The 51082-nt window shown below is 41.1% G+C and carries 32 protein-coding genes and 3 pseudogenes; 26 read left to right on the top strand and 9 right to left on the bottom strand.

What is annotated here, in order from left to right; all coding sequences use genetic code 11:
• Window positions 1–178: 178 nt before the first annotated feature.
• A complete protein-coding gene (locus tag NSB03_RS10705) occupies window positions 179–1414 on the bottom strand; it encodes a site-specific integrase (protein WP_024988378.1) in 1236 nt (411 codons plus the stop codon).
• A gap of 379 nt (window positions 1415–1793) precedes the next feature.
• Between NSB03_RS10705 and NSB03_RS10700 the strand changes: the two genes are divergently transcribed.
• From NSB03_RS10700 to NSB03_RS10640, 13 genes and pseudogenes are all read left to right on the top strand, one after another.
• The gene (locus tag NSB03_RS10700; protein WP_024988377.1) at window positions 1794–5096 is read left to right on the top strand and encodes a TonB-dependent receptor; all 3303 of its coding nucleotides are present in this window, start codon (window positions 1794–1796) and stop codon (window positions 5094–5096) included.
• A gap of 17 nt (window positions 5097–5113) precedes the next feature.
• Window positions 5114–6662, top strand: a pseudogene (locus NSB03_RS10695) (SusD/RagB family nutrient-binding outer membrane lipoprotein).
• 27 nt (window positions 6663–6689) lie between these two features.
• Window positions 6690–7829, top strand: a complete 1140-nt coding sequence (locus NSB03_RS10690) for a glycoside hydrolase family 18 (RefSeq protein WP_024988376.1) — start codon at window positions 6690–6692, stop codon at window positions 7827–7829.
• Between the two features lie 8 nt (window positions 7830–7837).
• Window positions 7838–9037 carry a DUF1735 and LamG domain-containing protein gene (locus tag NSB03_RS10685; protein ID WP_044656615.1) on the top strand — a complete coding sequence of 400 codons (1200 nt, stop codon included), beginning with the start codon at window positions 7838–7840 and terminating at the stop codon, window positions 9035–9037.
• Between the two features lie 23 nt (window positions 9038–9060).
• Complete coding sequence (locus NSB03_RS10680) at window positions 9061–10008, top strand: DUF4999 domain-containing protein (protein ID WP_024988375.1); 948 nt, start codon at window positions 9061–9063, stop codon at window positions 10006–10008.
• A 261-nt stretch (window positions 10009–10269) separates the two neighbouring features.
• Complete coding sequence (locus NSB03_RS10675) at window positions 10270–12474, top strand: glycoside hydrolase family 20 protein (RefSeq protein WP_024988374.1); 2205 nt, start codon at window positions 10270–10272, stop codon at window positions 12472–12474.
• Window positions 12475–12571: 97 nt separating this feature from the next.
• Window positions 12572–13897 carry an MFS transporter gene (locus NSB03_RS10670; protein WP_257466383.1) on the top strand — a complete coding sequence of 442 codons (1326 nt, stop codon included), beginning with the start codon at window positions 12572–12574 and terminating at the stop codon, window positions 13895–13897.
• A 21-nt stretch (window positions 13898–13918) separates the two neighbouring features.
• Window positions 13919–14887, top strand: a complete 969-nt coding sequence (locus NSB03_RS10665) for a 1,4-beta-mannosyl-N-acetylglucosamine phosphorylase (RefSeq protein WP_032844742.1) — start codon at window positions 13919–13921, stop codon at window positions 14885–14887.
• A 7-nt stretch (window positions 14888–14894) separates the two neighbouring features.
• Window positions 14895–17159 (top strand): GH92 family glycosyl hydrolase, encoded by a 2265-nt coding sequence (locus NSB03_RS10660; RefSeq protein WP_024988373.1) that lies wholly within the window; start codon window positions 14895–14897, stop codon window positions 17157–17159.
• A gap of 301 nt (window positions 17160–17460) precedes the next feature.
• The gene (locus NSB03_RS10655) at window positions 17461–18351 is read left to right on the top strand and encodes a sugar phosphate isomerase/epimerase family protein (protein WP_257466382.1); all 891 of its coding nucleotides are present in this window, start codon (window positions 17461–17463) and stop codon (window positions 18349–18351) included.
• Window positions 18352–18617: 266 nt separating this feature from the next.
• Window positions 18618–18743: a hypothetical protein gene (locus NSB03_RS10650; protein WP_257466381.1), complete on the top strand. Its 126-nt coding sequence runs from the start codon at window positions 18618–18620 to the stop codon at window positions 18741–18743.
• Window positions 18725–19738 (top strand): annotated as a pseudogene (locus NSB03_RS10645) (glycoside hydrolase family 28 protein); the annotation flags it as partial. The gene NSB03_RS10650 and the pseudogene NSB03_RS10645, both read left to right, overlap by 19 nt.
• Window positions 19739–19761: 23 nt before the next feature.
• Window positions 19762–21729 (top strand): 6-O-methylesterase, encoded by a 1968-nt coding sequence (locus tag NSB03_RS10640; RefSeq protein ID WP_024987687.1) that lies wholly within the window; start codon window positions 19762–19764, stop codon window positions 21727–21729.
• A 170-nt stretch (window positions 21730–21899) separates the two neighbouring features.
• On the opposite strand, the gene NSB03_RS10635 is transcribed toward NSB03_RS10640, so the two are convergent.
• The 6 genes from NSB03_RS10635 to NSB03_RS10610 all read right to left on the bottom strand — a co-directional run bounded on the left by NSB03_RS10635 (window position 21900) and on the right by NSB03_RS10610 (window position 33116).
• Window positions 21900–22787 (bottom strand): SDR family NAD(P)-dependent oxidoreductase, encoded by an 888-nt coding sequence (locus NSB03_RS10635; RefSeq protein ID WP_024987688.1) that lies wholly within the window; start codon window positions 22785–22787, stop codon window positions 21900–21902.
• Window positions 22788–22898: 111 nt separating this feature from the next.
• Window positions 22899–26765 carry a family 78 glycoside hydrolase catalytic domain gene (locus NSB03_RS10630; RefSeq protein ID WP_257466380.1) on the bottom strand — a complete coding sequence of 1289 codons (3867 nt, stop codon included), beginning with the start codon at window positions 26763–26765 and terminating at the stop codon, window positions 22899–22901.
• A complete protein-coding gene (locus tag NSB03_RS10625; protein ID WP_024987689.1) occupies window positions 26758–28209 on the bottom strand; it encodes a glycoside hydrolase family 140 protein in 1452 nt (483 codons plus the stop codon). Before NSB03_RS10625 ends, NSB03_RS10630 begins: the two co-directional genes overlap by 8 nt.
• A gap of 20 nt (window positions 28210–28229) precedes the next feature.
• Window positions 28230–29435, bottom strand: coding sequence for a glycoside hydrolase family 88/105 protein (locus NSB03_RS10620; protein WP_257466379.1), 1206 nt, complete (start codon window positions 29433–29435; stop codon window positions 28230–28232).
• 13 nt (window positions 29436–29448) lie between these two features.
• Window positions 29449–31917 (bottom strand): glycoside hydrolase family 95 protein, encoded by a 2469-nt coding sequence (locus NSB03_RS10615; protein ID WP_257466378.1) that lies wholly within the window; start codon window positions 31915–31917, stop codon window positions 29449–29451.
• A gap of 110 nt (window positions 31918–32027) precedes the next feature.
• Window positions 32028–33116, bottom strand: a complete 1089-nt coding sequence (locus NSB03_RS10610; RefSeq protein WP_024987690.1) for a linear amide C-N hydrolase — start codon at window positions 33114–33116, stop codon at window positions 32028–32030.
• A 638-nt stretch (window positions 33117–33754) separates the two neighbouring features.
• Between NSB03_RS10610 and NSB03_RS10605 the strand changes: the two genes are divergently transcribed.
• From NSB03_RS10605 to NSB03_RS10575, 7 genes and pseudogenes are all read left to right on the top strand, one after another.
• Window positions 33755–34153 (top strand): hypothetical protein, encoded by a 399-nt coding sequence (locus NSB03_RS10605; protein WP_121766227.1) that lies wholly within the window; start codon window positions 33755–33757, stop codon window positions 34151–34153.
• A 149-nt stretch (window positions 34154–34302) separates the two neighbouring features.
• Window positions 34303–34669, top strand: a pseudogene (locus tag NSB03_RS10600) (DUF5131 family protein); the annotation flags it as partial.
• 73 nt (window positions 34670–34742) lie between these two features.
• Entirely contained in the window at window positions 34743–36839 is a 2097-nt protein-coding gene (locus NSB03_RS10595) for an aceric acid hydrolase (RefSeq protein ID WP_024987691.1), read from the top strand.
• A gap of 4 nt (window positions 36840–36843) precedes the next feature.
• Window positions 36844–38715 (top strand): right-handed parallel beta-helix repeat-containing protein, encoded by a 1872-nt coding sequence (locus NSB03_RS10590; protein ID WP_135039456.1) that lies wholly within the window; start codon window positions 36844–36846, stop codon window positions 38713–38715.
• Window positions 38716–38877: 162 nt separating this feature from the next.
• Complete coding sequence (locus tag NSB03_RS10585; protein ID WP_024987692.1) at window positions 38878–41082, top strand: alpha-L-rhamnosidase-related protein; 2205 nt, start codon at window positions 38878–38880, stop codon at window positions 41080–41082.
• A 195-nt stretch (window positions 41083–41277) separates the two neighbouring features.
• Window positions 41278–41487 carry a hypothetical protein gene (locus NSB03_RS10580; protein ID WP_024987693.1) on the top strand — a complete coding sequence of 70 codons (210 nt, stop codon included), beginning with the start codon at window positions 41278–41280 and terminating at the stop codon, window positions 41485–41487.
• Between the two features lie 27 nt (window positions 41488–41514).
• Window positions 41515–42270, top strand: a complete 756-nt coding sequence (locus NSB03_RS10575; protein ID WP_024987694.1) for a creatininase family protein — start codon at window positions 41515–41517, stop codon at window positions 42268–42270.
• 203 nt (window positions 42271–42473) lie between these two features.
• On the opposite strand, the gene NSB03_RS10570 is transcribed toward NSB03_RS10575, so the two are convergent.
• The gene (locus NSB03_RS10570) at window positions 42474–43007 is read right to left on the bottom strand and encodes a GNAT family N-acetyltransferase (RefSeq protein WP_024987695.1); all 534 of its coding nucleotides are present in this window, start codon (window positions 43005–43007) and stop codon (window positions 42474–42476) included.
• 686 nt (window positions 43008–43693) lie between these two features.
• On the opposite strand from NSB03_RS10570, the gene NSB03_RS10565 reads away from it, so the two are divergent.
• The 6 genes from NSB03_RS10565 to NSB03_RS10540 all read left to right on the top strand — a co-directional run bounded on the left by NSB03_RS10565 (window position 43694) and on the right by NSB03_RS10540 (window position 50078).
• Entirely contained in the window at window positions 43694–46822 is a 3129-nt protein-coding gene (locus NSB03_RS10565) for a DUF6298 domain-containing protein (protein WP_371826230.1), read from the top strand.
• Between the two features lie 176 nt (window positions 46823–46998).
• A complete protein-coding gene (locus tag NSB03_RS10560; RefSeq protein WP_024987697.1) occupies window positions 46999–47550 on the top strand; it encodes an RNA polymerase sigma factor in 552 nt (183 codons plus the stop codon).
• 83 nt (window positions 47551–47633) lie between these two features.
• Window positions 47634–47885, top strand: a complete 252-nt coding sequence (locus tag NSB03_RS10555; RefSeq protein ID WP_024987698.1) for a hypothetical protein — start codon at window positions 47634–47636, stop codon at window positions 47883–47885.
• Between the two features lie 196 nt (window positions 47886–48081).
• Window positions 48082–48849 carry a threonine/serine exporter family protein gene (locus tag NSB03_RS10550; protein WP_121766223.1) on the top strand — a complete coding sequence of 256 codons (768 nt, stop codon included), beginning with the start codon at window positions 48082–48084 and terminating at the stop codon, window positions 48847–48849.
• A gap of 1 nt (window position 48850) precedes the next feature.
• Window positions 48851–49336, top strand: a complete 486-nt coding sequence (locus NSB03_RS10545; RefSeq protein WP_135039141.1) for a threonine/serine exporter family protein — start codon at window positions 48851–48853, stop codon at window positions 49334–49336.
• A 13-nt stretch (window positions 49337–49349) separates the two neighbouring features.
• Window positions 49350–50078 carry a DUF6064 family protein gene (locus NSB03_RS10540; protein ID WP_024987699.1) on the top strand — a complete coding sequence of 243 codons (729 nt, stop codon included), beginning with the start codon at window positions 49350–49352 and terminating at the stop codon, window positions 50076–50078.
• A 45-nt stretch (window positions 50079–50123) separates the two neighbouring features.
• On the opposite strand, the gene kdsR is transcribed toward NSB03_RS10540, so the two are convergent.
• A complete protein-coding gene (gene kdsR / locus NSB03_RS10535) occupies window positions 50124–50933 on the bottom strand; it encodes a 3-ketodihydrosphingosine reductase (protein WP_024987700.1) in 810 nt (269 codons plus the stop codon).
• Window positions 50934–51082: the final 149 nt, after the last annotated feature.

Raw genomic sequence — 51082 nt, 5'->3', positions numbered from 1 at the left:
TCTTTGTTAGTAATTGGTTATGCCGCAAAGATATGCTGGGTTGCGATGCGTGTCAAGGCGGAAAATAGAATGGTTACGATATAATAATATATATTACTCTTATTTTTTCACAAATCTTTTTGTCGATTTACATGAAAAAATAAGAGTTGTACATGCAATTTGCATACATTATCTTAATTTATAGATTAAAGTCGGTTAATAATTGAGCATTTTTGATTCTTTCTTCCTTTTCAAAATAAGCTAAATAATTCTCTGTAACAGCTAAATTAGAGTGTCCCAAGCTTTCAGAAATATAAGATGTTTTAGCACCGGCACGTTTCAGTACTGTGGCAAACGAATGTCTGGCGGTATAAGTTGTCAGTTGAGCAATACCTGTACTTTGAGCTATTTTCTTGAGCCTTCTATTACATTTAGTAACAATGCGTCGGACTAGTCTGATTCTTTCAAACGCGTTTTCAGTTCCTTTTGCATATTTAAAGATGTATGTTTGTGGACTTACCTGTGGATTCCCCCATTTATGAATGATATTCCACATTTCAGGTGTAATGGTGGCATGTATCTCTTTACTATGTTTTGCAGTTCTAGATGTTTTAGAACGCACAAAACATATTTCTCCATCCACGATATTTGAATATTGAAGAAATAATAAATCCATAAAATTAATTCCATTGCATAAATAAGAAAACACCCATAGGTCTCGGAACTCTTCTACTGTTTTTACTTCATCTTGATAAGACATTATTTTCTTTATTTCTGGCAGGCTAAGTGCTAGTTTGCGTCCACATCCTTCAGGAATCTCATATCTATTTTTTCCAAAAGGAAAAGATGATTCTTTTAAAAGACCATCACGTACAGCTCGATTTAATATGCATTTCAAAGCTCGAAAATAAATACTGATACTTGAATAGCTTTTGCCTTCTGAAAGCCAATAACGCTCGCAGCGTTTTAGCCAATCAACTGTTATCCTTTCTAATGGGACACATGTACCTCCAAAATTCTCCAAACTTTTTAAAGCACTTTGATAGTTTAAGTAAGTACTCGCTTGCTCGTTATCTTTTAGTTCTTTCATTTTTAGACTAAAAGCACTATGCAGATTCATATCTTTCAGCTGCCTACCTAACCTTATATTCAAAGCTTCAATACTAAATTCTCCTTTCTGTATCAGCTCGTTAACTTGTTGTTTAATAGTAGAAAAACTACTTTCAATATCTGACCGTATTTCAGTCAAAAGTTTACTTTTGGCTTTTAGCAATCTTTCCCAATCTTCTTTTGACAACTCCTTCCCAGTCGAGTAATATTTTTGTTTTCTCTTAAATACTACTTGGACTTTAATAGGAAACATTCCACTCTTTTTGGCTCTTCTGGTATCTAATATGGTTAATACTGAAACTCCATCTCTTGAATATTTGAACATAAAATGAATGTTTATATCTATACATTAATCTAAGCATATGGAAATTGTATGCAAAATGCATGCAAAGGTAATAAATCAGCCTAATTATAATAAATCGCATAAAATTTTATTTATCAATTATTTATGTGTTCATATTTCGATTGTAATATTGATTTCCTTATTTTTTTCAAAAAAAAATCTTATCTTCGTTTAGTATGGTTACAATATAAATTGTATTACTGTTGAATAAGCGCTTATGAAAAAATGTTTTAAGTGTAACCTTTAAATTTAGTGATTATGAGAGACAGAAATACATGAAGCCTTCGTGTAAAAAGCGATAATACTACTTATCGTTTATTGAATTTTATCTAAAAAACTATTTCTAATTAATAAGAATAAGATGAAAGAAATTATAAAACACAAGTTTCCGTACTTGTTATTCTTCCTTTTGTTATTTTCGTGTTTTGCTTCAGTCTATGGGCAAGAACGGACAATTACTCTTAATCTATCAAAAGTACCCCTAAACACTGCATTGAAAGAAATAGAGAAGCAAACTTCAATGTCAGTAGTATATAACACAAATGATGTCGATATTAATCGCATCATATCTATCAAAGTATCAAAAGAATCTTTGAATAATGTAATGAATCAATTGTTCAAAGGTGTCAATACCAGTTTTTCAATAGTCGATAACCATATTGTACTTTCTGCTAAAAATACGAAAGTAGACCAACAGAAAAAAACACCGATTGCTGCAAGTGGTACTATAACAGACGCAAAAGGTGAACCGTTGATCGGGGTTAGTGTCTTAGTGAAAGGAACTTCAAATGGTACTATTACTGATATGGATGGAAATTTCAAAATACAAGCTGCAAAAGGTGATGTACTTGAAGTATCCTATATCGGTTATGCCTCCCAAGCAATCACGCTAGCTAATACACAACCCCTGAAAATTGTAATGGGAGAAGATACTCAAACATTGGATGAAGTGGTTGTTACTGCCTTGGGTATCAAGCGTGCAACAAAGGCATTAAGTTATAATGTACAAGAGGTAAAAGGCGACGAAATAACAGCTGTAAAGGATGCTAACTTTATGAATTCGTTAGCTGGAAAGGTGGCAGGGGTTCAAATCAGTAGTGGTGCTACTGGCGCTGGTGGTGCAGCACGTGTCGTAATGCGTGGTATGAAATCATTAACTAAAGACAATAATGCATTATATGTGATTGATGGTGTACCTATCTTCAATACAGGTAAAAGCGGTGGTGAAGGATTATTTGGTGACATGGGTGGGTCGGATGCCGTAGCAGACTTAAATCCAGACGATATTGCTAGTATCAGTATGATGACCGGACCTTCTGCAGCTGCTCTTTATGGTTCTTCTGCTGCCAATGGGGTGGTTTTGATTACTACTAAAAAAGGGCAGACTGAGAAAACTACGATTACGGTGTCTAATAGCACTACTTTTTCCAAAGCATATATTATGCCTGATATGCAGAATCGTTATGGTACAAGCTCTGGATTGTTTAGTTGGGGAGAACTGACAGACCGCAGATATGATCCATCTAATTTTTTTGAAACTGGTACGAATGTTATCAACTCAGTAGCTTTGTCTACCGGGAATTCAAAGAATCAGACTTATCTTTCAGCTTCTACTACTAATTCTGGTGGTATTCTTCCTAACAACTCTTATAATCGTTATAATTTTACAGCACGTAATACTACGAATTTCCTGAATGACAGATTGACTTTGGATATTGGTGCGCAATATATTATTCAAAATAATAAAAACATGGTTTCCCAAGGGCAGTATTATAATCCACTTCCTGCATTGTATTTATTTCCCCGCGGAGATAATTTTGATGAAATCCGTTTGTATGAACGTTACAACACAAATTACGGTTATATGGAACAGTATTGGCCTTATGGAGACGCAAGTTTGTCATTACAGAATCCGTATTGGGTACAGAACCGTATAATCCGTACTTCCGATAAAAAACGTTATATGCTGAACGCTTCTTTGAAATGGAAGGTGACAGATTGGATTAACATCGTAGGACGTGTGAATCTGGACAACTCTGACTATCGGAACAAGAATGAGAAGTCAGCTTCTACATTAACCACATTTTGTGGAGTAAGTGGTGGTTTCGAGGATGCCATGAGGCAAGAACGTTCTTTGTATGCAGATGTTTTGGCTAATATAGACAAGACTTTCGGTGATTTCCATTTGACTGCCAATGTGGGGGCTTCCATTTACCATACTTCAATGGATCAATTGTATTTTGCCGGTGACTTGGTCATTCCGAACTTCTTTCAGGTTAATAATATAAATTTCTCTTCTAATTACAAACCGGATCCTACCGGATATAAAGATGAAATTCAGAGTATTTTTGCCAGCGCAGAATTAAGTTGGAAAAATCAGTTGTATTTAACATTGACAGGACGAAATGACTGGGATTCTAAATTAGCTTTCTCCAAACAAAAATCATTCTTCTATCCATCAGTTGGTTTGTCGGCTTTACTGTCAGAAATGGTTGAACTTCCGGAGTTGATAACTTATGCTAAAGTACGTGGTTCCTATACAGTGGTAGCATCTTCTTTCGATCGCTTCCTTACTAATCCCGGATATGAATACAATAGCCAGACACATAATTGGGCAAATCCAACCGTTTATCCGATGGAAAACATGAAACCGGAAAAAACAAAATCATGGGAAATTGGTTTAAATTTGAAATTCTGGGAGAATCGCTTTAGCCTGGATGCTACTTATTACCGTTCCAATACATTGAATCAGACATTTAAGGTGGATATTCCGTCATCTTCCGGTTATAAACAAGCAATAGTTCAAGCAGGTGATGTGCAGAATCAAGGTATTGAACTGGCTTTAGGCTTTAGTGATAAATGGGCAGGTTTCGGTTGGTCTTCTAATGCAACTTTTACTTTAAATCGCAACAAGGTGAAACGGTTAGCTAGTGGTAGTGTTAATCCGGTGACCGGAGAGGCTATTCAGATGGACGAGATGAATGTAGGTTGGTTAGGTAAAGAAAATGTAGCTCCCCGTGTTATTTTGACAGAAGTCGGTTCTATGACCGATATCTATGTATATAACCAACTGACCAAGGATAATAATGGTAATATAAAAGTTGACCAGAATGGTAATCTGGGGATTACTTCATCAAATACTCCAGTGAAAGTCGGTAATCTGGATGCTGACTTCAATTTAGGATGGATCAATCATTTCACTTACAAAGGTATTGACTTGGGGGTTGTGTTGTCCGCACGTGTAGGTGGATTAGCTTACTCGGCTACTCAAGGTATTTTGGATTATTATGGAGTGTCTGAAGTATCTGCTTCTGTCCGTGATAATGGTGGTACGCCCATCAATAATGGTAAGGTTGATGCCCAGAAGTATTATCAGACTATCAGTACAGGTGAAGGTGGTTATGGTCGTTACTACTTATATAGTGCAACCAATGTACGTTTACAAGAATTAAGCTTGAATTATACACTTCCAAGAAAGTGGTTTAAAAATGTAGCAAATGTTACTTTGGGTGTCGTAGGACGTAATCTATGGATGATTTACTGTAAAGCTCCGTTTGATCCGGAATTGTCTGCTTCTACTTCCAGTAACTATTATATGAATGTAGACTACTTTATGCAACCTAGCTTGCGTAATTTCGGTTTTAATGTGAAAGTTCAATTCTAAAAGAAAAAGCTAATGTTATGAGAAAATATTTAAGAAATATCACGGTCGGTGCCGCTCTCTTGTTGCTGGCAGGAAGTTGTACTGATAAATTTGAAGAGTATAACACGAATCAATATCAAATCCATGATGCTGACCCAGCTACTCTGATGAAATCTATGATTGAAACAATTGTGAATATTCAGCAGAATGACTCTCAAATGCAAGACCAGATGGTGGGACAGTTAGGCGGTTACTTGTGTTGTTCTAACACATGGAGTGGAACTAATTTTAGTACATTCAATCAAAGTGATGCATGGAATGCTACTCCCTGGAATACTCCGTTTGAAAAAATATATGGAAACTTTTTTCAGATACAAGAAGCGACAAATTCTACGGGACATTATTATGCTTTTGCTTGCATGATACGTGCCATAACAATGCTCCGTGTTGCAGACTGTTATGGACCGATGCTATAGCCAAGTGAAGAAAGGTAATTTTTATGTTTCTTATGATACTCAGGAACAGGTCTACACAAATATATTAAGTGATTTAGCCAATGCTGCTGACGTTCTGTATAATTATTATGTGGAGACTAATGGTAATGCACCATTAGGAGCTAATGATCCTGTTTTTGAGGGAAATTATTCCGGTTGGGCGAAATTGGCAAATTCAATGCGCTTACGTGTTGCAATGCGAATTAGCGGAACATGGCCTGGTATTGCTAAGGAAGCGGCTGAAGCTGCAGTAATACATAAAGCCGGCTTGATTGAAAGTAATTCGGACAATGCCATGCTTTCTTGTGGAACACAAAGTAATCCATATCAGCTGGCTGCTGTCAGTTGGGGAGATTTGCGGGTGAATGCAAATATTGTAGATTATATGAACGCATATGATGACCCGCGTATGTCGAAATTTTTTAATAAATCTACTCTTACCGGAAAAACAGATCAATATGTAGGTATGCGTACAGGCGATGCTGATTTTAAAAAGGCAGACGCAGCAGGTTTCTCTATTCCTGCCTATACGGCAACTTCTAAATTAATGGTTTTCTGTGCTGCTGAAACAGCTTTTTTACGTGCTGAAGGAAAATTGCGTGGCTGGAATGTAGGCACTAAAACGGCAAAAGTTTACTATGAAGACGGCATCAATTTGTCTATGGAGCAGTATCAGGTTTCAGCTACCGAATATCTGAAGATAGATGAAGCTCCAGTGGTATCACATGAAAGTGACGCTGTACAAAACGCTACTGCTACGATTACTAATACCGTTAGTGTGAAGTGGGATGATAGCGAAGCTGACAATGTAAATGGGAAGAATTTCCAGCGTATCATTACTCAAAAGTGGATTGCCAATTATCCGCTGGGACTCGAGGCATGGGCTGAATATCGTCGTACAGGCTATCCGGAACTTTATCCTTGTATCGACAATTTATCTGACTGTGGCGTGAGCAGCCAGCGTGGTATGCGTCGTTTGAGTTTTCCTTATACAGAGGCGCAGAATAATAAAGCCAATTATGATCAAGGGGTTGCAGAACTTGGCGGTGCTGATAATGAAGCCACTGATCTGAAATGGGCGAAAAAGAACTAATTTATATAATACATAAAAAGGACTTTTATGAAGAAAATTTATTTATTATACATTGTACTCATATCATTGGCAACAACATCTTTGATAGGTTGCAGTGATTGGACGGAGTCGGAAGCAAAAACTTTTCCGGAATCAATCGTGTCAGATGAATATTATGCAGCTTTAAGGGCTTATAAGAAAACTGATCATCAAGTTGCTTTCGGTTGGTTCGGTGGTTGGAGTGGTGAAGGTGCTTTTATGAAGAGTTCTTTAGCCGGTATTCCTGATAGTGTAGATATTGTTTCTATTTGGGGAAATTGGTCGAACATAACAGAAGCTCAAAAAAAAGATCTACAATTTTGCCAACAAATTAAAGGAACTCGTTTTACTATGTGCTTTATTATCAGAAGTGTGGGCGATCAAATTACTCCGCAGAATATTCGTGATAATTGGGAAAATATGGGATTTTCATCCGAAAAAGAAGCTGTAAACGATTTTTGGGGATGGCCTTCCGATGAATCAAATAAGGAAGCAATTGAAGCATCCATTCGCAAATATGCAAGTGCCATTGCCGATACAGTAAACAAATATGGTTACGATGGGTTTGATATCGACTATGAACCCAATTTCGGTAATTCTGGTAATATCGTAGACGAAGATGATAGAATGTTTGCATTCGTTGATGAGCTAGGCAAATATTTCGGTCCGAAATCAGGAACCGGCAAATTATTAGTTATTGACGGTGAACCACAGAGCATAACGGGTAGACCTGAAGTCGGGCTATATTTTGACTATTTTATCATTCAGGCTTACAATGACAGCAGTCCTGGTAGTGATTCAAAACTTGACAAACGTCTTATTACAGGTGGTGTGGCAGGTGCAGGACTTGTTCAAACATATAGTAGTGTCATGTCTGAAGAACAAATTACAAAGATGACCATCATGACCGAGAATTTCGAGGCTACCGACGCTGCTATGAACGGCGGATATGATTACACTGATCGTTATGGTAATAGAATGAAATCTCTCGAAGGAATGGCGCGCTGGCAACCAAGTAATGGTTTCCGCAAAGGTGGTGCAGGAACCTATCATATGGAAGCAGAGTATGGAACTTCACCTGAATATAAAAATATACGTCATGCTATTCAAATCATGAATCCCTCATCACATTCATTACTTAAAAATTAATGTAAACTATGAAACGTATGAATTATATAAAAATCTTATGCTTCTTCGCAGTAATAGCAGGATTAGGAAGTATCGTAAGTTGCGGAGATGCGAAATATGATACCTTGGATACACACGCTTATATTGAAGAAGCGCTTTCGGGCACAAGCCAGAAAGTGACAGTACAGGCTACTGGAGAAAGTTTTACGACTTTAAATGTACACCTTAGTAATATTTCTTCTACAGACAATCATTATAAATTGGTTACAGACCAATCGGTATTGGATGCTTATAATCACATTAATGGTACAGGATATATAATGTTGCCGGAAGGCTATTATACATTACCGGAGACTATTACAGTGAAAGCCGGACAATATGCGACCGATGCTCTCTCTATTGCCTTGAAGGCTTTCAGCCAAGAAATGATGAAATCGGGAGAATCATACGCACTACCTGTTAAACTGGTGTTACAAGATGGAAGTATTTCACCGATGGAAAATACTGGAACTTTTGTTATTTTGGCAGAAAGTATTATCGAATTTTCAGCTCCGATGTTCGTTGGTGCTCCTAGTTTAAAAGCTAATAAATTCACAGAATCCCCTGAAACATATTCCCAATATACGATAGAGGTTCGTTTCCAGGTAGCTAACACAGCTGACCGTGACCGTGCAGTATTTAAGAACGGAGGAGATGATGCAAGCTTTATACTTTTACGTTTTGAGGACCCTCAAAGTGATAATGAAAATTATAAGGCACACTCATTAGTACAGATTGTAGGACGCAACCGACTTTATTTGAATCCAAGTAATTCTTTCAAGCCAAACGAATGGCAACATCTGGCATTGGTTTGTGATGGTTCCAGCTATCGACTTTACATAAACGGAGTTGATTCGGGGGTACTGAGTATCCCAACAGGAGCAACAACTTTCTCCGATGTAAATTGGTTCAGTTTAGGTGATGATTCTTATAGTAGATGGGGAAACTGTAAAATATTGATGAGTGAGGCACGTATCTGGTCTGTAGTTCGTACTGCTTCTCAGATTCAGAATAATATGACTCAGGTTAGTCCTAAGTCTGTGGGATTGGAAGCCTATTGGCGTTTCAATGAAGGACAGGGTAATGTGTTTGAAGATGCAACCGGTAAAGGGCATACTTTAACTACTTCTGCTACTCCTACATGGATTGACGGTATTTTGTCTACGGATAAGGCTACCGAATGGAAATAGTAATAATTTAATTGTATGTGTATATGAAAAATATATTTCAATCATTATCAATAGCAACTCTACTCGGCTTGTTTGTCCCTTTCATCTCTTCCTGTAGTGATGACGAAGAAGTTTTTAATGAGTGGAATGCTACGTATGTGTCTTTACAGAGAAATGACTATTTGTCAGGGGATGTAAAGAAGTTCAATCTAACCCATGATGCGAATGGGGTTGGGGGAGATGAAATTAAAATGGTTTTTACTGTAAAAACACAGAAAGCAGTCTCCACTGATATGGTTGTCACATTAAGTGTAAATAGTGAAACCGAAGGGCTTGATGCAAACCAGATTACTTTAAGTTCCTCACAAGTAACCCTTAAAGAAGGTCAGATGATTTCTGAAGAAATCACTGCAACAGTTGAACCGGCGATATTTGCCAGTGTCATGGAGAAAACAAGTTTTTCTTTCAATGTATCAATTGGCAATGTAACCACCAATGATAAAAACACAGTAATTAGCAACAGCTTGAGTACCTTGCCAGTTGTTATAAATAAAGCTGCTTATAGTAATTTAAAAGGTGGTATTCCTACTAATGGCCAACTTATTAGTGACCGTTCAGGTTGGATAATTAATGTAGAAGAAGGGGTTGAAGGTTCAGGAGATAAGTTGATTGACGGTGGAAATTCAGATATTGCCCGTGATAATGTAGGGTTTTGGTTTACTGTTGATTTGGGAGAAGCTAAAGTATTAGCCGGTATAAAAACAAACCATTGGGGGAATGCGTATGCTCCCAGAGAAGTAGAAATATTCCAGTCTACAGATGGCATTACTTGGAAATCATTAAGTACTTTAGCTACATCTGGTTCTGCACAGAATATTACATTTATTTCTCCTATAACTACTCGTTATTTGAAATATCAGATTCTTACGATTGCTACAAGCGGACGAACAGATATTACAGAATTTAATGTCTATGAATTGAAAAATGAGTAGTTATAAGAATTAGGTAATGTAAGATTGATTTTACGAGTCTTTCTTAAATGAATAAAAGTTCTCTTTATCAAAGTTATAAAGAGAACTTTTTGTGTACTTGATAGTAAAGAAATATGCAGAGTTTGAGGATTGTTTTAATTATATAGGAAGGTTTAACCTCTAAATTCTTAATAAGCATTAAAAGAACAGGCTTTGGTTTAGTCTTGTAGTTCATCTAGTTGTATTCTTTATATAACACCATTAACAATAATCATGAGAAACATGAATCTAAAACCGGTTTTGAGAACGCTAATGTTCTTTTTGAGTGCATGGATATGCACGTCCTTTGCATATGCCCAAACGCTTTTAATAAAAGACGGAAAAACAAAAGTAAAGATTATATTAAAAGAAGACATCCAAGTAAATAAGGTAGCGGCTAATCTCTTTCAATCTTTCTTTCAAAAGATTACAAGTAAAACTTTGCCTATTGTCATAAATCAGACTCCACAAAAAGGAGATATCCTTATTGGTGGAGAGACTGCTCAAGAAGTGACAGAGGATGGATTCTCTATTTCCACCAAAGATGGTATCTTGAGAGTTTCAGGTAAGGACAACGGTGTTGTTTATGGAATTGTATCTCTATTAGAACAATACTTAGGTGTTGATTACTGGGGAGAAAATGAATATTCTTTTACTCCTCAAAAAACGATAATTCTGCCTTTAATTAATAAAACAGATAATCCGGCTTTCCGTTATCGCCAGACACAGTGTTATGCCATCCGTACAGATTCCGTCTATAAATGGTGGAATCGCTTGGAAGAACCTGATGAGGTGTTTGCTGCCGGTTACTGGGTACATACTTTTGATAAATTATTACCTTCCTCTGTCTATGGAAAAGAACATCCTGAATATTATTCTTATTTTAAGGGGAAGCGTCATCCGGGAAAGGCTAGCCAGTGGTGCTTGAGTAACCCGGAAGTCTTTGAGATTGTAGCACAACGCGTTGATTCTATTTTTAAGGCAAATCCTGATAAACACATTATGTCTGTAAGCCAGAATGACGGTAACTATACAAATTGTACTTGTGATGTATGTAAGGCTATTGATGATAGGGAAGGGGCATTGTCAGGGAGTATAATCACCTTTTTGAATAAATTGGCTACCCGTTTTCCTGATAAGGAGTTTTCTACCTTGGCTTATTTATATACAATGAACCCGCCGAAGCATGTGAAACCATTGCCTAATGTAAATATAATGCTTTGTGATATTGATTGTGACCGCGAAGTGACATTGACTGAGAATGCTTCAGGTAAGCAATTTGTGAAGGCAATGGAGGGCTGGTCTGCTATAACTGATAATATATTTGTTTGGGATTATGGTATTAACTTTGATAATTATCTTGCTCCATTCCCCAATTTCCATATCTTGCAGGATAATATCCGCCTTTTCAAGAAGAATCATGCCACCATGCACTTTTCTCAGATAGCAGGAAGCAGGGGTGGAGACTTTGCAGAGTTGCGTGCTTATCTGGTGTCGAAGTTGATGTGGAATCCGGAAGCTAATGTAGACTCATTAATGCAACATTTTCTGCATGGCTACTATGGCGAAGCTGCACCTTATCTTTATCAATATATAAAAGTGATGGAAGGTGCGTTGATTGGCAGTGGACAAAGACTATGGATTTATGATTCGCCTGTCTCCCATAAATATGGAATGTTGAAACCGGTCTTGATGCGTCGTTACAATGATTTGTTTGACTTGGCGGAAAAAGCAGTTGAAGCAAATGATACATTCTTGAAAAGAGTTCAGCGTGCCCGTTTGCCGCTTCAGTATTCTGAGTTGGAAATAGCGCGTACGGAAACCGTGAAAGACTTAGCTGATATAGATAAAAAGTTGACACTTTTTGAGGAGAGAGTGAAAGAGTTTAATGTTCCTACATTGAATGAACGTTCTAATTCACCGATAGAGTACTGCGATCTATACCGTAAACGTTATATGCCGCAGACCGAACGGAGTTTGGCATTAGGAGCCAAGGTTTCTTATATTATTCCGCCTACCGGAAAATATGTAGAAATAGGAAAGACGGCATTAGTGGACGGACTGTTTGGCGGAGCTACTTTTGTTGACAGTTGGGTAGGCTGGGAAGGAACCGATGGTGCGTTCATCATAGATTTAGGAGCAGAAAAGGAGATTCATAGTGTAGAAACAGATTTCTTACATCAGATAGGGGCGTGGATTCTCTTTCCTTTGCAAGTTACCTATTCTTATTCGACGGATGGAGAACAATATACTTTGTGGGGCACGACTGATTTGGCAGAGGAACGCTCCGGTAAGGTCGGATTCCGTGGGGTCAAGACAGAATCTGCAACGCCGATAAAGACACGTTATGTAAAAGTGGAAGTTACAGGAACGAAAGAATGTCCGACCTGGCATTATGGTGTCGGGCATCCTTCATGGTTTTTCATAGACGAAGTGATAATAAAATAAAAAAAAGTAGGGGGAGACGTTAGTAGTTTCTCCCTTTTAGTTGTATTATATATAGATGAGTTAGAAAAATGTTTTTTTTATCTATATACTATGATTTATGCAACAGAATAAAACTGCTTCTCAACAAAAGTCTATCAGCCCGGCTTGCTGGGTTCCTACCGCTTATTTTGCAATGGGGCTTCCCTTTATTGCTATTAATCTGGTTTCCGTATTCATGTTTAAGGATTTGGGAATTTCCGATACACAAATCACCTTGTGGACTTCCCTTATTATGGCACCTTGGACATTTAAATTCTTATGGAGTCCTTTTCTTGAAATGTATCGAACAAAGAAATTCTTTGTATTGGTCACAGAATTGCTGAGTGGAATCTTGTTTGGTATAGTAGCCTTTTCTTTATTCTTCGATTACTTTTTTGCCATAAGTATTTCTACAATGGCTATAATAGCTTTTAGTGGAGCAACACACGATATAGCCTGTGACGGTGTGTATATGGCCGAATTAAACAAAGAAGATCAAGCGAAATATATTGGAGTACAAGGTGCTTTTTATAATGTAGCCAAATTAGTTGCCAATGGTGGATTGGTTGCTATGGCAGGCGCATTGGCCGAACATTTTGGAGCCATAGAAGGCGCTTCTATAGAAGCTAATAAAGGAGCATATACATCTGCATGGATGATCATTTTTGCGGTGATTGCAGCGATTATGGTGCTGATTGGCATCTACCATATAAAAGTTTTGCCCTCTTCACAAATTCCGTCAACAACGAAGAAAACGACGTCAGAGATTGAAAGAGAATTGATGACGGTTATTGAAGCCTTCTTAACAAAGAAACATATTTTCTATTATATCTGCTTTATTGTTTTATATCGCCTGGCGGAAGGATTTATCATGAAGATTGCGCCGTTATTTCTGCGTGCTTCAAGAGATGTCGGTGGGTTAGGATTGTCCTTGACGGAGATTGGTACGTTAAATGGAGTTTTTGGTTCTGCAGCTTTTGTACTTGGCTCTTTGTTGGCAGGTATTTATGTCTCCAAGTTCGGATTGAAGAAGACACTTTTTACTCTTTGTTGTATATTTAATCTTCCGTTTGTCGCATATACTTTCCTGGCAGTTGTACAGCCTACTGACGTGTATCTGATAGGAACATGTATAACGATGGAATATTTCGGATATGGTTTTGGTTTTGTCGGACTGACATTGTTTATGATGCAACAGATTGCTCCGGGAAAACATCAGATGTCGCATTATGCATTTGCATCAGGAATTATGAACTTAGGAGTAATGTTTCCAGGAATGGCGAGTGGCTATCTTAGTGACTTGCTGGGCTATCGGAACTTCTTTATTTATGTCTTGATTGCGACTATTCCTGCTTTTCTGATTACTTACTTCATACCTTTTACGTATGATGATTCAAAAAAATAAATAATATAAAAAACATTGATTATGAATAAGATTCAAATTCCTTGGGAAGATCGTCCTGTCGGATGTACGGACGTAATGTGGCGTTACTCACAAAATCCAGTTATCGGACGTTATCATATTCCTTCATCTAATAGTATTTTCAATAGTGCTGTTGTTCCTTTTGAGGATGGTTTTGCCGGTGTATTCCGTTGTGATAACAAAGCTGTACAGATGAATATCTTTGCAGGTTTTAGTAAGGACGGAATTCATTGGGATATCAATCATGAACCTATTCAGTTTAAAGCAGGCAACACGGAAATGATCGAGTCGGAATATAAATACGACCCTCGTGTTACATGGATTGAAGACCGTTATTGGGTGACTTGGTGTAATGGTTATCATGGTCCTACGATTGGTATTGCCTATACTTTTGACTTTAAGGAGTTTTTCCAGTGCGAGAATGCTTTCTTGCCTTTCAATCGTAACGGGGTACTTTTCCCGCAGAAGATCGATGGCAAGTATGCGATGTTGAGTCGTCCCAGTGATAATGGACATACTCCGTTTGGCGATATATACATCAGCTATAGCCCGGATATGAAGTATTGGGGTGAACACCGTTGTGTAATGAAAGTGACTCCTTTCCCGGAAAGCGCTTGGCAGTGTACAAAGATTGGTGCTGGTTCAGTACCTTTCCTTACAGATGAAGGATGGTTGCTTTTCTATCACGGTGTTATCACTACTTGCAACGGTTTTCGATATGCAATGGGTTCTGCGATATTGGATAAAGATCATCCGGAAAAAGTCCTTTACCGTACACGTGAATATCTGCTTGGTCCGGCTGCTCCTTACGAACTTCAGGGTGACGTTCCTAATGTCGTATTTCCCTGTGCTGCTTTGCAAGATGGTGAACGTGTTGCTGTTTATTATGGCGCTGCAGATACGGTTGTAGGTATGGCCTTCGGGTATATAAAAGAGATTATCGATTTCACGAAACGAACGAGCATCATTTAATAAAGATATGAAACGCATTATATTAACTTACACACTTGCTTTTTCCCTTCTTGCCGCTTATGCGGGGGAAGGGGGAAGCCCTCCTGCTAAAAAGAATCTTTTAATAGATTACGTAGATCCTTTTATCGGAACTACTAATTTCGGAACTACCAACCCAGGGGCAATCTGTCCGAATGGCATGATGTCTGTGGTTCCTTTCAACGTGATGGGCTCTTCTGAGAATACGTATGACAAAGATGCCCGATGGTGGTCTACGCCTTATGAATATACCAACTGTTTCTTTACCGGATATGCTCATGTGAATCTGAGTGGAGTCGGTTGTCCTGAATTAGGTTCCTTATTATTGATGCCCACTACCGGAGAACTGAATGTAGATTATAAAGAATACGGCAGTAAATATAAGGATGAACAGGCTTCACCGGGTTATTACTCCAACTATCTGACTAAGTATAATGTAAAGACAGAAGTGTCTGCCACTCCACGTACTAGTATTGCCCGTTTTACTTTCCCAAAAGGCAAAAGTCATATATTGTTGAATCTGGGAGAAGGACTGACGAATGAAAGCGGTGCCATGCTTCGTCGTGTAAGCGATAGTGAAGTGGAAGGCGTAAAATTGCTTGGTACATTTTGTTATAATCCTCAGGCTGTATTTCCTATTTATTTTGTAATGCGGGTTAAAAAGACACCTGCTGCAACCGGATATTGGAAGAAGCAACGTCCGATGACGGGTGTGGAAGCCGAATGGGATCCTGATCAAGGGAAGTATAAATTGTATACCCGTTATGGAAAAGAAATAGCAGGTGATGACATCGGCACTTACTTTTCTTTCGATACGGAAGAAGGTGAACAAGTGGAAGTGCAAATGGGAGTTTCATTTGTCAGCATAGAGAATGCCCGCTTGAATCTGGACCGTGAACAATCGGGGAAGAATTTCGAGCAAATCCATGCTGACGCACGTGCAAAATGGAATGATGATTTGTCACGTATAACTGTAGAAGGCGGGACAGATGCTCAGAAAACAGTATTTTATACGGCACTTTATCATTTGTTGATTCATCCGAATATCCTGCAAGATGTCAACGGAGAATATCCGGCAATGGAAAGCGATAAGATTATGACAACAAAGGGAGACCGCTACACGGTATTTTCTCTTTGGGATACCTACCGCAATGTTCATCAATTGCTGACCTTGGTTTATCCGGAACGCCAGATGGAGATGGTCCGTACCATGCTTGATATGTATCGGGAACACGGCTGGTTGCCTAAATGGGAATTATATGGAAGAGAGACATTGACGATGGAAGGTGACCCTAGTATTCCGGTAATTGTAGATACTTGGATGAAAGGATTGCGTGACTTTGATGTTGACTTGGCTTACGAAGCAATGTACAAATCAGCGACTTTGCCGGGAGCGGAGAATCTGATGCGCCCGGATAATGATGATTATATGTCAAAAGGGTATGTACCTCTTCGTGAACAGTATGACAATTCCGTATCCCACGCGTTGGAATATTACATTGCAGACTTTGCGTTATCCCGCTTCGCTGAGGCTTTAGGTAAAAAGAAAGATGCGGAAATGTTCTATAAACGTTCTTTAGGCTATAAACATTATTATAGTAAAGAATTTGGTACATTCCGTCCAATTCTTCCTGATGGAACCTTTTACAGTCCGTTTAATCCGAGACAAGGAGAGAATTTCGAGCCGAATCCCGGTTTCCATGAAGGTAGTGCGTGGAACTATACATTCTATGTACCCCACGATGTATATGGGCTCGCTAAATTGATGGGTGGAAAGAAATCTTTTATCGATAAGTTGCAAATGGTTTTTGACGAAGGACTTTATGATCCGGCTAATGAACCGGATATTGCCTATCCTCATTTATTCTCATACTTTAAAGGTGAAGAATGGCGTACACAGAAAGAGACTCAACGTCTGTTGGATAAGTATTTCACAACAAAACCAGATGGTATTCCGGGAAATGATGATACAGGAACAATGTCCTCATGGGCTATTTTCAACATGATAGGTTTCTATCCGGATTGTCCGGGACTGCCCGAATATACATTGACGACTCCGGTATTTGACAAGGTCACAATTCGTTTGAATCCAAAATGGTATAAGGAAAAAGAATTGGTGATTGAGACTAATCGTACTCAACCGGGCACTCTATATATTAATAAGGTGTTATTGAATGGCAAGAAGTTCAATAAATATCATATCACACACGATGAACTTGTTCATGGTCAACGCATATTTTTTGATTTGAAGTGACACACAGTGTTTCATAGGTATTGTTTTTGGGTTGACAGGGCTGTCGGACTTTTCAGGGTTCGGCAGCCCATTTTTTTTACATTTGTTCTTGTCATTATATCCAGTAAAAAGAGTGACGGTATACGCGTGATATAGCGTCACTATATGGATGGAATAGCGTCACTATCCGAGTCGGATACCGTCATAATCCTGCTTTCTTGTTTATCTGCTCTTTCTTCTTTTATTTATTCTCTGTTACATAAGCGATTACAAAACCTTCCTTTATTCGTCTATTATACAAATAGCATATAATAGAATTAAAATGAAAAAGAATTTATTCGGACAAATCCTTTGGATACTGATATGGGTGGAGTGTTTTCCTTTATTGGCTGTTGCGGCGTCACAGCAAAAAGAGCAACGTTATAAGATTGCTGTATGTGACTGGATGATTTTGAAGCGTCAGAAGTTAGGCTCGTTCCAGTTGGTACATGAATTGAATGGCGATGGTGTAGAACTGGATATGGGTGGTCTTGGTAAAAGGGAGATGTTTGATAACAAACTGCGCGAATCTCATTTCCAACAACTGTTTCGTGAAACTGCCCGGAAGTTCCAATTGGAAGTTCCTTCTGTTGCTATGTCCGGTTTCTATGGACAGTCTTTTTTAGAACGTGCTAATTATAAGGAACTGGTACAAGATTGCTTGAATGCAATGAAGGTAATGAGTGCTAAAGTCGCTTTTCTTCCGTTAGGTGGAATAAAAGCCGGTTGGGAAAAGGAACCGGAACTGCGTGCGGAAGTGGTCAATCGTTTGAAAGAGGTAGGAGATATGGCTGCTTCTGAAGGAGTAGTTATTGGTATTGAAACCCAATTGGATGCTAGAGGAGATGTAAAACTGTTGAGAGAAATTAATTCGCCCAGTATTAAAATCTATTTTAAATTCCAGAATGCATTAGAGAATGGCAGGGATTTGTGTAAAGAGCTCAAGATTCTGGGGAAAAAGAGAATCTGCCAGATTCACTGTACAGATACCGATGGGGTGACTTTACCTTTTAATAAAAGATTGGATATGAATAAGGTGAAAAAGACACTCGATAAGATGGGGTGGAGTGGATGGTTGGTTGTAGAACGTTCGCGGGATAAAGATGATGTACGGAATGTGAGGAAGAATTATGGGACAAATATAGAGTATTTGAAAAAAGTATTCCAACAATAAATTTTATAGATATGATTAGGCGGTTGGTCTGATGGAAACGATTACTTGTTTGGAGTAAATATATGGTTGACTTGTATCATAAGAACGATTGGTTATGATGGGGTATACAACTGATTATGTTTTTTAATTTGATACTGTAGAAGTTAATGTTAAAAACAGTTTTTTTCTTTTTTATGTGATTACATATTTATTATTTATACGTCCTTTATTTGAATATGCATCTAAAAATAAGAAGATATAATTTATTAATTTTAAAATTTTACGCAATGAAAAACAAATTCCGATTCTTGCATAAAAAGAGTACAAGCATGACCTTGATGGTGCTGTTTGCTCTTTTTGCTGCTTGTGAAAAAGGAGATGATGCGGATGAAACAAAAGTTTCCAACCTTTGATTTATGCGGTAGATGCCGAGAACATAACTATCAAAGGAGAGGGTACATTGGACGGGCAAGGCAAGAAATGGTGGATGGAGTTTTTCCGTGTCATGATTGACTTGAAAGATAATGGTATGCGTGATATAAACAAATACCAGTCCATGTGGGATACCCAAAACGATACGACTGCCATTTATGCCGAAACGAATAAAGATTATGTGAGCACCTTGCAGCGTCGCTTTTTCCGCCCGCCGTTTATACAGCCGGTTCGTTGTAAGAGAGTGAAGATTGAAGGAGTAAAAATTGTCAATTCCCCTTTCTGGACAGTGAATCCTGAATTTTGTGAGAATGTGACTATAAAAGGTATTACCATCCATAATGTTCCTTCTCCCAACACGGACGGCATTAATCCCGAATCATGCCGGAATGTACATATCAGCGATTGCCATATTTCTGTTGGTGATGATTGCATCACAATCAAATCGGGAAGGGATGCACAAACCCGCCGTCTGGGGGTGCCTTGTGAGAATATTACCATAACGAACTGTACAATGCTTTCCGGGCATGGCGGCGTTGTGATAGGCAGCGAGATGAGCGGAAGTGTACGTAAAGTTACTATTTCCAACTGTGTGTTCGACGGAACAGACCGTGGCATACGTATCAAGTCAACCCGTGGAAGAGGTGGAGTCGTTGAGGATATCCGTGTCAGCAATATTGTGATGAGTAATATCAAGCAGGAAGCTGTCGTATTGAATTTGAAATACAGCAAAATGCCGGCAGAACCAAAGAGCGAACGTACTCCGGTATTCCGCAATGTACATATCAGCGGGATGACTGTTACAGACGTAAAGACTCCTATCAAAATCGTAGGACTAGAAGAAGCTCCTATCTCTGATATTGTATTGCGTGACATACATATTCAGGGCGGAAAACAGAAATGTATCTTTGAAAATTGCGAACGCATCACGATGGATGATGTAACCGTCAATGGCGAAAAAATCAAACTGGATTAAAACAGAATCAAATCAATTAGAATATGAAACGAATCCTTTTCACGATGCTTCTTGCCGCGCCCCTTTCGGTAGAAGCGCAAACACAAACATACGAGACGGAATTTGCCCGTCCCTTGAATGAAGTGTTGACGGATATTCAAAACCGTTTTGGAATCCGCTTGAAGTATGATATTGATACGGTAGGCAAAGTATTGCCTTATGCTGATTTCCGTATCCGCCCTTATTCGGTGGAAGAGTCGCTGACAAATGTATTGGCTCCTTTTGATTATAAGTTTGTCAAACAGAAAGGAAATATGTATAAGCTGAAAGCCTATGAGTATCCACGTCGTACAGATGCGGACGGGGAAAAGATGCTGGCTTATCTTAATACGCTATATGCGGACAAACAAGCTTTCCAGCTTCGTGCCGACTCCCTGAAAAAGGAAGTCCGCCAACGTTTGGGGATGGATGCTTTACTGGCTCAATGTGTGAAATCAAAGCCTATCCTTTCAAAGATACGTAAGTTTGACGGATACACCGTACAGAATTTTGCGCTTGAAACGTTGCCTGGTTTATATGTCTGCGGTTCGATCTATACACCCCAATCAAAAGGAAAACATGCATTGATTATCTGTCCGAACGGACATTTCGGTGGCGGTCGCTATCGTAAAGACCAACAGCAACGTATGGGAACACTTGCCCGTATGGGGGCTATTTGTGTCGATTATGATTTGTTCGGATGGGGCGAATCTATCCTGCAAGTAGGAAGTGCGGCACATCGTAGCAGTGCGGCGCATACTATTCAGGCTATGAATGGTTTGTTGATTCTTGAATCTATGCTTGCTTCCCGCAAGGATATTGACACTAGCCGTATCGGGGCGAATGGAGGTTCGGGCGGCGGCACGCATACTGTTTTGTTAGGTGTGCTGGATGACCGTTTTACGGCTTCCGCACCGGTTGTAAGTCTGGCTTCTCATTTCGATGGCGGATGTCCTTGTGAAAGCGGGATGCCTATCCAACTTTCGGCAGGTGGGACTTGCAATGCGGAGTTGGCGGCTGCTTTTGCCCCCCGTCCGCAATTAATTGTTTCGGATGGCGGTGACTGGACGGCAAGCGTACCTGCTTTGGAATATCCATATTTGCAACGGATATACGGCTTCTACAATGCAACGGATAAAGTAACCAATGTGCATCTTCCGAAAGAAAAGCACGACTTTGGTCCTAATAAGCGGAATGCAGTTTATGACTTCTTCGCGGACGTATTCAATTTGGATAAAAAGATGCTGGATGAAAGCAAAGTTACAATTGAGCCGGAATCTGCGATGTACAGTTTCGGAGAAAAAGGCGAACTGCTTCCTGAAAATGCTATCCGTTCATTTGATAAAGTAGCTGTTTACTTTGACAAGAAGGCGTTTGCCCAACTAAAATCAGATACTTCTCTTGAGAAGAAAGCAATAGATTGGGTTGCTTCGTTAAATCTGAAAGATGAAAAGAAAGCCGGATTTGCCGTAACAACTATTTATAATCATTTGCGTCAAGTGCGCGACTGGCATAATGGCCATCCTTATACAACGATTCCTGCCGGTATCAATCCATTGACAGGTAGGCCATTAAGTAAGCTCGAACGCGAAATGATTGCCGATTCCGCCATGCCGAAAGAAGTGCATGAAAGACTGATGAAAGGCTTGCACAGAGTGCTGACAGAAGAACAGATAGAGCAGATACTTGATAAATATACAGTTGGCAAGGTGGCATTTACATTGAAAGGCTATCAGGCTATTGTACCCAATATGACAGAAGAAGAAACTGCGTTTGTCCTGGAACAATTGAAACTGGCGCGTGAACAGGCTATTGACTATAAGAACATGAAGCAGATTTCTGCTGTCTTTGAAATCTATAAAACCAAATGCGAACAGTATTTCAATGAACATGGTCGCAACTGGCGTCAGATGTTCAAAGATTATGTGAATAAACGAAACGCGGAAAAGAAGGCTCAGGGAAAGAAGAAATAAAATGAGGGTACGCCTTTAGCCGTCATATATATCGGAGTATATCTGGGATAATTAAGAAGAATATAATAGAGCTATGCTTTGCAACTGACAAAGCATAGCTTTATCGTATCTAAAGCTATGCTTTAGCCCTCAAAAAACGCTGCTATAATTTATGTCTTCAGTAACTTTATTTACTCTATATAAATCATCTTTTTCGTCATTCCCCCGTCTATAGTGATGTTTTCTCCATTGATGAAATCATTGTTTCCTTCACAGAGGAACAGACACATGCGGGCAATATCTTCCGGTTTACCTACCCGGCGTGAAGGATGCTGTGAATGGTCTTCCAGGCGGAGTTGGTCATAATCATGCGTTTGTATCCATCCTGGAGCAATCGAGTTAACTGTGATATTCCATTCGGATAAAGACAAAGCCAATGCATGAGTCAAAGAATAAATGCCACCTTTCGAAGCTGCATAACCTTCACTTCCCGGTTCACTCATCAGGTAACGCGTAGAGCAGATATTTATGATTCGACCGTATGGGTTAGGAGAGGGTTGCCCTTTGCGATGGATGGCAAGCAGTCGGGAAGTGATGAATACAGGGCGCAGGTTAATAGACAGGATTTTGTCGAAATCCTCTACACTTGTTTCTGTGATAGAAGAAAATTTGCTGATGCCGACGTTGTTGATAATAATATCAATATCGTTCCATTCGGTAAGAATGCTTTGCATGCAACTTTCAAGTGCATTTTTATCACTAACATCTACTTTATAGAATATGGCTCCTGTTGATTTAGCTGTCTCCTGTCCCGATGTTTCGTTTATATCACAGAAAGCGACTTGACTACCAGTCCGGCAAAATGCTTCTACTATTGCTTTGCCTATTCCTTCCGCTCCTCCTGTTATAAAGACTCTTCTTTTTGAGTCATCTGACTTTGAAGCCATTGGGAAGTGTGAGGCTGATTGGGCCGGGCGGATTGTTGCCGGTTTCTTCTTACCATACTTTTGAGCTTGTTTCCAAGCTGCTTTTCTGGCTTCATATTGTTCCTGCTGTCTCTCTATATAATTATCTGCCATTGTTCTTTTTTTATTGGCAAATGTAAAATATAAAAAGGATATATGCAAAGAATCGACCGCCCGTTTCTGTTAGAACGGGCGGTCGATTTCATTCAGTCTATCGTTCGATATTTAAAACTTTGCCGGATCTATTTCCGCATATTTGATTCGTTGGCGACGCCAGGTGTAAATGGCATGCAGTTTGCCGTCTTTTCCTTGAATAATGCTAGGGTAAGAATATTGGCTGATCGGGCTATCTTCTAATGTAAGAACAGGCATCCACTTGATTCCATCTTCTGATATGGCTATGCCGAGCGGAGTACGGGGGCCTTTCGGAGTTCCAGGCAATGTAGAGAAGTTGTTATAGATAAGTACATGTCTGTCGTCTTTCATCGTCACTGCGTCTGTACCGGAATTGTTGTTCGGGACGTCCAACAGTGTTACTTTACTCCACGTATCGCCATTGTCATTACTCCAAGCAGTCGCAATTTGTGCATTACGTGTACGGCAAAGCACTTGCAGTCTTCCGTCCTTATGCTTCAGAATACTGGGTTGTATAGCATAAATAGGTTTTGCGCCTTCTCCTTTGATGGCTTCTCCACCTTCTTGGTCATCTACGTTCATTCCTCCCTTTTTACGGTTTTGGGTAGGTACGGATAATTCGGCATCCAATGGATCTACCATTTTCCAGGTCTTTCCTTTGTCATCGGAAATCTCGAAGTGGACGCGCCAGCCCTTACTGCCCTCCGTACTGGAGGGACAGATAATACGACCATTGACATATTCCGGTTTATTCTTGATAGGGCCCAAGAAACCTTTCGGGAGAGGTTCGCGTTTGCTCCATGTCTTTCCACTGTCACGCGAACGAACCAGCCATCCTGTCCAGTCACTTACTTTCAGACCTATCTTGTAGAACAGAATCAAATCACCACCGGGGACTTGAAAAAGTACCGGATTCCAACAAGCTTTCCGGCGGGCGATAAGTTTTCCTTTTGCGTCTTTTACAGGTGTACAGGTAGAATCAATTCCTGCTAAAATAGCTTGTGGATCTTTGAGTGAAAATACCCCGTCGGCGGCAAGTTGGGGAACAGTCCACATTTTTGCGCCTTTCGGCTTGCGGCATACCCAGATACAACAGTCGGGATTACGTTCTTTTGTTCCGCCAAAGAAAGAGGCTACAAGGTCGCCGTTCTTCATCTCAACAATAGTCGCTCCATGGCATTCAGGAAAAGATGCCTTTTGGTATAGAAACTCATCGCTTAAGATAGCGGTGTTTTTAGTAGGTATATCTACACTGAAATGATACTTTCCCGAACCTATTTTTTCTTTTCGTCCATCCGGCAGGTGTACTTCGCCTGTTGTATTGGCGGGAAGTTCGATGTCCCACTCCAGATATGTGGGTGTTTTGCTCCATCGGCTGGTTATCTTTCCGTAAATGCTCATATAGGATGCGTCTACATCGCTTAACTCCTGAATTTCAAAAGCTGGCTGGAAAACAATATGCTTATAACCGGATTTCCAACGGTCGGCACGGATACCTGCCAGATTATTAAAGCACCATGGCAATAAGTCGCCTAAAAGCATCACGTGGTTGCCACTGTTCATTTCGGGATTTGCCGTGTCACCGTTCCATAACTCCCAGATGGTGGTAGCACCTTTCTCAATCATGTATCCCCACGAAGGATAGGTCTTGTTGGTGGCAAGCAGGTAAGCTACATCGGCATGACTGCGACGGCTCAGTTCGCGCAGCAGCCATTGTACACCTATCACTCCAGAGCTGATGTGGCCTTTGTTGGTGGTGATGATGGAGGCTACGGCATTCTTGGCTACCTCTTCGATGTAATTTTTCGGAACCAGTCCGAAAGCAAGTGGCAGGATATTGGCGGTGACTGTATTGTTGCCGTAATAGATGCTGTCCGGATACAACGTGTGTCCCGGCATGGGAGACGTTCCCTCTTTGATATGCAGGAAACGGGCGTTGAAGGCATCCTTCATGCGGTGTTCCAACTCTTCCCATTCTTCCGCATCAGCCTTTAACCCTTGCAGGGTAGCGAAGCGATGCATCAGTTGTAGCACTTTCAGATAATAAGCGGTGGCAATGAGTGATCCGTCCGTTTTGCGGGAAGGGTCTTTGCTATGGATGAGTTCTAATGATTCGGGCGGAACACACCAGTCACCATATTTGTCTTTGGCGATAATGTAATCCTCTGTCATGTAGTATTCACGGATATGAGACACCCATTTCTTGATAGCCGGATAATTCTCTTCTATCGGGCGTTTGTCTCCGAAATTGGTGAAAAGCATATCGCAAGCCATAGGCAGTGCAGCAGGCCAGGTCACATTATCCGAGTAATAGTTCCAATAGGCAGGGGCTACGTCGGGGATACAGCCATCCTCACGTTGTGCTTCGCAGATGTCACGCGCCCATTTGGTGTACATGGCATGATTATTGAACAGCATACTTTCTCCCCAGCATCCCATGGTGCGGTCACCTAGCCAAGGCTGGCGCTCATTGCGTTGGGGGCAATCTATCGGCATGCCTTTATAATTGCTCCGGATACCCCAAAACGCATTACGGACAATCTTGTTCAAAGTCTCGTCGGAACAATTGAAAGAACCTGTATGTTCCATTTCATCTTCCACTACTTCGGCTACAAAATCCTCAGCTTTCGCGTTCGGATAACCGCCAACTTCTACATAGCGGAAGCCATGATAAATAAAACGGGGTGCCCAAGTGGCATCTTTTGTTTCGTGTCCGCTTGTAATATATACGTCTGTGGAACGGGCATCACGCAAATTCCTGGTAAATAGTTCACCATTAGCTTGCAAAGTTTCCGCGAAGCGGAGACGGATGCTGTCACCCGCCTGTCCCTTAATGCGGAAACGTACCCAACCTGCCATATTCTGACCAAAATCCAGAATGTATTTATCACCGAGCTTTTTGATAGAAGCGGGTTTCAAGGTATCCATGACTTTCATCCCCGGCATCATTTGGGCACGCAATGTTCCCGAAGGGATACTGACGCGCTGGGCAGGCATCCAGTTCTTGTCATCGTATCCGTTTTGCGTCCAGTTTCCCAGTTCCTTGCGGGCGTCATATTCTTCACCGTCATATTCATTGTTGCTGCGGATGGGACCTTCGGTAGTCAGTTTCCACGAAGTATTAGTGGAAATTGTTTCTTTGCTGCCGTCCGTATATTCCAAAATCAGGTTTAGCCGAAGCTTGGGATAACCGAATGTCGGTATCTTGTACGGTTTGTAATTCTGACGCATGGTATAGAAGCGGCCGTTACCCAAAGTAACTCCGATAGCGTTCTCTTTTTGAAGTTGCGAAGTGACGTCGTAGGTATTATACAGAATTGTTTTCCGGTAGTCGGTAGGAGTGGGCGCCAATACCTGATTGCCGATACGCTGTCCATTGATAAACAATTCATAAAGCCCCATTCCGGCAATGTGTATCGTTGCACGTTTCACTTCTTTGCTTAAAGCAAATTCTTTGCGAAGGTAACGGGCTGCCAAACGGCTCCATTGGGTTTCACTATCATCCGGAGCGGCACGGTCCAATCCAATCCACTGACCTTGCCAATCTGCTTCGTTGAGTAATCCCATGGTCCAAAAAGCCGGAGTGCTCCAGTCTGCTTCACCTTTGTTGGTATATACTTTCACTTTCCAGTAGTAGGGAACATTGCACTTTAATGATTTTCCCAGGTAAGTGATCCATTGGGATGCGTCCGTTTCTACTTTTCCCGAATCCCAACAATCACCTTTTCCCTGTGCCAATAGCTCGGGAGAAGATGCAACAAGAATGTGATACGCTGTTTGTATCACATTCTGTTCATTGGATTCGATGCGCCAACCTAGTCGGGGGTGGCGCGTGTCAATACCTAATGGATTCTTCAACTGCTCTGTCCGCAAGTCGGCTATGCTTATGGCTGCATGTAGCGAACCTGCAAAGAGCAGAAGAGAAAATATAGATGATATAAATATTCTTTTATTCATGAGCATTGATTTCCGTCCAATCCTTATTCAGATAATTTTTACTGCTGTCTACAACAATCAGCACATGATCGTTTCCGCTGCAATAACCGCTATCATGCTGGAATTTGTGGACACCGTTATCAAATTCACCGATATATTCCAGCTTACCGTCTTTTGTTGTGTACCACCACGCATTCTTCTTTGTACCGCTGATTTTACTGAAATCAACTTCCATCGGACGTCCGGTATAATTATATACCATCAGATAATCATTACCGCGTGTAGCGATGGCGCGGTCATAACGTTCTCCATTCTGACCTGCGATAATGGACTGATCCGGTACGCGCTCGAAGAATGGGAAAGTCAGCATCAGGTTTTTCAGATATTTCATTTGGTTAAATCCCGGATCATTCAAAGCATCGTACCAGGGTTTCTTTGCACCATAAGCACCGCCTACACCCGGTTTGATAAATTGCATGATGGAATTATGACCGTAAGTATGTCCGAAAGAACCTGCAAATACCGACCAATAAGCATAGCGGCGTACATCATAATCTTTCCATAACAATTCATTTTCGTCATGCAGACCGTGAGGAATTTCTTCGTAAATAGGTTCTCCGTCAATCACAGGTTTCATCGGCTTCATAGCCATGCTACGTTCAACAAAACGCCAGTTGTCTTCTTCCGTATTTTCTTCGATAGGATAATCGCCGTCACCGAAACGTTGTCCATAACGGCGGTGTCCGCTTTGGAACATATTGAAATCCAGCCATGGAGCGTTGTTGAACCAGGTTGCCGATGTTGTTCTGCCACGCGGATGGAAAGTCATCAGGTGATTTTTGTCGATTGCCTTGATAGAGGTAGCCAATGCTTCCCATTCGGCTGTTTTCACGTCGCCGCGAATATCCCCGCCGATAAACCAGATAATGTTCGGCTCATCTTTATAACGTTCCGCCAGGAACTTACCATAGGCTTTCGCTTGTTCTACAGTCATTTCGCCACGGTTCACAGGGCTTCCCCATATACAAACCATACCGATGTATTGTCCCTTTTTGGCCGCTGTACGAATGATATAATCCATGTGATCCCAATAACCATATACACCTTTCTGGTTGATGTTCCTGAAGTTATATCCGTCTATCATGGAATATTGTCCGTAGATATTCATGGATGGAACATTGTTCATTGTCTGAACTTGAATCACATTGTATCCGCGACGTTTGCATTGTTCCAGATAATATTCGGCTTCGTCACGGTTCAATCGTTCGGGGAGCAGCCATCCTGTTTCTCCGAGCCAGAAAAAAGGAGTGCCGTTTTCGTGTTTCAAGTAGCGTCCCTCTTCAGAAACGACGAGTTTGCCATTGTTCCAAGGGATATACGTCTTTTGTGTTTTCTTCTGCGCTGTGGTCGTAGTAGCTAGTGTCAATAGCAGCAACAAAAGAGGAAAGATTTTGAATTTTCTCATTGCATTTTATTGTTTTTAGTTTATTGTTTATCAATCATTTTCTCATACTCAATAGCAGCCAGGATGAATGAGCCTACCGATTTCGGATCGTTCTCGATAACGGGTTCACTGATATAATATTCGAATGAGCCGTCACGGTATCTTTTAGAGTCTCCACCCAATCCGGCAACTGCGCAGCAGTTGGTGATTGTGTAGCTGCCGTCTTCTTCCAAACGGGTAAATGTCTTGACCATACCCTCGAAGGCTTTTTGTGTGGACTCAATATATTCTTTGCCGATATATCCTTTATTGATAGCTTTGGCAAGTGTATAAATAAATAAAGCCGTTGCCGAAGATTCCAGATAATTCCCTTCGCGTGCTCCCTGGTCGGTCACTTGATGCCAGATGCCCGATTGAGAATCTTGATATTTTACCAGTGTCTTGGCTAGTCCCTGAAGAATCTGCATCACACTGTCGCGTCCGGCAATGTCCTGTGGAAGATAATCGAGCACATCAACAATGGCGGCTCCATACCATCCGATACTGCGGCTCCAGAAGTTAGGAGAGCAGCCTGATTCGGGATTTGCCCATTTCTGGTCGCGGCTCTCGTCCCAACCGTGATAATAAAGTCTGGTTGCGTGATCATAAGTCTTGCGGTTTATCAGAAGAATCTGCTTCACGGCTTCGTCAAATAAGCCCGATTCATGAAAAGTAGCACCGTATTGAGCTAAGTATGGGGAAGCCATAAAGATTCCGTCCAGCCACATTTGGTGTGGATATTTCAGTTTGTGCCAGAATCCGCCTTCGCTTGTGCGGGGTTGTTCCGCCATTTGTTTGCATAAGGTATCCATGGCAATCTTGTAACGTTCGTCTCCAGTCTGTGCGTAAAGGTCAAAAAGAATCTTGCCACCGTTGACATTATCAATGTTGAATGAAAGGTATTTCATGGTTCTGATGTGTCCATCAGCGTCAATCAGACTGTCAGCATAGATTTTTGCATAATCATAGTAAGTGCTGTCGCCCGTATGTTTCCATTCTTCGAGCATGGACTTAACCACAAGACCGTGGGTATATCCCCAGCGTGGTTTCTTGGCTTTTTCAATCATCCAAGGTTCGGGAAAACGCTTCATTTCGGAGCGTGCCATACGTTCACTCCACTTTTCCGTCTCTGCTTTCTGAGGGGGCGTGCATGCGATAAAACAAGCAGCTCCGCAAGCGACAATCAGTTTTAATAAGTTTCTGTTCATATCGGTTGAGTTATTATTTTCCGGTCAGTATATATTCCTGTCCTGCTTTGGTGGGCAGATCATATAAATAGGTATCTGCAACAACCACTTTATTCAGGTTGGCTTTTTCGTTGATTAATGGTTCGGGAATGGCAGGAACAGCGTATAGAGGATTTGGATTTGCCCCTTTGGCGCGTTTCAGTCCTTTGCCTGTCAATGGATTGAGTGAGCGCAGGCGACAGTTGCCGCCTTTATGGGATTTTATGACCAAGCGGCTTACTTTCCCGTTTTTCCAACTCAAGTCTAGTTCAAAACCACCACGGGCAATAATACCTTTGACAGAACCTTCTTTCCAAAGGGTGGGAAGCGCAGGAAGCAGGTAAATAAAACCATCGTAGCTTTGCATCAGCATCTCGGCGATACCCGCTGCACAGCCGAAGTTACCGTCAATTTGGAAAGGAGGGTGCGCATCGAACAGGTTAGGGTAGGTGCCACCTTTTTTCTTTTCGTTGCGTACAAGGGTTAGCTGGTCTGTAATTAGTTTATAGGCATGGTCACCGTCAAGCAGACGTGCCCAAAGACATACTTTCCATCCCATGCTCCAACCGGTCGAAGGATCTCCGCGATGAATGAGCGAAGTGCGTGCGGCATCGAATAATTCGGGAGTACGATAAGGGGAAATCTGGTTGCTGGGGAATAATCCGTAAAGATGAGAAACATGACGGTGTACATCATCCGGATTGTCCCAATCGAACATCCATTCTTGTAACTGTCCCCAATGTCCCACTTGCATGGGAGCCATTTCCTTGATGCGTTGTGACAGGTGAGTGGCAAATTCTTTATCAGTATCCAATATGTTGGATGCCGAAACAATAGCAGTCCAAAGGTCGAAAATCAATTGATTGTCCATTGTGCATCCGGCAGCTGTCGTTGCTTTGCCATTACTGCCGGAATGTACATTCTCCGGTGAGTTACTGGGGCAGACTACCAACCAGTTGTGTATAGGCTCTTTCACCATGATTTCATCAAAGAAACGCCCGGCCTCTTTCAGTATCGGATAAACGGAACGCAGGAAATTGACATCTCCTGTGTATAGATAACGTTCCCAAAGATGGCGGCAAAGCCATGCTCCGCCGCTCGGCCACATACCTGAAGGTGCTTTGTCGATTGCACCTGTGACACGCCAAATGTCCGTATTATGATGCAATACCCAGCCGTCGGCTCCATACATGATTTTAGCTGTTTCCTTTCCTGTTTCGCTCACTTCCTTTATCAGCCGGAAAAGAGGTTCATTCAGTTCGCTCAGGTTTGTTACTTCCGAGGGCCAGTAATTCATCTCCAAATTGATATTGCAGGTGTATTTGCTATCCCATGAAGGGAATAGTTTGTCGTTCCAGATACCTTGCAGATTGGCAGGTTGCCCGCCCGGTTGGGAAGAACAGATCAGCAAGTAGCGTCCGAACTGGAAATAAGTGGCAACCAAATGAGCATCATTCGTTTCTTTGAAATCCTCTACCCGTTTGTCGGTCGTCACATCTTTGTATTGATCTTCTCCTAAATCTAAAGTTACTCTGGTCAGGTATTTGCGGTAGAAATCAATATGATTTTTTTTGGCTTCCGCAAATGGGCGTGCCATTGATTTAGACAAGTAATCTTTGGCACGTGCTATCTGATTTGCAGTGATGTCGAGATAATTGTTGAAGTTAGTGGCAATGGATACATAGACCGTAGCTTCATCAGCTCCTTCAACGGAAAGGACACCGTCGGCACATGCTATCTTTCCCCCTTTATTTTTTGCTGTCAGTCTCCCTTGGAACTCTACTTTCCCTTTGATCCCCTCATGCCAGGAAGATACTCCGGAAAGTGTCACACAATTTCCCTCTTCGGAAGCAATCATTACATCTTGATGCGGCGAAGTAAGTTGTGCGTTGAAAGTAATTTGTCCGGGACGGTTGGCCGTCAGCCTGACCATTACTACCTGGTCGGTAAATGAAGTGATCGTTTCACGCTGATACTGCACTCCGTCTACTTCATAACGAACGATGGCACGTGCCGAGTCCAAACTTAATTCCCGGTAATAATTGGAATAACGGGTATGTCCGGGAAAAGCGATTCGCAGGTCGCCGAAGCTTTGATATGGCATACCCGAATTGGTCTTTGCCATTACTTTTTCTGTTGCAAGAGTCTGCGCTTCCAGATATTTTCCGGCAAACACCAGTTCACGCACTTTCGGGATATACTCCAGTGCATTCGGATTGGCGTTATTGTTGGGACGTCCTGCCCAAATGGTTTCTTCGTTTAGTTGTATTTGTTCCGTGCCCGGTGTTCCATATACCATAGCTCCCAAGCGACCGTTCCCTAGGGGTAAAGCTTCGGTCCATACCTGTGCGGGACGGTCGTACCATAATTTATATTCCTGCGTGGTTACTTTCTTTTCCTGTGCATGAATACAACTTACAGACACCATAACAAACAGATATCCGATTAATCTCTTTTTATTCATTTCTGTCCAATTGCTTTTATACTTTTATAAAAGGACGATTGGAGAAGTTTTTTGTACCCATATTCCGTGAAACATCTTGCTTCGGAAATGTGTTTATAAAGGTATGGATGCTATTTTATTCTTATATTTTCAACAGGTTGTTGTCTGACAATATCCATCGGTATAGCTTGATAACGTACAGTAGAGAAATTAATCGAATGTAAATCGATACTGCGTATAGCGCTATTGTACATAGTACGGAAATAAATGATTCGATTGGCTATGTCCGTAGCTGAAGTCCATTGGGTAGCGCTTGGAATATTTGCCGGAATTTTTCCTGCCGGAAACTCTATTCCTACCGGTATATCAAAATTGTTTAGTATTTGGAAACATTGAAGAACGGTCTTTAAAGCAGTATCTTGTTGGGGAGCCGTTGTCTGATAAAAAGCGGCACGTACAAAACGGGAGGGTGGAGTTATGTCGCCAGGAATACCTAGAAAGCCGCTTCCGGAGCCGAAAGCACTTAATTCTATATTACCCAAATGTTTGGCCGGAGCTGATCCGGGGTATAGGTTGACATAATTATTGAGATTCGTCAGATGCCATTCAAAACCGGGAGAATTTGTCAGCACTCCCAACTTATTCTCATAAAAATGGGGGATGCCCTGAACTATTTCCAAAACCACCTGTCGACCGGAAGTGTCAGTAAAACGCCAGTGAACAGTAGATGCTTGTGGGATAAAATTAATCACGTGTACTTCTTGAACTGCTTTTTTCACTTCATCCACAGTTTTACATTTTCCCAAAAGCCAGGAAATGAGCTGTAAATCAGAAATACTTTTTGCTTTCTTTGCCGGATTGTATTTCTCATATTCGCCATAATGAGGAAAATAAAACAATCCTGCTGAAAGTCCGGCTTCATTCAGACCTTCGGCTATGAATTCTTTTTGTTCGACAGCCAGTCCTACATATCCGTATTGTGCGGCATACAACATTCCGTCAATTCCATCCGGAGTGAATGATTGTTCGGTATGTCCTCTTGGAACAATGACATATTGGCTGTTCATGTCACTTCCACCCCATTCAATCGTTCTTGCAACGATAGTGGTGTCATTTTTGCTTTTTAATGTAATACCTGTACAAGCTTCTGCAAGAGAAGGAGACAGGAACACAAACAGACAGCCAATGACAACTTGAATAACAGATAAATTCTTCTTCATAATAATTGTTTTTCATTGAATAACAAATCTGAATGGAAATTAGTTTATGTAATTTCTATTGATTTAGGTACATTCAAATAAACTTTCAGAAGACAGATTTAAAAAAGCAATTATTAACTTAGAAATAGCTGGTATGCTAGATTATCGTGATGGACAATATATTGGGAAAAAGTTTAAGGAATTCTATAATATCTGTCCTTCTGATTATATAAAAAGGATTATTTGTGTATCCTCTTTCCCACCGGAAAGAGGATACATTTTTTATTTTAATGCATTATTGAATGATTTTTATCTATATTTCATATAAAATACACACAAATGTAGTATCTTTGTGAAAACAATAAAGGTAATTGGAGTATATCGTCATAATATATGTTCCAATATCAGTGACCAGTTAAACAGGGGTGGTTGTTCTGTTGTAATAATCAGATATACATACCCCGAATTATGCAAGTAACACAAAAGTGAACATCTTTAGATGAATGTTTTTGTATATATCGAAACATGGGATTTGAAATTTGTACTAATAGTCATGTTCCCAAACAAGTATTCTTCTCTTAGAAATGAATACAAATTGCTATATTCGCGATTATACGGACATTTGCGAAGTGGAACTTACAAACACAGTATTAGGGATAATGATTTTATACAATAGTAGGTTAGCGAAATGTTTTCTCGGTAAGAAGAAACATTCTTTTATGATTTTCGGTTGTTACTTTACTCGCTATAAGTATTTGGAAATTTGGGAAGAAATGGAGGCCCGAATTCATCTGAGGCAATATACGGAGTGTATTTTTCTCACATTGTTACCAGGCTTGGTATTGTCATTATGGCTATCCTGGTGGTTTATGTTAATACCTTTGTCTACATATCATTTTCTTTATTGGTGGGAACGGATGATAAGACATCACTCTATCTTTGACTGGGAAGCGATAAGGCATTGTGGAGATACGCTTTACCTGCGAAAAAGAAAATCGTATAGCTGGATGAAGTCATATTGTAAGAAGAAATTGCCCGCATCGAGATGGGCGGATTAAAGATAGGGTCTTAACCGACCGGCTGCCTGTGAAGGTCGCTCTATTGTTTGTTTTGTTTGTGTTTTGTGCACCTTTTTTCAACAGAAAAAAGGTGCACTCTTGTTATGGATATATGGCAGATAAGATATGTATTTGAAGAAAAAAAGAAAATGAATGAAAAAGCTTCGATGTGCACTCTTTGGTATGGATGTCATAAACTTAGTGAAGTCTGTCGTTATTGTTATGTATATCGTACAGACGGCAAATACGGGAAAGATAGTTCGTTTGTTGCAAAGACCGGAAAGTTTGCCCTGCCTCTGCAACGGAAAAGGAACGGGACGTATAAAATTCCTTCAGGCAATTTGGTCTATACCTGTTTTACTTCCGATTTTCTGATTGGGGAGGTAGTTATGACAATTTTACGATTTGCTGTACAATGGAAAATCAGGACAGGGTGGATTATTGTCTGTCTATTTATAAAGCGACTCCTATTAAACATAAAATCATATCTGTGAGTCTCTTCTTAACCAGATTGATTTATTGAGTACAAAATGCGGATAATTACGTCTTTTTATAAAGATATTGTGTAAATTTTAAATTATCCATATTAATGAAACAGATAAAACTGTTACTTCTTTTAGCTTCCGCCTCCGTTACGGGAGCACTTGCGCAAAGCAATGGATTGACGGATATGAGTCAGAGCCGTTTTGCAAAGATGGCTAATATCGGAATAGGTGCCGTACATTGGACAGACGGTTTTTGGGGCGACCGTTTTAATGTGTTTAGCCGGACTTCTCTGCAAAGTATGTGGAACACTTGGAATACACCGGAAATCTCTCACGGTTTTCGTAATTTTGAGATTGCTGCCGGTGTGTGCAAGGGTGAACATTGGGGACCTCCATTCCACGACGGAGATATGTATAAGTGGATGGAAGGAGTGGCTTCTGTCTATGCTGTCAACAAAGATCCGGAACTGGACAGGTTAATGGACAACTTTATTACTTGTGTTGTAAAGGCTCAACGTACAGACGGTTATATACATACGCCTGTTGTTATTGAAGAACTGAATAAAGGTATTGACTCTCATGCATTAGGGGATCAGCATAAACAAACGGTCATTGGAACGAAAGTAGGTGACGAGAATGAAAAAGGAGCTTTTGCCAATCGGCTGAATTTTGAGACATATAACCTAGGGCACTTGATGATGGCGGGTATTGTGCATCGTCGTGCCACCGGAAAGACAACGCTTTTCGATGCCGCTGTGAAAGCAACGGACTTCCTTTGTCATTTTTATGAAACGGCTTCTGCCGAACTGGCTCGTAATGCCATTTGTCCTTCTCATTATATGGGAGTGGTCGAAATGTATCGTGCCACAGGAAATCCCCGTTATCTGGAACTTTCGAAGAATCTGATTGATATTCGCGGTATGGTGGAAAACGGAACAGATGATAATCAGGATCGTATTCCTTTCCACGACCAATATCGTGCAATGGGGCATGCCGTACGTGCGAATTATCTGTATGCAGGAGTAGCGGATGTATATGCCGAGACAGGCGAACAACAGTTGATGAAAAATCTGACAAGTATCTGGAATGATATTGTCACCCGGAAGATGTATGTGACCGGAGCTTGCGGTGCTCTTTATGATGGAACGTCACCGGACGGTACTTGCTATGAGCCGGATAGTATTCAGAAGGTACATCAGAGCTACGGACGTCCTTATCAGTTGCCGAATAACACAGCACACAATGAAACATGTGCTAATATCGGAAATATGCTTTTCAACTGGCGTATGCTGGAAGTGACAGGAGATGCGAAATATGCTGACCTTGTAGAGACTTGTCTTTATAATAGTGTATTGAGCGGCATCAGTCTGGACGGAAAGAAATATTTCTATACCAATCCGCTTCGTATCAGTGCCGATCTTCCTTACACGCTTCGTTGGCCGAAAGAACGGACGGAATATATCAGTTGTTTCTGCTGCCCGCCAAATACATTGCGTACACTGTGCCAGGCACAGAATTATGCATATACATTGAGTCCGGAAGGAATTTACTGCAACTTATATGGCGCAAATACATTAACAACGGACTGGAAGGATAAAGGCGAAATTGCTTTGGCGCAGGAGACGGATTATCCTTGGGATGGTAACGTACGTTTGACGTTGAATAAAGTTCCTCGTAAGGCGGGTGCTTTCTCTCTTTTCCTTCGTATTCCGGAATGGTGTGAAAAGACTGCATTAAAAGTGAATGGTCAGCTGGTGCAAATGGATACAAAAGCGAATACATATGCGGAAGTCAACCGCGTATGGAAAAAAGGCGATGTAGTGGAACTCGCAATGGATATGCCTGTCTGTCTGCTTGAAGCCCATCCGTTGGCAGAGGAAATCCGTAATCAGGTAGTTGTGAAACGCGGGCCGCTGGTTTACTGTCTGGAAAGTATGGATATTGCAAACGGAGAAAAGATTGATAACGTATTGATTCCTGCCGATATTAAATTGACTCCTAAGAAAGTAACGATAGAAGGCAGTCCGATAGTGGCTCTTGAAGGGACAGTACGTTTGGCATCTCCCGCCTCTTGGGAAGGAGTGCTTTATCGTCCGGTGGCTCAGGCTGAAAGAACGGTGAATATCCGCCTGATTCCTTATTATGCCTGGGGAAACAGAGGAAAGGGAGAAATGACGGTATGGATGCCATTAACAAGATAAGACTATGATTGGAAAGGGTTTGAAAATAGCTTGTTCATTGCTTGCCATAAGTTCCACGCTTATGGCAGGTGATATATGGGTTTCTCCGAAAGGGAATGATTTTAATGACGGCACGAAGCAATCTCCGAAAGCAACTCTGACTTCGGCTTTGCGACAGGCACGGGAGTGGCGTCGTACGGGAGACGACCGTGTCCAAGGTGGAATCACTATTTATATGGAAGGCGGAACATATGCATTGCATGAACCTGTTTTTATTCGACCGGAAGATAGCGGAACAGAGAAATCTCCTACGGTGATTTGTTCCATCTCCGGTGAAGAGGTGATATTAAGCGGTGGTGTGCGCATCCGTAACTGGAAAAAGCAAGGAAAACTTTGGGTAGCGGACGTGCCGACATTCAATGGACGTCCGTTGGATTTCAGGCAATTATGGATAGATGGCAAAAAAGCTGTCCGTGCCTGTGATGTGGAAGACTTTGAGAAGATGAACCGCATTTGTAGCGTGGACGAGAAGAATGAGATTCTTTATGTTCCTGCGGTTTCCATCCGCAGACTTATTGATAATAAAGGGAATTTGAAAGCTAAATATGCCGAGATGGTATTACACCAGATGTGGTGTGTTGCTAACCTTCGGATTCGTTCAGTTGAGGTGCAGGGAGATAGTGCGGCAATACGTTTTCATCAACCGGAAAGCCGGATTCAGTTTGAGCATCCCTGGCCACGTCCGATGGTGACTACGGATGGACATAATTCCGCTTTCTATCTGACAAATGCACGGGAGTTACTGGATGTTCCGGGAGAATGGTATCATGATATAGATGCCCGTAAAGTATATTATTATCCACGGGAAGGAGAGAAGATGCAGGATGCCGGTATGGAAATTATTATTCCTGCCGTTGAAACATTGGTGCAGGTGGAAGGTACATTAGACCGTCCTGTCTCTAATGTCCGTTTTGAGAAAATTATTTTTTCCTATACTACATGGATGCGTCCTTCAGAAAAAGGACATGTGCCGCTTCAGGCAGGTATGTATCTGACAGATGGCTATCGGATAGAACCGAAGATGCAACGGAATTATCAGAATCATCCGCTGGATAATCAGGGCTGGCTAGGACGTCCGGTAGCGGCTGTCCGTGTGGCGGCTGCCAATCAGATTGATTTTGAGCGCTGTCGGTTCGAGCATTTAGGCTCAACCGGACTGGATTATGAGGAAGCGGTGCAAGGCGGTGCTGTTCGTGGCTGTCTCTTTCGCGATATTGCCGGAAATGGTCTGTTAGTCGGCAGTTTTTCTCCGGCTGTTCATGAAACACATTTGCCATACGACCCTGCTGATCGTCGGGAAGTATGCACACAGCAACAAATCAATAATTGCTATTTCACGGAAACAGGCAATGAAGATTGGGGATGCCTTGCCATTGCTGCAGGATATGTGAGTGATATCAATATCGAGCATAATGAGATTTGTGAGGTTCCTTATAGTGGAATTAGTCTCGGTTGGGGATGGACACAAACGGTGAATTGCATGCGTAATAACAGAGTTCATGCGAATCTGATTCATCATTATGCGAAACATATGTATGATGTGGCAGGTATTTATACACTTGGTTCGCAGCCGAAAAGTTATGTAACGGAGAATTGTGTGCATAGTATTTATAAGCCGGGGTATGTACACGATCCTAATCACTGGTTCTATCTTTATACGGATGAAGGTTCTTCCTTTATTACTGTACGTGATAATTGGACAGAAGGGGAGAAGTATCTGCAAAATGCCAATGGCCCGGGAAATGTATGGGAGAACAATGGTCCGAAGGTGGACAGTGTTATTCGTGAACGTGCGGGACTGGAAGCTGCATATAAGGATTTATTGAATATCCAGTAGGAACTGACAGAACATTTAACTGTAATACGTGATTCGTTCCACAGATATGGAACTAAAGGAAAACAATTGTAGAACTAAAGGGAAACAGATGTGGAACTAAACGTCAACTACTGTGGAACGAATTATTTCTTACGATTCAGTTTGTTAGCAATAGAAAGAATAATGAAAAAGAAGTATATGATATTACTTGGTGCCTTGTCTTTGGCGAGTAGCACCTTTGCACAGACCTGGATATGGTATCCGGGAGACTATGAAATCTGGCTGGGAAATCAAATGAATAACCGTCGTACGGAACGAGGGGCATTTTTCCCTCCTTTTTGGAAAACGGACAGTCATTATGTTGTCGTAGAATTCAGTAAGCAACTGAATCTTTCCGAGCCGGAAGAAATCTTTATTGCTGCCGAAGGAAAGTACAACGTCAAACTGGATGGCAAGCTCCAATTCGGTATGCCGGAAACCATGTTGCTTCCGGCTGGAAAACATAGCCTGAACATTAAAGTCTGGAATCAGGCTACTCCTCCCACTATTTATGTGAAGGGAAAAACGGTGAATTCAGACTCTTCCTGGCGTGTGACTTACGAAGATAAAGAATGGATTGACGAAAGCGGAAAAGCCAGTGACACATCTGCCACTATCTATATGGATGCCGGATACTGGAATTTTGATGGAGCTACCCAACGTCCTTCCCGATTCAGTCTGATGCGTGAACCGCAGCAACCCGTTACCAAGACAGAACAGTCTGAAGGAGGTATCCTTTATGATTTTGGAAAAGAAACATTCGGATTCATCACATTGAAGAATCTTTCCGGAAAAGGAAAAATAGAAATTTATTATGGTGAAAGCCCGGAAGAAGCAAAAGATAAAGCATATTGTGAGACATTGGACAAACTCTTGCTCGAACCAGGACAAGTGACCGACCTTGCCATCCGCAGCACTTCTCCCTTGAGTAATTCTGAAAACGAATATGCATTGGAGAACAGCAAAGCCTTTCGCTATGTTTATGTAACTCACGATCCGGGTGTACGGATTGGAGAAGTCTTCATGCAATATGAATATCTTCCTGAAGAATACCGCGGAAGTTTCCGTTGTAATGATGAGGAGTTGAATCGTATTTGGGAAGTTGGCGCATACACCATGCATCTTACTACCCGCGAATTCTTCATTGACGGTATCAAACGTGACCGTTGGGTATGGAGTGGCGATGCCATTCAAAGTTATTTGATGAATTACTATCTTTTCTTTGACAACGAATCCGTCAAACGTACAATCTGGTTGCTTCGTGGCAAGGATCCTGTGACTAGCCACAGTAATACAATCATGGACTATACTTTCTACTGGTTCCTTAGTGTATATGATTATTATATGTATAGTGGCGACCGTCATTTTGTTAACCAACTATATCCGCGTATGCAAACAATGATGGATTATGTGTTGGGACGTACCAATAAGAATGGCATGGTAGAAGGTATGACGGGCGATTGGGTATTTGTGGACTGGGCAGATGGCTATCTGGATAAGAAAGGCGAACTCTCTTTTGAACAAATCTTATTTTGCAGAAGTCTGGAAACGATGGCTTTGTGTGCGGAGCTGGTCGGAGATGCCAATGGTAAGCAGAAATACGAGAAGCTGGCTGCTGCATTGAAAGCAAAGTTAGAACCTGCCTTTTGGAATAATCAGAAACAGGCATTTGTACATAATTGCGTCAACGGTCAGCAAAGTGATGCAGTCACCTGTTATGCGAATATGTTTTCTGTCTTCTTTCAATATTTGAGTGAAGATAAGCAACAAGCCATTAAGCAGTCTGTTCTGCTGAATGACAGTATTCTGAAAATAACAACTCCCTATATGCGTTTTTACGAACTGGAAGCCCTTTGTGCTCTTGGCGAACAAGATGCTGTAATGAAAGAAATAAAAGCCTATTGGGGAGGAATGTTGAAGGAAGGTGCTACCTCCTTTTGGGAGAAATATAACCCGGAAGAAATCGGAACGCAACATCTTGCCATGTATGGCCGTCCTTATGGAAAGAGTTTGTGCCATGCCTGGGGAGCTAGTCCTGTCTATCTGTTAGGCAAATATTACTTGGGAGTGAAACCTGTAAAAGAAGGATATAAAGAGTTTGCTATTGCTCCTGTGTTGGGAGGATTGAAATGGATGGAAGGTACCGTGCCCACTCCGAATGGAGACATCCATATCTATATGGACAAAAAAACAATCAAAGTAAAGGCAACGGAAGGCAAAGGCTACCTTACCATTGAGAGCAGTCGTCAACCGAAAGCCAACATAGGAACAGTAGAAAAAGTATCTGAAAATATATGGCATCTTTGGATTGATTCGCCGGAAGAGAGAATCATTACCTATCATTTGTAATCTATTTGTTAATTAGTTAGTGGAGTAGTCCTTGATTAACGGTTCCTCATTTGAAAAGAGGAATTGTTAATCGGGGACTTTTTCCGTAAATGCCTCTAGGTTTTCTAGGAAATTTGCTACATTTGCTCTTCATAAAGAGAGAAGCAAGTAATATACTTTTAGTTCTTTTGGAAACAAGTAAACAAAATCCGAAGAATGAAAAACAAGATTGACCAATATACTGATACAGATGATGAGAAACTCTTCGCCTTGATTGAACAAGGTGATGAAGGAGCTTTCACCCGAGCCTATGAAAGGTATCATAAACTATTATTAGAGAAAGTATTAATGGATTTAGAGAAAATCGCTCCGGTGAAATTTGAGTATAATGAAGATAAGAAAGAAGTGATAGTAAAAATGAAATAATATAATCATTAGAAATAAATGGGGTATATGAATAAAGAAGTAGATTTATCCATATCTTGTTATGGAAAAGTAAAAGACAGGAAATATGATATTGTGGCTTTGCCGTGGGGAGCTACCGAACCTCATAATCTGCATTTGCCATATATGACGGATTGTATTCTTTCCCATAATGTAGCGGTTGATGCTGCATTGATAGCTAAACAGGAATATAACGTGAACTGCATGGTCATGCCGCCCATCGGCATGGGTTCACAAAATCCGGGACAACGGGAATTACCCTTCTGTATCCATACGCGTTATGAAACGCAGAAAGCCATATTGACAGATATTGTTTCTTCCCTATATGCCCAAGGCATCCGGAAATTGGTAATAATCAACGGACATGGCGGCAATACTTTTAAAAGTATGATTCGTGATTTGTCGGTAGACTATCCTGATTTCCTGATAGCATCAAGCGAATGGTACACCGTATTAAAGGCAAAGGACTATTTTGAAAATCCGGGCGACCATGCAGATGAAGTCGAGACGTCAGTAATGATGCATTATCATCCCGAACTGGTCAATCTTGAAGAAGCAGGGAATGGAGAATACAAAACCTTTGCCATACAGTCTTTGAATGAAAAGGTGGCGTGGATTCCCAGAAACTGGGGAAAGGTATCCAAAGATACCGGTGTCGGCGACCCGCGTGGAGCTTCTGCGGAAAAAGGTAAAAAATTTGCAGAAGCAGTCGCGGAAAAATATGCAAAGCTCTTTGACGAACTGGTGAATCAGGAACTTTACTAGATTGCAAAAAATATAGTGACGCTATCCTTGCGTGATAGTGACGGTATCCGGTAAGTATAGCGTCACTATGTGGACAGGATACCGTCACTATCCCAAAAGACTGTTTCTAACGAATTGCCGCGGAACTGAAACTATTGATATAAGTCCTTCTGAAAATAAAATCCGGAAGGACTTTTCTTTTTACCCCTCACAGCCCTCATCTTTTACCTTAAATTCATATGATAAACTACATGTCTGCACAGTGGATGGTCAGCAGGAACAAGCGGGTGGTCGAACTCTTTCATACGTTCCATGCCTATCTTCTGCATTACACGTTCCGAACGGAGGTTTGGTAAAGATGTAAACGAATATAGCTCTTTAATATCCAATTGCTTACGAGTGTATCCCATGCAAGCGCTTGCAGCTTCAGGAGCGTAGCCATGTCCCCAATATTCATGTCCCAGTCGCCAGCCGATTTCTACTCCCGGCGCAAAGTCTACATCAAATGTAATTTGATGCAGCCCGGTATATCCCATAAACGCATGGTCTTCTTTATGCTCAACGGCATACAGTCCGAAACCATAGGTTTGAAATTCCTTTTGAATACGTTGGTAAAAAGCAAACGTCTCTTCCGCAGTTAACGGATTGAGAAAAAATTCCATTACATGAGGGTCGGCATTCATATGGGCGAATGCCGGAATATCTTCCTCTTTCCAATCACGGAGAATCAAGCGGGGTGTTTCTATATATATTTGCATAATTGTGAGAATAATAATATGCAAATATACGATAAAATTCAGTCCGTAGCATGATACCAACAGACTGTGTTATTCCTAGACTTCCGCAAGCATGTCATCCAGTGTGTTCAGGATATAAGTATAACTTTTAAAGAATGAGGGAATTACATACTGTCACAAGTTAATTAACGGTAATATGGTCTTGAATAGTGGAATAATGGGCGAATGAGTACAAACAAGCGGTTATTTCGTCTTCTTCTTAGAGAAGAACAGAATTTATATAATTAATAACATATATCAGAAGAATGAAAAATACCAAATTATTCATGTTTGCGGCATGCGCACTGCTATTGACAGCGTGCGGCAAGCAAACCGTGAAAATTATGACTCCGCCGGATGCGTCGAACCGTGTCCTGTTCGGTGCGGAACAGTTACAGACTACCTTGGATAAAGCAGGCTATCAGGTAATGATGCAACAGGGGGACACCACATTCTCCGATCCGGAAATAAAGACAATTCTGCTGACAGAGGTAAATGATACCACTCTGAAAAAAGAGGGTTTTCATATTACGACTGCCGGCAATCTTACCAAAGTCTCCGGCAGAGACGGCAGCGGCGTAATCTACGGATGCCGTGAACTGATAGACCGTGTGAATGATTCGGAAGGGAAACTGGACTTTCCGGAAGAGTTGAAGGACGGACCGGAAATGGTACTTCGCGGCGCTTGTGTGGGTTTACAGAAGATGACCTATCTGCCGGGACATGGTGTGTATGAATATCCGTATACACCGGAAAGTTTCCCCTGGTTTTATGATAAGGAACAGTGGATTAAATACTTGGATATGCTGGTTGCCAACCGCATGAATTCGCTATATCTTTGGAATGGTCATCCGTTTGCGTCATTGGTGAAATTGGAAGATTATCCGTTTGCATTGGAAGTAGATGAAGAAACCTTCAAAATGAATGAAGAAATGTTTTCCTTCCTCACGGAAGAAGCAGACAAGCGCGGCATCTTTGTCATACAGATGTTTTACAATATCATTCTTTCCAAACCTTTTGCTGAACATTACGGACTGAAAACACAGGACCGTAACCGTCCTATTACTCCTCTGATTGCCGATTATACACGTAAGAGTATTGCCGCTTTCATTGAGAAATATCCCAATGTAGGATTACTTGTTTGTCTGGGTGAAGCAATGTGTACAGTGGAGGACGACGTGGAATGGTTTACAAAAACAATTATTCCGGGAGTGAAAGACGGATTGCAGGCATTGGGACGTACGGATGAACCGCCTCTCTTGCTGCGTGCGCATGATACAGATTGCAAATTGGTGATGGATGCTGCGTTGCCGCTCTATAAGAATCTTTATACGATGCATAAATACAACGGTGAATCTCTGACGACTTACGAACCACGCGGTCCTTGGTCGAAGATTCATACGGATTTGAGTTCGTTGGGTTCCATTCATATCAGTAACGTACATATCTTGGCAAATTTGGAACCGTTCCGGTGGGGTTCTCCGGATTTCGTCCAAAAGGCGGTAACTGCCATGCACAATGTACATGGTGCCAATGCGTTGCACCTTTATCCGCAGGCTTCATATTGGGATTGGCCTTATACAGCTGACAAATTGCCGAACAATGAACGTGAATTCCAGTTGGATCGTGATTGGATCTGGTACCAGACTTGGGGACGTTATGCATGGAACTGCCATCGCGACCGTACAGATGAAATGGGTTACTGGGACCATCAGTTGGGCAAGTTCTACGGAACTTCTGACGAAAATGCAAGTAATATCCGTGTGGCATACGAAGAAAGCGGGGAAATTGCTCCGAAGTTGTTACGTCGCTTCGGTATCACAGAGGGAAATCGCCAAACGTTATTACTGGGTATGTTTATGAGTCAGCTTGTCAATCCGTACAAATATACGATCTATCCGGGATTCTATGAAAGCTGCGGACCGGAAGGAGAGAAGCTGATAGAGTATGTAGAGAAAGAATGGAAAAAGCAATCTCATGTAGGTGAAATGCCTTTGGATATTGTTGCTCAAGTAATAGAACATGGAGATAAAGCAGTAGCGGCTATTGATAAAGCAGCAGGTTCCGTCTCTTCAAATAAGGATGAATTCGCACGTTTGCAGAATGATATGCATTGTTATCGTGAATTTGCGTATGCGTTCAACCTGAAAGTGAAAGCTGCCAAACTGGTATTGGATTATCAATGGGGAAAAGAGATTAAGAATCTTGAAGAAGCTATTCCTTTGATGGAACAAAGCCTGGAACACTATCGCAAATTGGTGGAACTGACGGACGAACATTACTTGTATGCCAACAGGATTGAAGAAAAGAAGTTTTCTCCTTCGGTAGCGTCAGCCGGAATAAAATCAGTTGATGATATAAGAGAGAAAAAGAACACCTTCAACAAATTGTCGGCACAACCGGAAGTAACTATTACCAACGGACGTATCCAAAAGGACGGTGCCTTACTGGTAGGTGGCAGTCATACCACTCCTTGGTGGAATGGTAAACTCAAAACCAGTTTCTTGAAAAAGGCAAGTCCTGCCATTACCCGCTTTGTTCCGGGGCGTGAAGGACTGGGGTTGACAGACCGTATTGATTCTGTCGTCAACTTTATGAAGCTGAAGAATATTCTTGTCTTTGACCAAAATTACGGATTGTGGTACGACCGTCGCCGGGATGACCATGAACGTGTTCGCCGTCGGGATGGAGATGTATGGGGACCTTTCTACGAACAGCCTTTCGGACGTAGTGGCCAGGGAACTGCCTGGGAGGGGTTAAGCAAGTATGACTTGAACCGTCCAAACGCATGGTATTGGGCACGATTGAAGGAATTTGCGGAAAAAGGGAGTGAAGATGGACTGCTTTTATTCCACGAAAACTACTTTCAGCATAATATTATTGAAGCTGGCGCACACTGGGTGGATAGTCCGTGGAGAAGCAGTAACAATATCAACCAGACCGGATTTCCGGAACCTGTTCCGTTTGCCGGGGACAAACGAATCTTCGTGGCAGATATGTTCTACGATATTACTCATCCGGTACGTCGCGAACTGCACAAGCAATATATCCGTCAATGTCTGGATAACTTCGCTGATAATTCGAATGTCATCCAACTGACAAGTGCTGAATTCACAGGTCCGTTACACTTCGTGCAGTTTTGGCTGGATGTCATAACCGAGTGGGAAGCGGAAACCGGCAAGAAGGCAAAAGTTGCATTGAGTACAACAAAAGATGTGCAGGATGCCATTCTAGCAGATTCTAAACGGGCTGCCGTGGTAGACATTATTGATATCCGCTATTGGCATTACAAGACGGATGGAATCTTTGCACCGGAAGGCGGAAAGAACATGGCTCCCCGCCAGCATATGCGTAAGATGAAAGTAGGGAAAGTTACTTTCAGTGAAGCGTACAAAGCGGTAAATGAGTATCGTCAGAAATTTCCTCAGAAGGCAGTGACGTTCTATGCACAGAATTATCCGGCTATGGGATGGGCAATATTCATGGCGGGTGGTTCATGTCCTGTAATTCCGTGCACAGACAAAGTCTTTCTAAGGGATGCTGCGATAATGGAAGTGGAAGAAACAAATACTGATGAGTACAAGAAATTGGTAAAATCTGATATTGGAAGTATCATTTATTCCAAGTCGGGAACAGAAATCCCTATTCAATTATCGTCCGGAAAGTATGCCTTAAAATACATTCATCCAAGCTCCGGAAAGATAGAAACTACCAATAATTCATTGAAAATAAACGGATTGTATAAATTAAAGATACCAGACATGAAAGAAGGTATTTATTGGTTTCATAAGTTATAAAACAGAAAATCCCGCTGATTTGCCTTCAGCGGGATTTTTCTTTTTCATCAGTAATTTCTAGTAAAAGAGTGTTATAAAACATGATACTTGTTTTTTCAATCCACAAACCAGATTTTACCTAAGGTTACGGTCGATACTGCTTAGTTTTGCAACATCAAATCAATCGAATTAGTGCTATGATGGAACAAACTAATAATTCAACCGAGACTTTATTCGCTTCTTTTCAAGCGGGAAATATGGCAGCTTTTTCTCAATTGTATGATTCGCATATCAACATCCTTTTTAATTACGGGTTAAAGCTGACTATTGATAAAGAGTTACTTCAAGACTGCATCCATGATGTTTTCGTGAAACTCTATACTAAAAGAACCGAATTAGGCGCTATTGATAATGTAAGGTCATATTTGTTCATCTCATTAAAAAATAAGCTTTGCGATGAACTTCGCAAACGTATGTATATGTCTGATACCTCTATAGAAGAGGTGAATCTGCCGACTCCTACAGATGTAGAAGACGATTATATGGAAAATGAGCAACGTAAGAACGAATTTTCATTGATAAAGCGTTTACTAAACCAATTATCGCCCCGCCAGCGCGAAGCACTTACCTTATATTATATAGAAGAAAAGAAATATGAAGATATCTGTGAGATTATGAACATGAATTACCAGTCTGTACGCAACTTGATGCATCGCGGACTGTCCAAGTTGCGCACATTGGCAAGTTAATATTAGTAAAAAGGTTATTTTGTTGAGTACATATACAGGAGAATGCCGTCCTATTTATGTAAACGCTTAAAAAAGGATGCGATATGTACTCTAAGGTAAAGGATTTTTTGACGGATGATGATTTCATCAACTATGTGCTGGGTGTAACTCCACAATTAGCTTCCCAATGGGAATGCTATTTCAAGAAGCATCCGGAAGAGATGGCAGATGCAGAAGAAGCTAAAGCTATATTATTAGCCCCGGCAAACGTTGCCTGCGATTTTTCAATAGTTGAAAATAAGATATTGAAAGATAGGATTATTAGTAGTATAAAAGATTTTTCGGATATTTTGTAATTAGGTTAGATAAAGTTAGTTAGATTAGTTAAGGCATGAAAAGATTGACGCAGTCTTTCGTAGCAGTTCATTGGGGAACTCTATGAAAGACTGCGTTTTTTGTTCCCGGATATTTTGTGAGAAAATATTCAGAAATAAGGCTTGCTCCTAGAACTCTTTTTTGTACTTTTGCGCCCGATTAAAAAATGTCACGTTCATGAAGACAAGCGAATCTTTATTATCCATAGGTAAGTTTATTGCAGAATATTCAGCCCATTTAATGGGGGCGGGAGTACATACCTCGCGAGTTGTACGTAACTCCAAACGTATCGGAGAAGCTTTTGGCTTAGATGTAAAATTAGGTGTATTTCATAAAAATATCATTCTTACAATTATAGACAAGGAAACAAACGAAGCCTGTAATGAGGTTATAGATATTCCTGCCCATCCTATTAGTTTCGAGCATAATTCAGAGCTAAGTGCGTTAAGTTGGGAAGCGTTAGACAATCATCTCTCGTTGGAAGAACTGACAGAGAAATACAGGAAAATTGTTTCCGCTCCGATGATACATCCTCTTTTTGTGTTATTATTGGTAGGCTTTGCCAATGCTTCTTTCTGCAAACTGTTCGGAGGCGACTTGATTTCTATGGGGATTGTCTTCTCAGCCACCATTACAGGATTTTACCTGAAACAACAGATGCAGAAAAAGAAAATGAACCACTATATTGTATTTATAGTCTCGGCTTTCGTTGCATCCCTATGTGCTTCCACAGCTCTGATTTTTGATACGACATCCGAAATTGCAATGGCAACCAGCGTACTTTATCTCGTACCCGGTGTTCCTTTGATTAATGGCGTGATTGATGTAGTCGAAGGATATGTCCTGACAGGATTTGCCCGTCTGACGGAAGCGTCTTTACTTATTGTCAGCATCGCAATCGGACTTTCTTTCACATTATTAATGGTAAAAAACAGTTTAATTTAATATGATAGCACTTGACATTCTTACTGACGGATTTTTTGCAGCAGTAGCAGGTATAGGATTTGGTGCGATTTCCGACCCACCTTTGCGTGCATTCAAAATGATTGCTATATTGGCGGCATTGGGACACGCTTGCCGTTTTTGTTTGATGACTTATTTAGGGGTGGATATTGCTACCGCTTCCTTGTTTGCCGGACTCATAATTGGTTTTGGTAGTTTATGGTTAGGAAAAAAAGTATATTGTCCTATGACAGTTCTTTATATTCCTGCGTTGCTTCCGATGATTCCAGGCAAGTTTGCTTATAACATGGTATTCTCATTGATTATGTGTTTACAGAATATGAATGACCCGGAGCAACTGGATAAATTCATGGGTATGTTTTTCTCCAATACTTTGATAGCCAGCACTGTTATATTTATGTTGGCGGTAGGAGCCACATTCCCTATGTTCCTGTTACCACACCGGGCTTTTTCTTTAACAAGACATTAATTAAACTATTTTTATGGAGATTTTTTGGAGGACAATCGCATATTATAATTCAGCTACCTGGATTTTACAGATAGTTATTATTCTTATTGGTATCGCGCTGACGGCATTACTTATCAGCAAACCGCGTCCATGGGTAAAGATGGCTATGAAGTTTTATATGATGGGACTTTATGGATGGATTTCTATCATTTACTATTATATCTATTGCGAGGAACGCAGTTATAATGGAGTGATGGCAATGTTTTGGGGAGTCATGGCTATTATTTGGATATGGGACGCGATTACAGGATATACGACTTTTGAACGTACTCATAAATATGATATATTATCCTATATCCTGTTGGCAATGCCTTTCATATATCCTTTGGTATCACTGGCACGCGGACTTTCTTTTCCGGAAATGACTTCTCCGGTAATGCCTTGCTCTGTGGTGGTATTTACTATCGGATTGTTATTGCTGTTTGCCCACAAGGTTAATATGTTTTTGGTGCTTTTCCTTTGCCATTGGTCATTGATAGGATTGTCCAAGACTTATTTCTTCCAAATTCCCGAAGATTTTCTGTTGGCAAGCGCAACAATTCCGGGACTGTACCTCTTCTTCAGAGAATATTTCCTGAATAATCTGCATGCCGATACGAAGCCGAAAGCGAAATATATTAATTGGTTGTTGATTACTGTCTGTGTCGGACTGGCTATATTATTGACTACAACGATGTTTTTGGAATTAGTTCCAAAGAACTAGTCAGAAGTAGAAAAAAGTTTAGGCACGTAATCCGTGCCTAAATCATTATTTTATAGCGTAAAATATCCGAAGGGCATACTGCATTACCGCATCGGGCAACCATCTTTTGCTTTTTGCAAACAAGACTTGCACCAACGGCCCTACTTTAGTTCGGAAAGGCGGATTTTTGCAAACCACTATTTTGCAGATTGCAGCAGCCAGCTTCCGTGGATGGCATCCATTGCGCTCTTCTTTTTCTATAATCTTCAGCGATTTCAGGAAACTTTCTCCATAATCAGCATCCAGTCTTGTTAGTTCGGAAATATTCCGATTATCCGTAAATCCGGTATTAAAATCTCCCGGCTCTACCAAACATACTTTAATATTAAACGGATGCACTTCCAGTGCTAAGGCCTCACTATATCCTTCTACGGCAAATTTTGAAGCCGAATAAAATCCCTGATAGGGGATACCCGTCACCCCACCGATGGAACTGATATTGATAATCTTTCCTTTTCGTGCCTTGCGCATGACAGGTAGTACTTCCCTGCACATATTCACTACACCGAAGAAATTGGTATTCATCTGTTTGTTTACCTCGTCTTCCGTGGCTAGTTCGAGCGCACCACTGATGCCTATACCGGCATTATTAATCAATACATCAATCCGTCCCTGTTCCGATATTATCTGTTCTACCGCCTGACGGATGGAAAGAGGACTGGTGACATCGACAACAAGCATTTTTACATTGTTCATATTTTCGGAAGCTTTCCGGCTTGTTCCGTAAACGATGTGCCCTTGTTCCGATAACATTTGAGCTGTGAACTTTCCAAAACCAGAAGACGCTCCGGTGATAAGAATAATCTGTGACTGCATATAATATATTTCCAGCAAATATAAGAGCCTGTTTAAATTCTCTTCAGTCATAATATTATAGCTCTTACCCCGGCTTTTCTTGTCGCGTCCGTCTGTAGTTGGCGGAAGGGGTATTAACAGTTGCGCTCTTGGCTGTTAATAGAAAACTT

The organism is Bacteroides acidifaciens (assembly GCF_024623065.1).
Taxonomy (GTDB): Bacteria; Bacteroidota; Bacteroidia; order Bacteroidales; family Bacteroidaceae; genus Bacteroides; species Bacteroides acidifaciens.
This window is presented reverse-complemented; position numbering and strand designations above follow the sequence as displayed.

Excerpts from the sequence above, each read along its gene's own strand:
- NSB03_RS10700 (WP_024988377.1), top strand. The coding sequence starts at position 1,794 with ATGAAAGAAATTATAAAACACAAGTTTCCGTACTTGTTATTCTTCCTT.
- kdsR (WP_024987700.1), bottom strand. The coding sequence starts at position 50,933 with ATGCAGTCACAGATTATTCTTATCACCGGAGCGTCTTCTGGTTTTGGA.
- NSB03_RS10660 (WP_024988373.1), top strand. The coding sequence starts at position 14,895 with ATGAAACGCATTATATTAACTTACACACTTGCTTTTTCCCTTCTTGCC.
- NSB03_RS10680 (WP_024988375.1), top strand. The coding sequence starts at position 9,061 with ATGAAAAATATATTTCAATCATTATCAATAGCAACTCTACTCGGCTTG.
- NSB03_RS10670 (WP_257466383.1), top strand. The coding sequence starts at position 12,572 with ATGCAACAGAATAAAACTGCTTCTCAACAAAAGTCTATCAGCCCGGCT.
- NSB03_RS10570 (WP_024987695.1), bottom strand. The coding sequence starts at position 43,007 with ATGCAAATATATATAGAAACACCCCGCTTGATTCTCCGTGATTGGAAA.
- NSB03_RS10630 (WP_257466380.1), bottom strand. The coding sequence starts at position 26,765 with ATGAATAAAAGAATATTTATATCATCTATATTTTCTCTTCTGCTCTTT.
- NSB03_RS10625 (WP_024987689.1), bottom strand. The coding sequence starts at position 28,209 with ATGAGAAAATTCAAAATCTTTCCTCTTTTGTTGCTGCTATTGACACTA.
- NSB03_RS10610 (WP_024987690.1), bottom strand. The coding sequence starts at position 33,116 with ATGAAGAAGAATTTATCTGTTATTCAAGTTGTCATTGGCTGTCTGTTT.
- NSB03_RS10635 (WP_024987688.1), bottom strand. The coding sequence starts at position 22,787 with ATGGCAGATAATTATATAGAGAGACAGCAGGAACAATATGAAGCCAGA.
- NSB03_RS10585 (WP_024987692.1), top strand. The coding sequence starts at position 38,878 with ATGAAAAAGAAGTATATGATATTACTTGGTGCCTTGTCTTTGGCGAGT.
- NSB03_RS10620 (WP_257466379.1), bottom strand. The coding sequence starts at position 29,435 with ATGAACAGAAACTTATTAAAACTGATTGTCGCTTGCGGAGCTGCTTGT.
- NSB03_RS10615 (WP_257466378.1), bottom strand. The coding sequence starts at position 31,917 with ATGAATAAAAAGAGATTAATCGGATATCTGTTTGTTATGGTGTCTGTA.
- NSB03_RS10685 (WP_044656615.1), top strand. The coding sequence starts at position 7,838 with ATGAAACGTATGAATTATATAAAAATCTTATGCTTCTTCGCAGTAATA.
- NSB03_RS10545 (WP_135039141.1), top strand. The coding sequence starts at position 48,851 with ATGATAGCACTTGACATTCTTACTGACGGATTTTTTGCAGCAGTAGCA.
- NSB03_RS10575 (WP_024987694.1), top strand. The coding sequence starts at position 41,515 with ATGAATAAAGAAGTAGATTTATCCATATCTTGTTATGGAAAAGTAAAA.
- NSB03_RS10595 (WP_024987691.1), top strand. The coding sequence starts at position 34,743 with ATGAAACAGATAAAACTGTTACTTCTTTTAGCTTCCGCCTCCGTTACG.
- NSB03_RS10555 (WP_024987698.1), top strand. The coding sequence starts at position 47,634 with ATGTACTCTAAGGTAAAGGATTTTTTGACGGATGATGATTTCATCAAC.
- NSB03_RS10605 (WP_121766227.1), top strand. The coding sequence starts at position 33,755 with ATGATTTTATACAATAGTAGGTTAGCGAAATGTTTTCTCGGTAAGAAG.
- NSB03_RS10550 (WP_121766223.1), top strand. The coding sequence starts at position 48,082 with ATGAAGACAAGCGAATCTTTATTATCCATAGGTAAGTTTATTGCAGAA.
- NSB03_RS10665 (WP_032844742.1), top strand. The coding sequence starts at position 13,919 with ATGAATAAGATTCAAATTCCTTGGGAAGATCGTCCTGTCGGATGTACG.
- NSB03_RS10675 (WP_024988374.1), top strand. The coding sequence starts at position 10,270 with ATGAATCTAAAACCGGTTTTGAGAACGCTAATGTTCTTTTTGAGTGCA.
- NSB03_RS10650 (WP_257466381.1), top strand. The coding sequence starts at position 18,618 with ATGAAAAACAAATTCCGATTCTTGCATAAAAAGAGTACAAGCATGACC.
- NSB03_RS10580 (WP_024987693.1), top strand. The coding sequence starts at position 41,278 with ATGAAAAACAAGATTGACCAATATACTGATACAGATGATGAGAAACTC.
- NSB03_RS10690 (WP_024988376.1), top strand. The coding sequence starts at position 6,690 with ATGAAGAAAATTTATTTATTATACATTGTACTCATATCATTGGCAACA.
- NSB03_RS10590 (WP_135039456.1), top strand. The coding sequence starts at position 36,844 with ATGATTGGAAAGGGTTTGAAAATAGCTTGTTCATTGCTTGCCATAAGT.
- NSB03_RS10640 (WP_024987687.1), top strand. The coding sequence starts at position 19,762 with ATGAAACGAATCCTTTTCACGATGCTTCTTGCCGCGCCCCTTTCGGTA.
- NSB03_RS10655 (WP_257466382.1), top strand. The coding sequence starts at position 17,461 with ATGAAAAAGAATTTATTCGGACAAATCCTTTGGATACTGATATGGGTG.
- NSB03_RS10540 (WP_024987699.1), top strand. The coding sequence starts at position 49,350 with ATGGAGATTTTTTGGAGGACAATCGCATATTATAATTCAGCTACCTGG.
- NSB03_RS10560 (WP_024987697.1), top strand. The coding sequence starts at position 46,999 with ATGATGGAACAAACTAATAATTCAACCGAGACTTTATTCGCTTCTTTT.
- NSB03_RS10705 (WP_024988378.1), bottom strand. The coding sequence starts at position 1,414 with ATGTTCAAATATTCAAGAGATGGAGTTTCAGTATTAACCATATTAGAT.
- NSB03_RS10565 (WP_371826230.1), top strand. The coding sequence starts at position 43,694 with ATGGTACTTCGCGGCGCTTGTGTGGGTTTACAGAAGATGACCTATCTG.